General features: G+C 36.9%; 58 protein-coding genes and 14 pseudogenes (1 of these 72 only partly in view). 44 read left to right on the forward strand and 28 right to left on the reverse strand.

Annotated elements, in window-relative coordinates:
- Nucleotides 1–38 precede the first annotated feature (38 nt).
- A complete protein-coding gene (locus tag YN1551_RS11895) occupies nt 39–320 on the forward strand; it encodes a PIN domain-containing protein (RefSeq protein WP_148206503.1) in 282 nt (93 codons plus the stop codon).
- A gap of 2 nt (nt 321–322) precedes the next feature.
- Here YN1551_RS11895 and YN1551_RS11900 read toward each other — a convergent pair whose 3' ends face one another.
- The gene (locus tag YN1551_RS11900) at nt 323–715 is read right to left on the reverse strand and encodes a type II toxin-antitoxin system VapC family toxin (protein ID WP_012715785.1); all 393 of its coding nucleotides are present in this window, start codon (nt 713–715) and stop codon (nt 323–325) included.
- Complete coding sequence (locus YN1551_RS11905; protein ID WP_012713073.1) at nt 703–912, reverse strand: antitoxin VapB family protein; 210 nt, start codon at nt 910–912, stop codon at nt 703–705. Before YN1551_RS11905 ends, YN1551_RS11900 begins: the two co-directional genes overlap by 13 nt.
- Before the next feature lie 611 nt (nt 913–1,523).
- On the opposite strand from YN1551_RS11905, the gene YN1551_RS11910 reads away from it, so the two are divergent.
- The 3 genes from YN1551_RS11910 (at nt 1,524) to YN1551_RS11920 (ending at nt 3,878) form a co-directional block, all read left to right on the forward strand.
- Nucleotides 1,524–2,165 carry an IS607 family transposase gene (locus tag YN1551_RS11910; RefSeq protein WP_012717955.1) on the forward strand — a complete coding sequence of 214 codons (642 nt, stop codon included), beginning with the start codon at nt 1,524–1,526 and terminating at the stop codon, nt 2,163–2,165.
- Nucleotides 2,149–3,363 (forward strand): RNA-guided endonuclease InsQ/TnpB family protein, encoded by a 1,215-nt coding sequence (locus tag YN1551_RS11915; protein ID WP_012717956.1) that lies wholly within the window; start codon nt 2,149–2,151, stop codon nt 3,361–3,363. Before YN1551_RS11910 ends, YN1551_RS11915 begins: the two co-directional genes overlap by 17 nt.
- A gap of 134 nt (nt 3,364–3,497) precedes the next feature.
- A complete protein-coding gene (locus YN1551_RS11920) occupies nt 3,498–3,878 on the forward strand; it encodes a clan AA aspartic protease (RefSeq protein WP_012717957.1) in 381 nt (126 codons plus the stop codon).
- Between the two features lie 67 nt (nt 3,879–3,945).
- Here the strand turns inward: YN1551_RS11920 and YN1551_RS11925 are convergent, their stop codons facing one another.
- Complete coding sequence (locus YN1551_RS11925) at nt 3,946–5,205, reverse strand: Glu/Leu/Phe/Val family dehydrogenase (protein WP_012715790.1); 1,260 nt, start codon at nt 5,203–5,205, stop codon at nt 3,946–3,948.
- Between the two features lie 259 nt (nt 5,206–5,464).
- Here YN1551_RS11925 and YN1551_RS11930 point away from each other — a divergent pair, with 259 nt between their 5' ends.
- Both YN1551_RS11930 and YN1551_RS11935 read left to right on the forward strand, forming a co-directional pair.
- Nucleotides 5,465–5,908 carry a hypothetical protein gene (locus YN1551_RS11930; RefSeq protein WP_009992184.1) on the forward strand — a complete coding sequence of 148 codons (444 nt, stop codon included), beginning with the start codon at nt 5,465–5,467 and terminating at the stop codon, nt 5,906–5,908.
- Complete coding sequence (locus YN1551_RS11935; protein ID WP_009992186.1) at nt 5,905–6,336, forward strand: MarR family transcriptional regulator; 432 nt, start codon at nt 5,905–5,907, stop codon at nt 6,334–6,336. Before YN1551_RS11930 ends, YN1551_RS11935 begins: the two co-directional genes overlap by 4 nt.
- Nucleotides 6,337–6,687: 351 nt before the next feature.
- Here the strand turns inward: YN1551_RS11935 and YN1551_RS11940 are convergent, their stop codons facing one another.
- Nucleotides 6,688–7,542, reverse strand: a complete 855-nt coding sequence (locus tag YN1551_RS11940; RefSeq protein WP_012717958.1) for a hypothetical protein — start codon at nt 7,540–7,542, stop codon at nt 6,688–6,690.
- Nucleotides 7,543–7,770: 228 nt separating this feature from the next.
- Here YN1551_RS11940 and YN1551_RS11945 point away from each other — a divergent pair, with 228 nt between their 5' ends.
- On the forward strand, nt 7,771–8,664 hold the full coding sequence (locus tag YN1551_RS11945) for an ABC transporter ATP-binding protein (RefSeq protein WP_009992188.1): 894 nt from the start codon (nt 7,771–7,773) through the stop codon (nt 8,662–8,664).
- Nucleotides 8,657–9,490 (forward strand): ABC transporter permease, encoded by an 834-nt coding sequence (locus YN1551_RS11950; protein ID WP_009992190.1) that lies wholly within the window; start codon nt 8,657–8,659, stop codon nt 9,488–9,490. The genes YN1551_RS11945 and YN1551_RS11950 overlap by 8 nt, the downstream gene beginning before the upstream one ends.
- A gap of 56 nt (nt 9,491–9,546) precedes the next feature.
- On the opposite strand, the pseudogene YN1551_RS17680 reads toward YN1551_RS11950, so the two are convergent.
- Nucleotides 9,547–9,693: pseudogene (locus YN1551_RS17680) on the reverse strand (RNA-guided endonuclease TnpB family protein); the annotation flags it as partial.
- A 98-nt stretch (nt 9,694–9,791) separates the two neighbouring features.
- Between YN1551_RS17680 and YN1551_RS17160 the strand changes: the two are divergent.
- The 3 genes and pseudogenes from YN1551_RS17160 to YN1551_RS17170 form a co-directional block, all read left to right on the forward strand.
- A complete protein-coding gene (locus YN1551_RS17160) occupies nt 9,792–9,932 on the forward strand; it encodes a hypothetical protein (RefSeq protein ID WP_187146822.1) in 141 nt (46 codons plus the stop codon).
- 317 nt (nt 9,933–10,249) lie between these two features.
- Nucleotides 10,250–10,423 (forward strand): hypothetical protein, encoded by a 174-nt coding sequence (locus tag YN1551_RS17685; RefSeq protein WP_238527838.1) that lies wholly within the window; start codon nt 10,250–10,252, stop codon nt 10,421–10,423.
- A 169-nt stretch (nt 10,424–10,592) separates the two neighbouring features.
- Nucleotides 10,593–10,859 (forward strand): annotated as a pseudogene (locus YN1551_RS17170) (IS4 family transposase); the annotation flags it as partial.
- 56 nt (nt 10,860–10,915) lie between these two features.
- Here the strand turns inward: YN1551_RS17170 and YN1551_RS11960 are convergent.
- Nucleotides 10,916–12,067 carry an IS110 family RNA-guided transposase gene (locus YN1551_RS11960; RefSeq protein ID WP_012717048.1) on the reverse strand — a complete coding sequence of 384 codons (1,152 nt, stop codon included), beginning with the start codon at nt 12,065–12,067 and terminating at the stop codon, nt 10,916–10,918.
- A 401-nt stretch (nt 12,068–12,468) separates the two neighbouring features.
- On the opposite strand from YN1551_RS11960, the gene YN1551_RS11965 reads away from it, so the two are divergent.
- From YN1551_RS11965 to YN1551_RS12005, 10 genes and pseudogenes are all read left to right on the forward strand, one after another.
- The gene (locus YN1551_RS11965; RefSeq protein WP_012717959.1) at nt 12,469–13,632 is read left to right on the forward strand and encodes an AAA family ATPase; all 1,164 of its coding nucleotides are present in this window, start codon (nt 12,469–12,471) and stop codon (nt 13,630–13,632) included.
- A gap of 34 nt (nt 13,633–13,666) precedes the next feature.
- Nucleotides 13,667–13,825 (forward strand): annotated as a pseudogene (locus YN1551_RS17690) (phosphomethylpyrimidine synthase ThiC); the annotation flags it as partial.
- Nucleotides 13,826–14,115: 290 nt separating this feature from the next.
- Nucleotides 14,116–15,276 (forward strand): IS110 family RNA-guided transposase, encoded by a 1,161-nt coding sequence (locus YN1551_RS11975; RefSeq protein ID WP_012715521.1) that lies wholly within the window; start codon nt 14,116–14,118, stop codon nt 15,274–15,276.
- A 28-nt stretch (nt 15,277–15,304) separates the two neighbouring features.
- Nucleotides 15,305–15,619: pseudogene (locus YN1551_RS11980) on the forward strand (phosphomethylpyrimidine synthase ThiC); the annotation flags it as partial.
- Nucleotides 15,620–15,676: 57 nt separating this feature from the next.
- Nucleotides 15,677–16,306, forward strand: coding sequence for an IS607 family transposase (locus YN1551_RS11985; RefSeq protein ID WP_012717961.1), 630 nt, complete (start codon nt 15,677–15,679; stop codon nt 16,304–16,306).
- Nucleotides 16,290–17,516 carry an RNA-guided endonuclease InsQ/TnpB family protein gene (locus YN1551_RS11990; RefSeq protein ID WP_012717962.1) on the forward strand — a complete coding sequence of 409 codons (1,227 nt, stop codon included), beginning with the start codon at nt 16,290–16,292 and terminating at the stop codon, nt 17,514–17,516. Before YN1551_RS11985 ends, YN1551_RS11990 begins: the two co-directional genes overlap by 17 nt.
- 10 nt (nt 17,517–17,526) lie before the next feature.
- Nucleotides 17,527–17,700: pseudogene (locus tag YN1551_RS16780) on the forward strand (phosphomethylpyrimidine synthase ThiC); the annotation flags it as partial.
- A 42-nt stretch (nt 17,701–17,742) separates the two neighbouring features.
- Complete coding sequence (gene ilvC, locus YN1551_RS11995) at nt 17,743–18,741, forward strand: ketol-acid reductoisomerase (RefSeq protein ID WP_012715808.1); 999 nt, start codon at nt 17,743–17,745, stop codon at nt 18,739–18,741.
- Nucleotides 18,742–19,234: 493 nt separating this feature from the next.
- Nucleotides 19,235–20,041, forward strand: a complete 807-nt coding sequence (locus YN1551_RS12000) for a DUF1028 domain-containing protein (RefSeq protein ID WP_012717964.1) — start codon at nt 19,235–19,237, stop codon at nt 20,039–20,041.
- Between the two features lie 225 nt (nt 20,042–20,266).
- Nucleotides 20,267–20,419, forward strand: a pseudogene (locus YN1551_RS12005) (permease); the annotation flags it as partial.
- 93 nt (nt 20,420–20,512) lie between these two features.
- On the opposite strand, the gene YN1551_RS12010 reads toward YN1551_RS12005, so the two are convergent.
- The 3 genes from YN1551_RS12010 to YN1551_RS17995 are packed head-to-tail and all read right to left on the reverse strand — an operon-like array spanning nt 20,513 to nt 23,813.
- Entirely contained in the window at nt 20,513–22,498 is a 1,986-nt protein-coding gene (locus YN1551_RS12010; protein ID WP_009989082.1) for a GH116 family glycosyl hydrolase, read from the reverse strand.
- 60 nt (nt 22,499–22,558) lie between these two features.
- Entirely contained in the window at nt 22,559–23,563 is a 1,005-nt protein-coding gene (locus tag YN1551_RS12015) for a GH12 family glycosyl hydrolase domain-containing protein (RefSeq protein ID WP_009989083.1), read from the reverse strand.
- 7 nt (nt 23,564–23,570) lie between these two features.
- Nucleotides 23,571–23,813, reverse strand: coding sequence for a hypothetical protein (locus tag YN1551_RS17995; protein ID WP_338107032.1), 243 nt, complete (start codon nt 23,811–23,813; stop codon nt 23,571–23,573).
- 162 nt (nt 23,814–23,975) lie between these two features.
- Between YN1551_RS17995 and cpsA the strand changes: the two genes are divergently transcribed.
- From cpsA to YN1551_RS12035, 3 genes are all read left to right on the forward strand, one after another.
- On the forward strand, nt 23,976–25,157 hold the full coding sequence (cpsA, locus tag YN1551_RS12025; protein WP_012717966.1) for a carboxypeptidase CpsA: 1,182 nt from the start codon (nt 23,976–23,978) through the stop codon (nt 25,155–25,157).
- Between the two features lie 29 nt (nt 25,158–25,186).
- On the forward strand, nt 25,187–25,660 hold the full coding sequence (locus YN1551_RS12030; protein WP_012715813.1) for a HEAT repeat domain-containing protein: 474 nt from the start codon (nt 25,187–25,189) through the stop codon (nt 25,658–25,660).
- Nucleotides 25,661–25,794: 134 nt separating this feature from the next.
- On the forward strand, nt 25,795–26,523 hold the full coding sequence (locus YN1551_RS12035) for a glycosyltransferase (RefSeq protein ID WP_012717968.1): 729 nt from the start codon (nt 25,795–25,797) through the stop codon (nt 26,521–26,523).
- On the opposite strand, the gene YN1551_RS12040 is transcribed toward YN1551_RS12035, so the two are convergent.
- Genes YN1551_RS12040 through YN1551_RS12050 form a run of 3 tightly spaced genes read right to left on the reverse strand, consistent with a single transcriptional unit; the run spans nt 26,506 to nt 28,600 of the window.
- Entirely contained in the window at nt 26,506–27,045 is a 540-nt protein-coding gene (locus tag YN1551_RS12040) for a hypothetical protein (RefSeq protein WP_009991755.1), read from the reverse strand. The two genes, YN1551_RS12035 and YN1551_RS12040, sit on opposite strands and share 18 nt — an antisense overlap.
- The gene (locus tag YN1551_RS12045; RefSeq protein ID WP_009991754.1) at nt 27,042–27,452 is read right to left on the reverse strand and encodes a hypothetical protein; all 411 of its coding nucleotides are present in this window, start codon (nt 27,450–27,452) and stop codon (nt 27,042–27,044) included. Before YN1551_RS12045 ends, YN1551_RS12040 begins: the two co-directional genes overlap by 4 nt.
- 23 nt (nt 27,453–27,475) lie before the next feature.
- A complete protein-coding gene (locus tag YN1551_RS12050) occupies nt 27,476–28,600 on the reverse strand; it encodes an MFS transporter (protein WP_012717969.1) in 1,125 nt (374 codons plus the stop codon).
- 96 nt (nt 28,601–28,696) lie between these two features.
- On the opposite strand from YN1551_RS12050, the gene YN1551_RS12055 reads away from it, so the two are divergent.
- The 4 genes and pseudogenes from YN1551_RS12055 to YN1551_RS17695 all read left to right on the forward strand — a co-directional run.
- On the forward strand, nt 28,697–29,173 hold the full coding sequence (locus YN1551_RS12055; protein WP_009991752.1) for a hypothetical protein: 477 nt from the start codon (nt 28,697–28,699) through the stop codon (nt 29,171–29,173).
- Nucleotides 29,174–29,216: 43 nt separating this feature from the next.
- Entirely contained in the window at nt 29,217–30,083 is an 867-nt protein-coding gene (locus tag YN1551_RS12060; RefSeq protein ID WP_009991750.1) for an SPFH domain-containing protein, read from the forward strand.
- Nucleotides 30,064–30,480 (forward strand): hypothetical protein, encoded by a 417-nt coding sequence (locus YN1551_RS12065; RefSeq protein WP_012713163.1) that lies wholly within the window; start codon nt 30,064–30,066, stop codon nt 30,478–30,480. Before YN1551_RS12060 ends, YN1551_RS12065 begins: the two co-directional genes overlap by 20 nt.
- Nucleotides 30,481–30,590: 110 nt before the next feature.
- Nucleotides 30,591–30,725, forward strand: a pseudogene (locus YN1551_RS17695) (ISNCY family transposase); the annotation flags it as partial.
- 148 nt (nt 30,726–30,873) lie between these two features.
- Here YN1551_RS17695 and YN1551_RS12070 read toward each other — a convergent pair.
- A complete protein-coding gene (locus tag YN1551_RS12070; RefSeq protein ID WP_009991748.1) occupies nt 30,874–31,647 on the reverse strand; it encodes a DODA-type extradiol aromatic ring-opening family dioxygenase in 774 nt (257 codons plus the stop codon).
- A gap of 334 nt (nt 31,648–31,981) precedes the next feature.
- Nucleotides 31,982–32,911 (reverse strand): transposase, encoded by a 930-nt coding sequence (locus YN1551_RS12075; RefSeq protein WP_012715708.1) that lies wholly within the window; start codon nt 32,909–32,911, stop codon nt 31,982–31,984.
- A 492-nt stretch (nt 32,912–33,403) separates the two neighbouring features.
- Between YN1551_RS12075 and YN1551_RS16185 the strand changes: the two are divergent.
- From YN1551_RS16185 to YN1551_RS12095, 4 genes and pseudogenes are all read left to right on the forward strand, one after another.
- Nucleotides 33,404–33,812: pseudogene (locus YN1551_RS16185) on the forward strand (transposase); the annotation flags it as partial.
- Between the two features lie 134 nt (nt 33,813–33,946).
- On the forward strand, nt 33,947–34,300 hold the full coding sequence (locus YN1551_RS12085; protein WP_010923489.1) for a GntR family transcriptional regulator: 354 nt from the start codon (nt 33,947–33,949) through the stop codon (nt 34,298–34,300).
- Between the two features lie 5 nt (nt 34,301–34,305).
- Nucleotides 34,306–35,340: a DUF1648 domain-containing protein gene (locus tag YN1551_RS12090; RefSeq protein WP_012715642.1), complete on the forward strand. Its 1,035-nt coding sequence runs from the start codon at nt 34,306–34,308 to the stop codon at nt 35,338–35,340.
- A gap of 6 nt (nt 35,341–35,346) precedes the next feature.
- Complete coding sequence (locus YN1551_RS12095) at nt 35,347–36,045, forward strand: hypothetical protein (protein ID WP_010923491.1); 699 nt, start codon at nt 35,347–35,349, stop codon at nt 36,043–36,045.
- Here the strand turns inward: YN1551_RS12095 and YN1551_RS12100 are convergent.
- Nucleotides 36,015–37,322: an MFS transporter gene (locus YN1551_RS12100; RefSeq protein ID WP_010923492.1), complete on the reverse strand. Its 1,308-nt coding sequence runs from the start codon at nt 37,320–37,322 to the stop codon at nt 36,015–36,017. The genes YN1551_RS12095 and YN1551_RS12100 overlap by 31 nt on opposite strands.
- A 136-nt stretch (nt 37,323–37,458) precedes the next feature.
- Nucleotides 37,459–38,001, reverse strand: coding sequence for an adenosylcobinamide amidohydrolase (locus YN1551_RS12105; protein WP_010923493.1), 543 nt, complete (start codon nt 37,999–38,001; stop codon nt 37,459–37,461).
- 176 nt (nt 38,002–38,177) lie between these two features.
- On the opposite strand from YN1551_RS12105, the pseudogene YN1551_RS12110 reads away from it, so the two are divergent.
- Nucleotides 38,178–39,603 (forward strand): annotated as a pseudogene (locus tag YN1551_RS12110) (phenylacetate--CoA ligase family protein).
- A gap of 184 nt (nt 39,604–39,787) precedes the next feature.
- Here YN1551_RS12110 and YN1551_RS12115 read toward each other — a convergent pair.
- The 3 genes and pseudogenes from YN1551_RS12115 to YN1551_RS18130 form a co-directional block, all read right to left on the reverse strand.
- Nucleotides 39,788–41,332 carry an AMP-binding protein gene (locus tag YN1551_RS12115; protein WP_012717972.1) on the reverse strand — a complete coding sequence of 515 codons (1,545 nt, stop codon included), beginning with the start codon at nt 41,330–41,332 and terminating at the stop codon, nt 39,788–39,790.
- A gap of 11 nt (nt 41,333–41,343) precedes the next feature.
- Nucleotides 41,344–42,984, reverse strand: a complete 1,641-nt coding sequence (locus YN1551_RS12120) for a DNA alkylation response protein (RefSeq protein WP_009071332.1) — start codon at nt 42,982–42,984, stop codon at nt 41,344–41,346.
- A 114-nt stretch (nt 42,985–43,098) separates the two neighbouring features.
- Nucleotides 43,099–43,260, reverse strand: a pseudogene (locus tag YN1551_RS18130) (IS1 family transposase); the annotation flags it as partial.
- On the opposite strand from YN1551_RS18130, the pseudogene YN1551_RS17700 reads away from it, so the two are divergent.
- From YN1551_RS17700 to YN1551_RS12140, 4 genes and pseudogenes are all read left to right on the forward strand, one after another.
- Nucleotides 43,261–43,479: pseudogene (locus YN1551_RS17700) on the forward strand (IS1 family transposase); the annotation flags it as partial.
- A gap of 178 nt (nt 43,480–43,657) precedes the next feature.
- A complete protein-coding gene (locus YN1551_RS12130; RefSeq protein WP_012715639.1) occupies nt 43,658–44,548 on the forward strand; it encodes a DUF4322 domain-containing protein in 891 nt (296 codons plus the stop codon).
- A gap of 239 nt (nt 44,549–44,787) precedes the next feature.
- Nucleotides 44,788–46,293 carry a glycerol kinase GlpK gene (gene glpK, locus YN1551_RS12135; RefSeq protein ID WP_012713516.1) on the forward strand — a complete coding sequence of 502 codons (1,506 nt, stop codon included), beginning with the start codon at nt 44,788–44,790 and terminating at the stop codon, nt 46,291–46,293.
- Nucleotides 46,294–47,163 carry an MIP/aquaporin family protein gene (locus YN1551_RS12140; RefSeq protein ID WP_012715638.1) on the forward strand — a complete coding sequence of 290 codons (870 nt, stop codon included), beginning with the start codon at nt 46,294–46,296 and terminating at the stop codon, nt 47,161–47,163.
- A gap of 56 nt (nt 47,164–47,219) precedes the next feature.
- On the opposite strand, the pseudogene YN1551_RS16190 reads toward YN1551_RS12140, so the two are convergent.
- Nucleotides 47,220–47,667, reverse strand: a pseudogene (locus YN1551_RS16190) (ISNCY family transposase); the annotation flags it as partial.
- Between the two features lie 53 nt (nt 47,668–47,720).
- Between YN1551_RS16190 and YN1551_RS12150 the strand changes: the two are divergent.
- Together YN1551_RS12150 and YN1551_RS17705 are read left to right on the forward strand one after the other, a co-directional pair.
- Nucleotides 47,721–48,842, forward strand: a pseudogene (locus YN1551_RS12150) (IS110 family RNA-guided transposase).
- A 163-nt stretch (nt 48,843–49,005) separates the two neighbouring features.
- Nucleotides 49,006–49,089, forward strand: coding sequence for a hypothetical protein (locus tag YN1551_RS17705; protein ID WP_238526257.1), 84 nt, complete (start codon nt 49,006–49,008; stop codon nt 49,087–49,089).
- A gap of 647 nt (nt 49,090–49,736) precedes the next feature.
- Here YN1551_RS17705 and YN1551_RS12155 read toward each other — a convergent pair.
- Nucleotides 49,737–50,309, reverse strand: a complete 573-nt coding sequence (locus YN1551_RS12155; protein ID WP_012713518.1) for a metallophosphoesterase family protein — start codon at nt 50,307–50,309, stop codon at nt 49,737–49,739.
- A gap of 284 nt (nt 50,310–50,593) precedes the next feature.
- On the opposite strand from YN1551_RS12155, the gene YN1551_RS12160 reads away from it, so the two are divergent.
- On the forward strand, nt 50,594–51,502 hold the full coding sequence (locus tag YN1551_RS12160) for a coiled-coil domain-containing protein (RefSeq protein ID WP_012713519.1): 909 nt from the start codon (nt 50,594–50,596) through the stop codon (nt 51,500–51,502).
- A gap of 90 nt (nt 51,503–51,592) precedes the next feature.
- Here the strand turns inward: YN1551_RS12160 and YN1551_RS12165 are convergent, their stop codons facing one another.
- Nucleotides 51,593–52,222 (reverse strand): pyroglutamyl-peptidase I, encoded by a 630-nt coding sequence (locus YN1551_RS12165; protein WP_012715634.1) that lies wholly within the window; start codon nt 52,220–52,222, stop codon nt 51,593–51,595.
- A 76-nt stretch (nt 52,223–52,298) separates the two neighbouring features.
- Between YN1551_RS12165 and YN1551_RS12170 the strand changes: the two genes are divergently transcribed.
- Nucleotides 52,299–52,556: a thioesterase family protein gene (locus tag YN1551_RS12170; RefSeq protein ID WP_010923508.1), complete on the forward strand. Its 258-nt coding sequence runs from the start codon at nt 52,299–52,301 to the stop codon at nt 52,554–52,556.
- Between the two features lie 302 nt (nt 52,557–52,858).
- On the opposite strand, the gene YN1551_RS12175 is transcribed toward YN1551_RS12170, so the two are convergent.
- Together YN1551_RS12175 and YN1551_RS12180 are read right to left on the reverse strand one after the other, a co-directional pair.
- A complete protein-coding gene (locus tag YN1551_RS12175; protein ID WP_010923509.1) occupies nt 52,859–53,065 on the reverse strand; it encodes a PIN domain-containing protein in 207 nt (68 codons plus the stop codon).
- Entirely contained in the window at nt 53,062–53,499 is a 438-nt protein-coding gene (locus tag YN1551_RS12180) for a vitamin K epoxide reductase family protein (RefSeq protein ID WP_012717975.1), read from the reverse strand. Before YN1551_RS12180 ends, YN1551_RS12175 begins: the two co-directional genes overlap by 4 nt.
- Before the next feature lie 297 nt (nt 53,500–53,796).
- Here YN1551_RS12180 and YN1551_RS12185 point away from each other — a divergent pair, with 297 nt between their 5' ends.
- From YN1551_RS12185 to YN1551_RS16200, 3 genes and pseudogenes are all read left to right on the forward strand, one after another.
- Entirely contained in the window at nt 53,797–54,531 is a 735-nt protein-coding gene (locus tag YN1551_RS12185; protein WP_012715555.1) for an IS1-like element ISC796 family transposase, read from the forward strand.
- Nucleotides 54,532–54,600: 69 nt separating this feature from the next.
- The gene (locus YN1551_RS12190; protein WP_048052371.1) at nt 54,601–54,888 is read left to right on the forward strand and encodes a hypothetical protein; all 288 of its coding nucleotides are present in this window, start codon (nt 54,601–54,603) and stop codon (nt 54,886–54,888) included.
- A gap of 30 nt (nt 54,889–54,918) precedes the next feature.
- Nucleotides 54,919–55,250 (forward strand): annotated as a pseudogene (locus YN1551_RS16200) (hypothetical protein).
- A 604-nt stretch (nt 55,251–55,854) separates the two neighbouring features.
- Here YN1551_RS16200 and YN1551_RS12195 read toward each other — a convergent pair.
- The 4 genes from YN1551_RS12195 to YN1551_RS12210 form a co-directional block, all read right to left on the reverse strand.
- On the reverse strand, nt 55,855–56,190 hold the full coding sequence (locus YN1551_RS12195; protein ID WP_012713056.1) for a hypothetical protein: 336 nt from the start codon (nt 56,188–56,190) through the stop codon (nt 55,855–55,857).
- Nucleotides 56,191–56,196: 6 nt separating this feature from the next.
- The gene (locus tag YN1551_RS18000) at nt 56,197–56,388 is read right to left on the reverse strand and encodes a C2H2-type zinc finger protein (protein WP_012717977.1); all 192 of its coding nucleotides are present in this window, start codon (nt 56,386–56,388) and stop codon (nt 56,197–56,199) included.
- A 120-nt stretch (nt 56,389–56,508) separates the two neighbouring features.
- Nucleotides 56,509–56,637, reverse strand: a complete 129-nt coding sequence (locus tag YN1551_RS17905; protein ID WP_012952369.1) for a hypothetical protein — start codon at nt 56,635–56,637, stop codon at nt 56,509–56,511.
- 530 nt (nt 56,638–57,167) lie between these two features.
- Nucleotides 57,168–57,671, reverse strand: the 3' portion of a protein-coding gene (locus YN1551_RS12210) for a hypothetical protein (RefSeq protein ID WP_238527840.1). Its footprint extends 6 nt past the window's final position; 504 of the gene's 510 nt are visible here — the last part of the coding sequence; the start codon falls outside the window, past its right edge — the gene reads right to left on this strand; its stop codon occupies nt 57,168–57,170.

Consider the following 57,671-nt stretch of genomic DNA (forward strand, 5'->3'; position numbering starts at 1 on the left):
CTACACTCCGGTTATATCTCCAAATCTTTTTTAAAAGATTGGACAAGATTGTTGAAAAGTTTAAAAGAAAATATTCCTTAATAATTACGACCTCTGGCTTATCTTTTGCACTAAAGGAAGGGATAGATGTTAATAAGGCTTTGGATGAAGGAGTCAAGGTTTTGGTTTACTCTCATAAATTCCAACCTTTAGAAGGGTTAAGCGTTGAGGAAACTGAAGCAGTACTTTTGGCTAAAGACCTTAACTATTATTTAATAACTGCAGATGATAAGGTTAAGGAATTTGCTGAGAAAGAAGGAGTAAAAGTTATTGTTTTATAACCTCAATAAAAAACTTCATTTCTCCAATTCTTTAACTTCAATTCGTTTATTCTCGAGAAATGTTTAATATTAGATGTAACTAGTGTGCAACCATTAACTATACAAATAGATGCGATAAGTAAATCTTTTACTTCAATTTGCCTTCCTTCATTCGATAATTTAGTTCCAATTTCCGCAGCTTTCTTAGACGCGTTATAATCTAACGTTAAGATTTTAAGCGAGGAAAAGAAATCTTCTAGGCATTTCGTCTTACCTATCTTATATCCTCCAAAATAAACCTCAAAAACATTTATAGAAGTTGTAGCTAATTCTTCTTTACTCTTTTTTATATAATTTACTGCCTCGTCTCTTCCCTTCAAGAAGTCTATTATGATATCACTATCTAAACATTCCATTTGGACCACATTTCTTCTAATTCTTTCATTACATCGTCTATTTTGGCGTCTTTCCAAATTCCTGCAAATTTAAGTAACTTCTCCTTATTTCCACTAGATGTTAACCTAATTATTACATCTGAAAAACTTTCCCCTTCTTTCTTCTCCTTAAGAAGGGCTTCATATGCTTTGTTTGATATAGTTATAGTCTTTGCCATGTTTAAACTTATGTTTAAACTTATATTAAAAGCTTAATCTATATTAACTTGGCACTATTGGCTACTGCAATAGCTTAGAACTCGTTTTACGTACTCTTTGCAAGCATTTTTAAAAGTATTAGCGGGGGAAATAATGAAAATTCTTTTTCATTATACTATTTTAGGAGTACTCAGCACGTGGTATTTATCTATGTACTCCTCATAAACGTCCACGTCAGTATGGGAATCTCTTTTTATGCGTAAAAAATGAGATGAATGAAATTCAGAAAAATCTAATTTTTGCTAATTTTTTGTAGAAAAGCTTGTATAAGCGAGGGCGGACCTAACTATATGCCACAAACTAAAGGTGTTAAGCAAGCTAATAGGGACTTCGTCAAGTCCGCCCTCAAATACAATACTAGCTCAAATACTTTTCCCTTATGAACTTAAACAACTACTGAGAACCTTGAAGTGGAGGTGGGCTAAGCTCCTCATCGAGCTTTAAGCCCAAAACGGCCTCACCCAGTCAGATCTGTATTACACAGGTCTGACTAATATGTTTTATATAAGGGCTGAATCCTTTCTCACGTTAATAGAAATCTTTTTATATTTATTTATTATCAACTAATTTTGTGGAGAGACTACTGAGACCTAAGGAGGCTTGCCAACTACTCAGCATTTCATACTCAACACTCCTACGGTGGATTAGAGAAGGAAAAATAAGGGTAGTAACAACTGAAGGAGGGAAGTATAGGATACCTTACAGCGAGATTAAGAAGTACTTAGAAAGGAGGGAAGAGACGAGGGCTGTAATTTACGCTAGGGTCTCCTCTACCGATCAAAAAGAGGACTTGGAGAGACAAATAAACTACCTAACAAATTACGCAACGGCAAAAGGTTACAAAGTGGTTGAAGTACTGAAAGATATAGCTAGCGGGTTGAACACACAAAGGAAAGGATTGCTTAAGTTATTCAAACTTGTTGAGGGAAGGAGTGTAGACATCGTATTAATAACATACAAAGACAGACTAACGCGTTTTGGGTTTGAATACCTTGAAGAGTTCTTCTCAACCATGGGAGTTAAGATTGAAGTAGTTTTCGGTGAGGAGCCCAAAGATGACGCACAAGAGCTAGTTGAGGACTTAATTTCCGTCGTTACATCATTCGCTGGGAAAATTTACGGAATGAGGAGTCACAAGAAAACACTCCTAGTTCAAGGTGTAAAAAAGTTGATAGGTGAGTTGAGTGGAGAGGACAGTGAAGTTAAGGGTTAGGGTTGACTATTCTACATACTCAGCACTTAAGGAGGTCGAGAAGGAGTACAGAGAGGTTCTAGAGGAGGCAATAAATTATGGGCTCGTAAATAAGACTACCTCCTTCACCAGGATTAAAGCTGGAGTTTACAAGACTGAGAGGGAGAAACATAAGGACTTACCCTCCCATTATATTTACACAGCTTGTGAGGACGCAAGCGAGAGGTTGGATAGCTTTGAGAAGTTGAAGAAGAGAGGGAGGAGTTACACTGAGAAACCGTCAGTGAGGAGAGTTACTATTCACCTGGATGATCATCTGTGGAAGTTCAACCTTGATAGGATTTCGATTTCCACAAAGAGGAGTAGGGTTTTCATTTCACCAACCTTCCCTAAGATCTTCTGGAGATATTATAATAAGGGCTGGAGGATTGCGAGTGAGGCCAGGTTTAAATTGTTGAAGGGAAATGTTGTAGAGTTCTACGTCATTTTTAAGAGAGATGAGCCTAAACCTTATGAACCTAAAGCGTTTATTCCCGTCGACCTTAACGAGAATTCAGTCTCTGTACTTATCAACAGTAAACCCTTATTGCTTGAGACTAACACTAAGAAAATTACTCTGGGCTATGAGTATAGGAGGAAGTTGACAATCACTGGTAAGTCAACTAAGGATAGGGAAGTGAGGAGGAAGTTAAAGAGGCTGAGGGAGAGGAATAAGAAAGTAGACATTAGGAGGAAATTAGCCAAGCTGATCGTTAAAGAGGCTTTTGAAAGTAGGAGTGTCATAGTTTTAGAGGACTTGCCAAGGAGAACTCCGGAGCATATGATAAAGGACGTGAAGGATAAACAGCTTAGGTTGAGGATTTATAGATCTGCATTTTCCTCAATGAAGAATGCTATTATTGAGAAGGCTAGGGAGTTTGGTGTCCCCGTGGTCTTAGTTAACCCATCTTATACTTCCACTGTTTGCCCAATTCATGGGGCGAAGATCGTTTACCAACTCGATGGGGGCGATGCCCCAAGGGTTGGTGTTTGTGAGAAGGGGAAGGAAAAGTGGCATAGGGATGTAGTTGCGCTGTACAACTTAGCGAAGAGGGCTGGAGATGTGAGCCCCGTGCCGTTGGGCTCGAAGGAGTCCCATGACCCACCTATAAGGTGGTTGAGGGCTAAGTCCCTACACTCGATCATGAATGAACATAAAATGATTGAAACGAAAGTGTAGGGACAAACGGAAGTATGCGTTATTCTGTGATGGTAATTTTATAGGCAGCTTTGAAAACGAGGATGAAATGATAAAGGAGGCTAGGAAATACAATAAGTGTTACGCTCTAAGCAAAAAGTGGCTAATTGGAGAGGGTGAACTCACTGGAGTGTTTTGATATAAATGAAAAGCCTATACTGCACGTAAAAGTATCTGACCCTAAGAATGAAAATTCTGCTGAGATAGATGTACTAGTTAACACTGGATTTTCTGGTTGGTTACTCCTCAACTACGAAATTTATACGAAACTTAACTATATGGAGATTCCTATTACTAGGAAATACAGAAGCATTTTAGGTAATATTGAAGTTTACATGGCCAAAGCTAGTATTTCTATCAATCGTTTAAATATAGATGCATTTATTGAGTCCTCTCCTTATGTAGAAATGAACCTACTAGGGAGAGAAATATTAAAGAAACTAAATATATGCTTCTATAGAATGAATAAAATATGCATCTACTCTCATGTAGTTTAACACTCGCAGAGACTAAATTTTCCTTACAAATTTAGAAGAGAGGAAAAAAGAAGAATATAGTTCTTGATTATAACAGACCTCTGGCCTTCATTGCCTTTACTACTCTATCCACAGCTAAAGCCATTGCCACAGTCCTCAAATCTTGATCAGCAAACTTCCTCTTATGAAAATCGTATAAAGTGTTAAAAGCGTTAGTCATTCTATCAATAATAAGTTTCTTAGCCTCCTCATCACTAATTATCCCACCAGACTTATTGTTAGCCCACTCCACGTAACTTCCAACGACTCCACCAGCATTAGCTAAAATGTCTGGTATAACAACTATACCCCTTTGTTTTATTACATCGTCTGCATCTGCAGTCAATGGACCATTTGCACCTTCAACAATAAGCTTAGCCTTAACCTTGGGTGCATTAAATTTATTTATGACATTTTCCACTGCGGCTGGAATTAATATATCACAATCACTTATTAGCAACTCTTCATTTGTAACCTTTTTACCCTCTGGATAATTCACAACACTACCCGTTCTCTGAACAACTTCCAACGCCTTATTAACGTCTATTCCATTCTCATTAATTACCCCTCCCCCAATATCACTAACTCCAATTATTTTAGCCCCCATTTCGCTCAAGAATTTAGCGGTAAAAGAACCAACGTTTCCGAACCCTTGAATTATAACCCTTGATCCTTCAATTCCTCCTATGAACTTATTAGCAGCCTCTCTAGCAATTGTTGCTACACCTAACCCTGTACTGTATAATCTAACACCTATCCCTCCTAGTTCATAAGGCTTACCGGTAAACACTGCGAAATCAACTTCACCAGTTATCTTTATGTATTCGTCTAGGAACCAAGCCATAGTTTGAGGATTAGTATTAATGTCAGGCGCTGGGATGTCCACATTACTGCCCAAATAGTTGTGAATTAATTGAATGTATTTTCTAGACAGATCCTCCAATTCCTTTAATGTTAGCTTCTTAGGATCTACTCTTATCCCACCCTTTCCTCCACCATAGGGTAATAATAACAAGGAATTCTTCCACGTCATAATCATTGATAATGCTATTACTTCTTCTTGTGTAACATTGGGACTGTATCTAACTCCTCCCTTATATGGGCCTAAGGCCGAATTGTGTTGACTTCTCCAACCCACAAACGTCCTTAACTTACCATCAGAACCCCTAATTTGTATCTTAACTTGTATAACCCTTTCCGGCTGGGAAAGGGCTTCTAGAGTATCAATATCTAAACCCAACAATTCTCCAACTTTATACAACTTCTTAACTTGTTGGACGAACAAATTCGAGGTAAGGAGTTCTTCCATCGCTTTAATCAAATACTTTAAGAATAAAAAATTATTCCAACTCAATTTTGAAAATTTTTAATATACAGTTCTCCTAAAGTGAGAAAGACAAATTGATATTAGAGGTCTTCTCAAAGTGCAGAAACTAAATATAAGGTTTTTAGCGACTCTTGAATACTTTTAAGTATACTTGAGGTAACAAGGACTTTCCTATAAGCACTTTTTTCGATCAAAAAGTTTAAATATTTACTCTACCAAAGTAAAGTTGAGTGAAGAAAAAATGAGTGAAGAAAGTCCATTTGATAAGATTATGCATATGCCTCTTGATAAAGTAAGAGAAATACTTAATAGAACAAACCTGGAGAGGCAAGTATTTAATGAAATTGTCGGAGATAACTGGAAGGTAAAAATCATAGAAACAAAAGTGAATAAAAATAATTATGAAACTATATATAGATTATATGGTATTTATCTCGGAGATAAATCCGTAGCAGTAAGTGTTACAAGTGACGGAAAACTTAGACATATAATATTAAATGACGTAAAAGTAGTTAGTGAAACAGACCAGACTGTAAAGAAGAAAAATACCATGCTATTACTGGACTATGAAAATCAGAGGGCGATATTTACTGAAGGTGAAATGGAACTATGGAAAGGTAAAATTGGTTTTGACGCAATTAAGTCAATTAATATCCTAAAGAACGAATCAAGGGACTTGCAATGAATATAAGTAGTCAGAATAAAATTTATACTGTGAAGAGAAATTTAATACTTGAATATTGCAAGACTCCTAAATCCTTCACGGAACTAAGGGATCTAACTGGGATGTCTGATGCGGGTCTATCTAAGGCACTAAACGACCTTATAAAGAAAGGGTACTTGCAGAAGACTTCGGATGGAAAATATGTGATAACCGATAAGGTAATGCAAAGCTATAAGGAGAGAATTGTTAATAGGATTTGGTTTAAATATCAAGGAATCTCAGATGAGAAAATTGAAAAAATAGCTGATCTTTTGAAGGACGAGGGAGAATTTTATATTCTAGCTTCTAAAGGCAAGGATAAGACAGACGACTTAACGCTTCTGCTACAATATCTATTTCTACTTACATACGAAATTGAGGGGTCAAAGGAGCTGAAAGTCACGCAATAGAATAGATAGCCAATTTTGTAAATTAACATACAATATAGCTATTAACCTAAAAATTCGTCACTTAGCTGATCTTCATAAAGAGAAGTCTTACACTGATATTCGTATATGTGTTTGAGATATAGAAATAAATAATATGATTATAAAATTAACTTTGACTCTTCCTCCAAGCACTATGGACGATTCGTTTTATTCTTTATGACAGAAAAAGATTAGATACTAAAGAGTTTGGACTTTATTTCGTGCTTAGCATTAGTTACTGTACTAAAATATAGATATCTTATTAAATTTCGATTAAGAACTGCCTTTATAGAATCTTAATAAGATGTAATTATAAAAACTTTTATAAAAAGATTATAATTCCTTTAATACTTCGGCCAAGCTTATTTCTTGATGAGATGTTATGACAATGCTATAATTATCTTGTTTATTTATCCCTATCATTACGAATAGGCTCCTATTGTCATAAGTTGCATTTATTGAATAGACTACAACAGTAGCATTCTTAAAAACGACTTTCCCGGCTACAGTAAAGTTACCTATGGTTATGTTAAAGTACTTTAAAAGTTTTGTCACACTACTAAAGTTACCGGTACTCTTCAATATTAGTTGGCTATTTGACGAGAATAATTGAAAACTACCATAAGTTGTATTGCCATATGCTATTACATTAATAGATGGTTGAGATGCAAAGATTTTCTGTGAGGTGTAAAGGTACTTTAGGAGAAAGAAAGTAGTGTTAGAACTTGCGTTATCCTTGACAATATAAAAGTAATGTCCATCAAATCCAAAAGCACTAGTGTTTTTATAATCATAAAGTAAGGTATTATATTGGCCGTATACAAAGCCGTGTTTCACTAAAGTTTTATTTATTATTGTGAAGGCAAATGATGACAAGGGACTAGAAGCCTTAAAATAGCCTATTATTGCGAAGGTGTTATTGAACGATATGAAATTTATTGTACCATTACCAATTATTTGAGATGCTAGTGATAATGCTAGTGTTGCATTAGTATTATTAACATAGTATGAGATGAAATTGGTTATGGGTGAAATATTATACGTATGTATTTCATCTAATGTGGAATAGTGGAATGTATCGGTTGTAGAACCACTCTCTTGAGTAGTTGGGTGTGTGCTGGCCAAGACGACGATAAACGCAGATATCAAAACAATAATTGTTAAAATAATGGGTTTTTTTGCATCCATACACTATAATCTTTTGGTTAACAAATAAACTTTTTGCAAACCCGTGCTTTGTTGAATACTTCAATTTTCTAAGATGTTAAGCTCATTAAGTTTTCTTAAATTCGAAATCAGGCGTTGATTTAAAAGTAAGTTCCACGTTAACTCAGATAAAAATTAAGTAACCCACAAAGCAGCAAACCCGCTATTATACATGCTTTTAAACAGGAATATAAATTATTATACAGTAAAATGATCGTTGTAAGCAGTATTGTCAAGAAATACGGCAATAAAATAGCATTGGATAACGTCTCATTAGAGGTTAAGAAAGGGGAATTCGTCTCACTTATAGGCCCTAACGGTGCGGGAAAAACTACACTTATCCGAATCCTACTAACTCTAATGAAGCCAGATAAGGGGGAAGTGCAAATACTAGGAGAAAATCCTTTTAGAAACAAGAGAATCTTTAAGGCGATTGGCTACGTTCAAGAGATCCCCAATTACCCACCATTTCTTACTGGAAGGCAAGTGTTAGAACTTTCAGCTAAGATAAGAGGAGTAGATAAAAGTGAGGTGAAGAGGGTTTTAGAATTTGTTGAAATGGAGAACTACGCTAACAGTCCCATAATTAAATACAGTAAGGGAATGGTTCAGAGAATAGCAATAGCCGAATCCTTACTTGGGAATCCATCTATTCTAATAATGGATGAGCCAAACATGGGAATTGACCCTATTTTTTCTTTGAAGACAAGAGAGTTACTAAATAAGTTGAAGAGAAAAGATAACGTATCGATTTTGATGACATCCCACGAATTAGAGGATGTAAAGAAGTTATCTGATAGAATATTCATGATATATAAGGGGAAGATAGTTTTTAGCGGTACCGTTGAGGATATGATTAAGGAGTTTTTAGGTATACAAGTAATAGTTGAAACTGATGAAATTGAAAATGCTGAAGAGGCACTAAAGGGGATAGAGTATGTTAAAGGGGTATTCAACGATGGGAATAGGTTAATAGTTAAACTTAACGAGGATAGAAGAGAAGATCTGTTAAGGGATTTGGTTACAAGTGGTGTTAAGGTAAAGGGTTTCTATATTGACCTAAACTTGGAAGAGGCTTACATGAGGGCGTTGAGGAATGTTTGAGATAATGCTTTACGAATGGAGAAGGGCAATAGCTAGGAAGAAGGTTATAGTACTATCTATAATAACGTTTATATTTGAGCTTGGGATTTATTTAGCAATATACTTAGCACCTTCACACTCACTTAAGACCTTAATAATCCCTCTCTCTCCCTATTTATGGGCTCTTGGAGTATTATTACCACAAGTGCTCCTAATACACTTCTTAGCAATATCAATAGCTTCTGGATCGATGGCAGAGGAATATGAACAAGGAACAGTGGATTATTTCATATCAAAACCAATAACGAGGTTGAGGTTTGTTATGGAGAAGTGGCTTGGTTCATTCTCCTTACTTTTAATCATTTACCTATTCATGGTAGTGCTTGCCTTAATCCTTTCATCTCTTCTCTTTGGAGTACAAAGTGAGTTAATACTATTACCTGAGCTTTTCTTTTCGATAATATTCTCAACACTAGTTTTCCTCAACATTGCATTTGCAATAGGTGAAATACTAAGGAGGAGCAATCTATCCTTTACAATTAGTGGATTTATCTTAATAGCCTCAATAATAGTATCTGACGTACTTGTCTTCGTGTCTGTAATAACGCACAACAGCAACTATGAAACGATTTCTGAGTACTTACCAACCTGGGGTTCCACGGAGTTACCATTTATGCTATTACACAACTCTCCATTTTCAGCAATAGCTAGAGGACTGAACATTTTACCTTCCATAAGCAATAATGTGAGTTTAGCAATTGTGTCGATTGTTGTGTACTCCCTTATTCCCTTAGTTTTATCGATAATAAATTTTCTGGGAAGAGACATATCGAAGAAGGTAAGTTAGTAAGGTACTTTTTATATCATGAAAAACAATAATTTCTTGACCTCGGGGTTTGGGCTTCATAGGATTTCATAATATTTAATATCAATCCTCAGCCCTTGGGCTTCACCAAAGTCACGGGGCATTGCCCCACTCATACCCCTCCGCCCCTTTAGCGGGATAACCCCAACCCAACGGACTATCCGTTGGGGAAATCCGTACATCTTTGATTTTTATTGTCACACCTCGTCGTGACGTTGTCCAGGATGATAAAAATGGGAAATTGATGAGTAATATTAATAAGAAATTGGGATGAGATAATATTATGAAGACACTTTCAACTGAGAAAGACCTTTTGCTCAAGGTCGATAAAGTATTTCCATGGGAAACGTTTAGGGGTAAACTTGAGTCACTTTACTCCAAGAAACCCAAGTGGGACGTTATATTACTCCTCAAAGTCCTATAAATCAAGTTCGTCTACGAAATCTCTTGGTTAGAGGGAGAAATTAGGGATAGCAAAATGTTTATGAAATTCTTAGGTGGGAAAGTCCCACCAAAGAGCACAATATTCTTCTTCTACAAGAAACAGTTGTTGATGAGGGGGAGAGAATGTGGACAACTCTAATGACTCAACAAGGCCTTAGACAAGGTGATTAACGAGTATAGGGAGAAGGGTTTCGAACTTGAGGTAGGAAGAGAAAAAACGACAAATTCGAGAACTATTACATAATTGATACATTCTTCCGCGAGGGAAAGAGGAGTTTTCAAACCGGTCTAGAGAAGATGTCACTTGACCTTGATGAGATGAAATTTAACGACGATTTTCTCCTCATGAGTTATAGTGTTTCTAAGCTCAAGTACTTTACAAGCTTTAGTATAGGGGTGGTTGGGGTAGGAAGCATGGTAAGTCATACTTTGGTTTTAAGGTTTGTTGAAAGGAGGACTAATTTTGTTTAAGGTTGGGTTGGCTAATTTGAGTGATTTGGCCTTTTCCTTTGATGGTTTTAAGCTCTTGGCTGATAGGGCTTCTAGGAAGAACATCTTGGTTAAGGGCGTTAGTTCTGCTAGGCTTCCGGTTGAGGGTAGTGGGATCAAGATTAGGGAAGGTAAGGCTTCAACAACGACTTTGAAGGGTCCAATAGAGACCTCTTATAGGAACATTAAGGCTTTTCTCCCATTTACTGGTTCTACTAAGTTTGTTTTCCGCACGTTGATCTTCGTGCTGGCCCTTGTACTCTACTCCTTATATACCATATTCAAGGGGGAGGTGGGGAGAGAGGAGTTTAGATTATTATTAATTCTTTTATTTCCTGATTTATTCAATCCAGAGAATTTTACATTTAATGTAATTGAAACACTTATTTACACTATAGATTTATTTTTAAGGAGGTGATTTTGGGTCTACCGGTGAGGGCGGGGTAGGCTCCACATGCTTTGCCTCTAACATGGCTAGGCGATGGCTTGAAGAGCCGAAGGAACTACTTGATTGGGGTCAACTTGAGGGCCTTCACCACCTCCTCCCCTATACCTAGTCTTCTTAGTCTCACCCTTGTATTCCCCATCCTTGAGTACGTGATAAACTATCCTACATATCTTGTTGGCCAAGGCTAATGTAGCCTTTTTGGAATTACCTGTCCTCTTCAACAAGGCTTGATAGAAGCCATTAAATTGGACCGTGTTCTTAGCGGACCTTGCAACAAGGAATAGAACGCGGGATAAGTGCTTATTCCCCTTGATGAGACCGTTGTGAAATTCGGTCTTCCCGCTCTGCTTAGTCCTTGGAGAAACTCCAGCATAAGAAGCAGCTTGTTTCGAAGACTCAAACCTGCTCACGTCTCCAAGCTCAGCGTAAATTGTGGCTGCAGAGATTGGGACTATTCCGGGTATCTTAGTCAACTCTACTGCTTCCTCGGGTAGGAACTTCATTATCTCGTTCTCCACTTCCTTGATTTGTTCTTCTATAATGTTCAGTAGGTCCAGGAGTTGTTTTAGGATGAACGCTTCTATTCTAGTTAATTTTCTTCCCAATAATTTGGAGTACTCCTTGATCTCTTCGTCAGTTAGCTTCTCATCAGTGGCTAGTTTTCTCACTATTTCCTTTGTCTTCTTTTCGAAGGGAGGTAGCTTGTATCCTGCTGTTTCTAGAACTTTCCTTATCTCGTTCTTTACTTGTGTCTTTCTCTCTACTAGTCCTTCTCTGTGTCTTGTCATTTCTCTTAGTTCTTGCATTTCTCCCGTTGGTATGTACGATCCTTTTACTGTGCCTGCAGCGTAGGCTATTGCGAGTCTTATGGAATCGTTCTTGTCTGTCTTCTTGCCTAGGACTTCAACTGTTTGGACAGGGTTTATCACGTTTACTTTTAGTCCCTTGTCTCTCAGTACGTTGTATACGTGGTAGAAGTATACTCCTGTTGCTTCCATTATTCCTTCTTCGTATCCTTCTAGGAATTTTATAAGTTCTTTGAGTCCTTCCTCGTTGTATTTGAATTCTCTCGTATCAGCTTCTTTTACTGTGTTGTTGTTTATTTCCATCTTGGTTGCAACAAGTCTTGATTCCCCCACATCTATTGCAAATACTTTAGGCTTTATCTTCCTTTCCATGTGTAATACTCTTTTTCTGATTCTTGAATTTTTCTATAATAATACGCGTTGTATTGTTAATTTTGTTAGGAGATAGTGCGAACTAACTATGAGAACGTCCCCTTAAATTTTTGCACACTCCTACTCGGGATGTTGTCCCACATGTTAGATCGCGGGGGACGTATAGCCAGCCTACCCCATGGGGTTTTATCCCCATGTTCACTTTCGGCTTGTGTTATTTTCTTGTTCTCTTTATAAAAGTTTTACTCTTGTAAAGCTTGTCTTCTTGTTTAGGAGTGTTGTTCGTGAAAATCGCCGTAGGAGTTCACATTTTTAGTATGAGCAACTAACTATTAGTCTAGCCTTACAATGATCAGTAAATTTAATAAATACGGTGCCGTAATTTATACGGTGCCGTATAATTGCTATTTAACACGAGACCCAAGGAAGATAGGAAAGACCTATACGATAGGGAGAAGGAAATTGAAATGATTAAGGATAGCATTGCAAGAGGTGAATGGATTGCCGTATTGGGCATGAGAAGGATAGGAAAGACAAGCGTTGTTAACGTTGCAGTAAAGGAAATTGGGGCAATAAAAGTCTCTATTAATCTTATGAGAATACACGATTCAAGAAAGAAGCAGTACCCAAAACACGTTTTAATAAGTTTGCTAATTGAGGAGATAAATGAGGCTATAAATAACTACACAATTTTAGGCAAGGTTGCAAAATTACTTTCAAATATTTTAGGCGTTGAGGAAATACAAACTAATAAAGTTAGGGCTAAGTTAACGAAGATTAGGGGTACAGACATAACTTACATTATAAGAGAAATGGACTCAATTGCTAGGGATAATAAGAAACAACTTGTGATAATTTTAGATGAAGCTCAAGAGTTAGCAAAGGTGAATGGCCTAGACTTTCCCTCAATTTTTCACGACGTATATGACAATTGCAAAAACACTGTGATAATTTTTACGGGAAGTATGGTCAAGTTAATCGAAAAGACGCTGAAAAACATTGAATACACAGAACCATTCTTTGGGAGATACATTAGAAAGATTACACTAGGGAGATTTTTACTGGAACAAAGTAGAGAATTTCTAGAAAAGGGATTTGAAGAGGAGGGGATAAAAGTGGACGAAAGCGTTATTGACGAGGCAGTAAAGAGGCTAGATGGAATTCCAGGTTGGCTAACACTATTCGGTTCAGAATATACCTTTAGCGCTAAAATGGGTACTAAGCCTAGGATTGATGAAATTATAGAGAAGGCTATAAACGAAGTGAGAAATGAGGCTAGGAATTTCATATTTTCAACGCAATCTCCCTTAAGGTATTCAGCAGTGATTTTAGCGCTAGATAGATTAGGGGGTAAAGGTGAACTCCACGAAATTGTTAAAGTCTCAAGCACAATTTTAAACGAGAACATACCGGAACCTAGAGTCTACGAGATTCTCAACAGATTGGTTGAATTCGATTTCATAGAGAGAAGGGAAGATAATGAATATTACTTACACCAAGATGAACCAAATAGAAAAGGCTTAATTTTAGCAGCTAAAGACTCTCCGGCATCTTATAGTATATAATAATCTTTATAGCTTAGTTATATGAATATTTCTTATGGGCATCATAGATGAGGCAAAAAGGGGTCAGATAACAGATGAGATGAGGGCAATAAGTAAGCTAGAAGGTATACCAGTAGAGAAGGTCAGAAATAGGATAAGTGAAGGTAAAATAATGTTGATAAGAAATGCGAAGTACCCCAGTAGAAAACTCCTACGGGGCAATCCACGCAAAACAAGAGAACGAATAAAACCAAGTATTACAAGAGAAAAGGAAATAAACAAGTAAGGAGAAAAACAACATAAGCTCATAGAAAACATGGGGATAAAACCCCATCTACAAGGCTAGCTGTGAAGCCCCTAGAACGATCTAACAAGAGGGGATAAAAACCCCCGAGTAGGAGGTTGTAACAAAATACTCTAGGGGCTGAAACACTTAACACTATGCAAAGAAAACAAGGTATTATGAGAACAAAAAATATCTCGAGAAACGCGTAATACACAAGCATGGAATTAAAAGTTACAAACAAGGCCTTCGCAATTGATATTTCACAAAGCAAACTAACAGCAGCAAAGGGAGAACTAGTAGTAGAACAAGAAAAATCAGCAGTATACGTCAAGGAGGTAAAGGAATTCAACCACGACAACGAGGGAATAGAGGAACTAATTAAATTCCTAGGAGAATATAAGGAAGGAATAATAGAGGCAACTGGAATATATTACTTCTACCTACACGAAAAACTAACGGAAAAAGGATACAAGGTAACAGTAATAAACCCACTACACCTAACAGAAATACTAGGGAAAAAGACAGACAAACTCGACGCACAAAGGTTACTAGTAGCACACATGACCGGAGTAATCAAGGGATCATACATACCAACAGGAGAAATAATGGAGCTAAGAGAACTAACGAGATATAGGGAAAGCTTAGTAGAGAAGACAACACAAGTAAAGAACGAGATAAGGAAAATATTAGAATTCGCGGGATATAAAATACAACCATTCGACAAGAAGGGAAGAAAACTACTTGAAAAGCTAGTAAAGGGGGAGGGACTAAGCAAGGAAGAGAAGGAGGAACTAAAAGAAAAACTAGGGAGAAACTTAAACGACGCGGAAAAACTAGCGTTAAAACAATTAGTTGAACTGTTAAAAAACTTGGAGAAAATGATTAAGGAGGTTGAGGATATGATAATTTCCAAGATTCCAAAACCAGTAATTGAGTTGAGTAAGATCCCCGGAATTGGTTTGATTAGTGCTGCAACTATTTACGCTGAGTTCGGTGATGTTTCCCGTTTTTCCAGTTCTAAGGCTGCTAGGGCTTATGCAAGCTTTGCACCCAAAACTAAGCAGAGTGGTGATAGCGAGTCTCACTCCGGTATGATTAGGGGTAATAAGTATTTGCGTAGAGCTCTCTACTTGGTTGCCAAGGTTGCTAGGGGTCTTGAGCCTTTTAAAGGGTATTATGAGAGGCTTATTGCTAGGGGGAAGAGTGTTACTCAAGCTACTTGTGCTCTTGCCGGAAAGCTTGCAAGCATTTGTTATCATGTTATAAAGGACGGTGTTTACAAGGGAGTTGTCAAGAAGAGTTTTAGGATTCCTAGGGGTAAGGAAGTTAATGTCAAGGACTTCGACGTGGGAGACGCGCTAGACTCGTTATCCCCATAGGTTTGTTAGAGGCGTCAGCATGTAGTGCCTTGTCCCAATAGGTAAGGGACTAACTACTAAAGTTAACGTAAACATAGGCACTTCAAGTGAGGTTGTAGACTTAGACATGGAATTACAGAAGGTAAAGGTTGCAAACAAGTGGGGAGATACTCTAATGGATTTATCAACGGGAGGAGACTTAGATGCCATAAGGAGGGATATAATAAAGGCATCAGATCTACCAGTTGGTACAGTCCCAGTTTACCAAATTTTCATAGAGTCCTTTAAGAAGAAGTCTGGAGGAGCGTATTTTACTGAAGATGAATTACTAAACACAGTGGAAAAGCACTTAAAGGATGGGCTGAATCCTTTCTCACGTTAATAGAAATCTTTTTATATTTATTTATTATCAACCAATTTTGTGGAGAGACTACTGAGACCTAAGGAGGCTTGCCAACTACTCAGCATTTCATACTCAACACTCCTACGGTGGATTAGAGAAGGAAAAATAAGGGTGGTAACGACTGAAGGAGGGAAGTATAGGATACCTTACAGCGAGATAAAGAAGTACTTAGAAAGGAGGGAAGAGACGAGGGCTGTAATTTACGCAAGAGTTTCGTCAGCAGACCAGAGAGAAGACTTGGAAAGACAAATAAACTACCTAACAAATTACGCAACGGCAAAGGGTTACAAGGTAGTTGAAGTACTGAAAGATATTGCAAGCGGGTTAAACACACAAAGAAAAGGATTGTTAAGGCTATTCAAACTTGTTGAGGGAAGGAGTGTAGACATCGTATTAATAACATACAAAGATAGGTTAACAAGGTTCGGTTTCGAGTACATTGAAGAGTTCTTCTCAACCATGGGAGTTAAGATTGAAGTAGTTTTTGGTGAGGAGCCCAAAGATGACGCACAAGAGCTAGTTGAGGACTTAATTTCCGTCGTTACATCATTCGCTGGGAAAATTTACGGAATGAGGAGTCACAAGAAAACACTCCTAGTTCAAGGTGTAAAAAAGTTAATAGGTGAGTTGAGTGGAGAGGACAGTTAAGTTAAGGGTTAGGGTTGACTATTCTACATACTCAGCACTTAAGGAGGTCGAGAAGGAGTACAGAGAGGTTCTAGAGGAGGCAATAAATTATGGGCTGTCAAACAAAACTACCTCCTTCACCAGGATTAAAGCTGGAGTTTACAAGACTGAGAGGGAGAAACATAAGGACTTACCCTCCCATTATATTTACACCGCTTGTGAGGATGCAAGCGAGAGGTTGGATAGCTTTGAGAAGTTGAAGAAGAGAGGGAGGAGTTACACTGAGAAACCGTCTGTGAGGAGAGTTACTATTCACCTCGACGATCATCTGTGGAAGTTCAGCCTCGACACGATTTCAATTTCCACAAAGAGGAGTAGGGTTTTCATTTCACCAACCTTCCCTAAGATCTTCTGGAGATATTATAATAAGGGATGGTTGATTGCGAGTGAGGCCAGGTTTAAATTGTTGAAGGGAAATGTTGTAGAGTTCTACGTCATTTTTAAGAGAGATGAGCCTAAACCTTATGAACCTAAAGCGTTTATTCCCGTCGACCTTAACGAGAATTCGGTCTCGGTGCTCATCAACAGTAAACCCTTATTGCTTGAGACTAACACTAAGAAAATTACTCTGGGCTATGAGTATAGGAGGAAGTTGACAATCACTGGTAAGTCAACTAAGGATAGGGAAGTGAGGAGGAAGTTAAAGAGGCTGAGGGAGAGGGATAAGAAAGTAGACATTAGGAGGAAATTAGCCAAGCTGATCGTTAAAGAGGCTTTTGAAAGTAGGAGTGTCATAGTTTTAGAGGACTTGCCAAGGAGAACTCCAGAGCATATGATAAAGGACGTGAAGGATAAACAGCTTAGGTTGAGGATTTATAGATCTGCATTTTCCTCAATGAAGAATGCTATTATTGAGAAGGCTAGGGAGTTTGGTGTCCCCGTGGTCTTAGTTAACCCATCTTATACTTCCACTGTTTGCCCAATTCATGGGGCGAAGATCGTTTACCAACTCGATGGGGGCGATGCCCCAAGGGTTGGTGTTTGTGAGAAGGGGAAGGAAAAGTGGCATAGGGATGTAGTTGCGCTGTACAACTTAGCGAAGAGGGCTGGAGATGTGAGCCCCGTGCCGTTGGGCTCGAAGAAGTCCCATGACCCACCTATAAGGTGGTTGAGGGCTAAGTCCCTACACTCGATCATGAATGAACATAAAATGATTGAAATGAAAGTGTAGGGACAAACGGAAACTGGATTGGGAGAACATGATTTCTAAGCTAGTAGATCCGCAAAGGGCTTATCAAGTTTACACTCAGTTTGGTACTCCTAAAGTGAAAGCTTGTACCATGTGTGGTGGATATTGTCCAATGATGTGGGCTATGGATCAAGTTAGGAAGATAGGTTCTTCATCATCCCTATAAGTACGGATTCGTATTTTTATTTTCAAACAACAACACTTTTTTATGGATAAAACAGTTTTAGACGCGAGTTTAGAACCTTTAAAGGGAAAGACAATAGCCGTAATTGGTTACGGTAACCAAGGGAGAGTTCAAGCTAATATTATGAGGGAAAATGGTCTGAACGTTATTATAGGAAACGTTAAGGATAGGTATTACGATTTGGCTATAAAGGAAGGGTTTGAAGTTTACGATATAGGTGAAGCAGTGAAGAAAGCTGATGTTGCCTTTCTCCTAATTCCAGATGAAATAATGAAGGAAATTTATGAAAAGAAGATTGCCCCAATTTTAGAAGGCAAGAAAGAGTTCGTATTGGACTTCGCCAGTGGTTATAATGTGGCCTTTGGACTTATTAGACCACCTAAAAACGTTGATACTGTTATGGTTGCTCCCAGAATGGTTGGGGAAGGGATTATGGATTTGCATAAACAAGGGAAAGGTTATCCCGTATTATTGGGAGTTAAACAAGATGCATCTGGAAAGGCATGGGATTACGCTAAGGCAATAGCCAAGGGTATAGGTGCAATTCCAGGAGGGATTGCAGTTATTTCATCATTTGAGGAGGAAGCGTTATTAGATTTAATGAGCGAACACACTTGGGTGCCAATATTGTTTGGGGCAATAAAGGCTTGTTTTGACGTTGCTGTAAAGGAATATGGGGTATCTCCAGAAGCGGCGTTGTTGGAGTTTTATGCCTCTGGGGAATTGGCTGAGATTGCTAGACTAATTGCTGAAGAGGGTATATTTAATCAAATGGTTCACCACAGTACTACTAGTCAATACGGTACTTTAACGAGAATGTTCAAATATTATGACTTAGTCAAGGAAATTGTTAAAGATGAGGCAAAGTACATATGGGATGGTAGTTTCGCTAAGGAGTGGACATTAGAACAACAAGCTGGATACCCCGTATTTTATAGATTGTGGGAATTGGCTGTACAGAGCGAAATGGCTAAGGCTGAAAAGGAGTTGTATAAAATTCTAAGAAGAAAGGTAAGCGATTAAAAATTACGCTAAGACATTACAGCGTTTACCCGTTGCGTAACTTATCCTTACTTTTAATTCCGTCACGGGCACCCTATATAGGTTGAAAGGACCCACGTGGCAATGTTAGCTAATACTATGCTTGAAGTTTGAGCGAAAGATTTATTACTGAACGCCACTACCCTCCCATCCACACTTTTATCACCCCCAAGAACCTCGTGAGCAGTATCCGTCATTAGTTGGGGGATCATCAATAAAAAATACATTAGTAATAATATATAGACATAAACTCACATCAAAACGATATTTAGAATTGATTAAAACTAAGTAGTAGTTACGTAGAGGCGTTATAGTCTTTTTCTTGTTAGCTTAGTCAATTTCCATAAATCCAATTATTATGACCTTTTCGTTTTGGAAGGGTAAAGTTTGGCGAAAAGTGCCAATAGCTAATAATAGTCTCATTTAACACTGCTAAGCAGTAATTGTTTAAATATGTATAAGTTAAGTATACAGTATGACCTTCTCAATAGTCATTTACGACCCAGAGGAAAAAGCTTGGGGAGTGGGAGTGGCAAGTAAATTCTTAGCTGTAGGAGCTTTCGTACCTTGGTTGAGACCGAATGTGGGTGCAATAGCTACTCAAGCCTTAGCCAATTTAACTTATGGTGTAAATGGTTTATCATTACTAGAAAAGGGCTATAGTGCATCAGATACCATAAGAGTTCTAACTGAGTCTGACCCTTTAAGGGAAAAGAGGCAAGTCGGTATTGTCGACACTAAGGGAAGTGCGGCAGCATTTACGGGAAAAGAATGCTATTCATATGCTGGACATATTGTTGGAAATAACTTCACTGTACAAGGCAATATATTGGCCGGAGAAGAGGTTCTAGATGCTATGGCAAAGGAGGCAGAAAGTAAGGGCAAAATTTACGAGAAAATTCTTAGAGCGCTAAAGGCTGGGGAAAGTAAGGGTGGAGATAGGAGGGGAAAGCAGAGTGCTGCAATCATTGTTGTTAAAACTGTTGATAAGAGCGAGAAGGAGATTGATCCCTTGATTGTAGGGAAGTATGTAGACTTAAGAGTTGATGATAGTCAAGATCCCTTAAAGGATCTGGAAAGGCTTCTGGACTTATGGGTAGCTACTTTTATAGAAGAGGAGATGGTTAACGTTAAGGATTATGAGAACCAAATAAGACAAGCATTAAACAAGTGGGGATATAATGATTTGAGAACTTGGGTTGAGATGAATAACTTAGAGGGAAAATATACGGGGGATAAGATAGGTAAAACGGTGTTGAAGATCTTGCTATCCAAAGAATAGGTAACTTACTACATTTATGACGAAAACTGATATTTTTATCGAATTATATAATATAAACACTAACAGCATAATGAGATTATTAACTCAACTATTTTTTCCTTAAATCTATTAACTATCTTACTAGATGGCATTTCGTTCTATGTCGAAAGGTTAAGAGTTTAAAAATTAATCTTCTATACAATGAGAAATAAAAAGATTAAATAATTAAACATTCATCTTTTAATTATGCAGTATAAATGGATTGCCTTAAGCAATACGACAATTGGAGTGTTAGTGGCTTCAATAAATGGTACAATAATACTAATCTCATTACCGGCAATATTTAGAGACATTAGCATTAACCCTTTCACTTCCTTTCAATACTTATTATGGATATTAACGCTAATGAAATACTTAGGAATTTAGTAGACGAAATGTTAAGCGATGTGGAAAATATCCCAGAACTACTACAAGGTTTAAGTAAAATACTTTCTAAAATAGGAAGCTCCAAAGACTAGGACTGCCTACATAATGGTCTAGATAGTTAATTTCAGGCTTCCCAGTATAACAATTTATCCTGGACGGCTGATCCCATACCATACCGTTTCTCACCAAGTTATCCCATTCCTTCTTGCAAAAGCTTAGATCACCGACACCCTTCTTATAAGCTAACCAGCAAATGGCAAATACTAGTCTAGGCCAAGAGGAGTAAGTTTGAACACTCAAGTTAACAATCTTACCGTTTTCATCAACTAGGTTGGGAACACAATAGGGAGAGGCATTACCATTAAGTCTTATAATACTTTCTAAAGCACTCTTTATCATATTTTCATCGACAATATTTTCCAATTCCAATAAAGTAGTAAACCACTCACCGTATAGTTGGGCAAGAAATGAAGCCTTATCAACACCGTCCCATGCCTTGAAATACTTACCGTTGAACATTTTCCTAAACGCTTCTCTAGCAACATTTAACTTTTCATTAATAAAACCAACATAATTGCTGTCGCCAACTAACTTTGCAATTTCTCTCATTGCAATTAAAGAAGCTATGAAAAGTGAAGAGGTGTAACTATCATGGCCCTTAATTATGGTAGCGTCAAATGCGTTATCCATTTCTCCTTCCATGAAAGGCAAGCCGTCTCTACACTGTCTTAACTCCCAATCCATGACTTTAACTATAGTTGGGTAAACCTCTTTCAAGAAGTCGATATCGTTAGTGAACTTAAAGTACCTATAAACCAATAATATTAAGCTAGGATTCATATCCTTCCACTTAGGAGGAGAAGTAGTGCCATCAATGGGAGAATCCAAGGAGTGAAAACCCAGATCGTGGGGAACATAACCATCATTCCTTACGTAACTAATCAATAGCTTCAAAAACAACTTCTCCAACTCTGGGAACATTAAAATCACTGGTAGGGAGCCAAACTCATAACAGGTACCAATTGTACCTAAATATGGACAATTCTGCGGGGCTTCATAAATTGCAAATCTACCCTTCTCATCTAACCAAGTATTGGAGGATAGAATGTATGAACTATTTATTATTGCATCCCTTAACCACTCCTCCTTCACATTTACAATATTGTGAAATATATCCTTTCTCAAGTGATCAAAGTTGTCCAAGAAATATTTCGCAATTTCTGAGGAATCCTTAAAGAAGTTCTCATAGTAATGCCCATAGGGGTAAAAGACGTGTTTACCATTGAAATACCATGCAAACACATATCTCATTTCCTCCCCTTCTGATATTATAATACTTGCTGGATCATCCCTATGACCAGTTACCTCGTGAGGATTGTCCTCAATTTCCTCTCCCCTATTCAATTTAACCCAAGGCTCCTCGTTTTCGTATTGTGATAGCCAAAAGTTCATCGTCTCGCTTGGTTTCCTCTTAAGGTTGTATTGCGTTATAATATCACTCACGTTGTTTGATATTAACGTAGTATTTCCCTTTGCCGGATCGTAATCGTTTGCCTTTAAGTTCTTATGAATAACGCCATTCCTTATACTTTCATTTACCCTCCCAATACTCACACTACCAACAATGTTTGGGAAGGATATTGCTACCTTTCCCTCCTTAATACCCTTAACTTTTAAACTAATTCCTATTGCAGGTAAGGACGAGTTCTTCAAGTCATTGGGGATTATTGGCGAAAACGCTTCCAATTCCACTTCAACTTCATTACTCTTTCCCACTACTTTGACAACTGGATATTTTCCCTCATAAATAATTTCCCCTGGAAACTCACTTACCTTATATATTCCACCGTCCTTTTGGAAGATGAATCCCCTCTTGTCTTTAGGTTTTATGAATACGTGGAATCCTCTTAAAAGCTTAATGGGATTGCCCCAATTATTCCTTATCGTAACGTTGATTATTCTCACCTTGTTGTCGATTTCCAGTTTTCCAGTGCCAATTCCTCCCAGTGGAACTCCAGCCACTATCCTATCCTTGTCAGTGTATTTAACCATGTCTTGTTATTTGAATAATAAGGTAAAAAAGGTTTAGAGTTTTTCGTTATTAAAAAATTATTAGAGGAGAGTTTCATAGAAATTCGATATTGTCCATGAGAAGTAGGCTGTACCATTGGAAGTCATTGTTCCCCATTCCGTACCGAACTCCCAATCCGTTAAGTAATAGTTTGTAATGTTGTAGCTTGCGAAATTATTTAACGCTTTGATGAACAAGTTGGGCTCATATGCGACGTAACCATTTGTGACTTTCCAGCCATCTGGTCTAAATGCTATGTACTCCCAACCTCCCCATGGGACGTTCTTCATCTTCCACACTTGGAAAGTGGCGTTGACTAGAGTGTGATTAATATATATTGGGATTACTACTTCTCCAACTTGTTGCCCAGCAGGCTGTAAATTCTGACTAAATAACCAGACCATTATCTCAATGTCCCCATTACCTGGAGCAGTTCCGGGACTAAATGCTATTTGAGGCCTAACTATCCAAGCGTCAGACGCAATATCGAAATTTATTGACGGGTCTAGCTTAGTTAAGTTTATGTAAAACGATACCATAAACGGTGTCATATTGCCTATCCTCATTGGGAATATGTTACCTGCATATGAAGTATCCCAGGGTTTTCTGCCCACGTAAATTTCCGGATAGCCATTAGTCCACTGTAATGGATTAACTTGCGTTAAGTTGAAACTAACAGAGAGCGTACGAGTAAGCGGGTTAAAGACCATGGTATAGTTGCCATTCCAAGTTTTAGCATTCCACATGTTCACTTCAAGATAAAATGATGGTACAGTTGAGTTATTTAGATAAACTGGAGTTGGTGAACTAGCAGAGGATGTAACATAGATTAGCTGAGGAATAGAAGATGTAGTGGGCGTTACTGTTGTAGGTACGGTATTGGTTGTTATGCTCATTAAAGTTGTGGTTTCGTTAGTGGTGACAGTTATTGATGATGTTTTGACATTAGGTGACTGATGGTGTAGGTAAATAGCTCCACCAATTACACCCACAACTATTATTACAATTATTGGAACTATAATGATATATAATTTATTCATTATCATATATCACCTAGCTGACTTTCTCCCCGCCCTTAAAGGGCGATGGTTCCCCTTCCAGAGGGATCATCGTTCCCACCATCGATTCGGGTTTACATCTCTCATCTGGTGGGCAGTCGAGTGGATCAGAGATCCACTCCCATTCGAATAGGGGACTTTCATCCATAACGTCTAGTCCCTTAAGAGATACTAGATGCTCCTCCCACAGTCCCATTAAGCCCTCAATCGAGCTGGGGAGGAGCATTGTTAACATCACTAAAAGATATCTCAACAAGGAAGTATTTAAATATAAGGGGCTATCCATCCCCGTTGGCGAGGCTTTCCGCCCCCTTAACCTCCAATTTTTGTAAAGTGAAAAGGTTTACGGTTAACTTTTATTAACGAATTAGCTTTTTATTCTTAGCTCACTATATCTCTTATGGATTTAGTTGAGAAGTTGAAGAACGACGTGAAGGAAATAGAGGATTGGATAATTCAAATTAGGAGGAAAATTCACGAGAATCCTGAACTTTCCTATAAAGAGTATAGCACCTCTAAACTAGTGGCAGAAACGTTAAGGAAATTGGGAATAGAAGTAGAGGAGGGCGTTGGATTACCCACTGCAGTAGTTGGTAAGATTAGGGGAAATAAACCCGGGAAGACAGTTGCCTTAAGAGCGGATATGGATGCCCTCCCCGTAGAGGAGACTAGTGACGTAGAGTTCAGGTCCAAGGTTAAAGGGGTAATGCACGCGTGTGGTCATGACACTCACGTAGCAATGCTCTTAGGTGGAGCTTATCTCTTGGTTAAAAATAAAGATTTAATCAGTGGCGAAATTAGGTTAATATTTCAGCCCGCAGAGGAGGATGGAGGATTAGGAGGAGCGAAACCAATGATCGAGGCTGGAGTCATGAATGGTGTAGATTACGTATTTGGTATACATATATCCAGTAGCTATCCATCTGGAGTCTTCGCAACTAGAAAAGGTCCAATAATGGCTACGCCAGATGCGTTTAAGATTGTGGTTCACGGAAAGGGCGGTCACGGTTCTGCTCCTCATGAGACCATAGACCCAATTTTCGTATCATTACAAATAGCCAACGCAATTTACGGTATAACAGCTAGGCAAATCGATCCCGTTCAACCCTTCGTCATATCCATAACTACGATACATTCTGGGACAAAGGATAATATAATACCAGATGACGCTGAAATGCAGGGAACGATTAGAAGTCTAGACGAGAATGTTAGGAGTAAGGCTAAGGATTACATGAGGAGAATAGTTTCATCAGTATGCGGAATTTATGGTGCAACTTGTGAGGTCAAATTCATGGAGGACGTCTATCCAATTACAGTAAATAACCCAGAAGTAACTGATGAGGTGATGAAAATTCTATCTTCAATATCCACAGTCGTTGAGACTGAGCCAGTTCTAGGAGCTGAGGATTTCTCTAGGTTCCTACAGAAAGCACCCGGTACGTATTTCTTCCTGGGAACTAGAAATGAGAAGAAAGGTTGTATATATCCCAACCATAGTTCTAAGTTCTGCGTAGATGAGGATGTGTTGAAACTAGGTGCTTTAGCCCACGCATTATTGGCAATAAAGTTCAGTAACAAATAAAGGATTTAATAATTAAGTGATTATTGTAAATGGATAAGGAAAAGGTTCTAAATATTTTGAGGAATTCCTCAAACTTACCCTTAGATTTAATTAGGAGACTCCTTTCAGACAAGGATAAGGATATTAAACACGAAGCGTGGAATTACGTTATTTCGAACGTAAGGGATAAGGATTTCCTATTGGAACTTTTATCATTTCACGATACTGGGACTAGGTATAGAGCGTGGAATAGTGTTCCTGAGTTCGTAGAGAGGGGTATATTAACTTTGGAAGAGGTTATCAAAAGAAAAGAACATTTCCTTGAAATGCTAAAAGATAGCAATAAGGTCGTAAGGGCGCTATCTTGGTATGTTACGTTAAAACCCCTACTAGAAATGAATGTGGTAAGTCTAGGAGAAGTTCTTAGCTATTCGCCTTTCCTATGTGAGTTAATTAACTCAGAATTTCATGAAGTCGTAGAAGAAGTTATGCAAGAGTTTAAGATCACGTGCAAATTTATATAGAATAGAAGATGTGGCTATTCATATAAATATATGAAATTCATTTTCGTCTATTTTACTTATGAAATACCTTATATAAGTATTATAGATCTTTGCCCGAAATCCTTTTATTTCTAACTTATAATTAGCTGGTTAGATTGATTTCAATTATCATACCGGCATTTAATGAGGAAAGAAGAATTGGTAGGACGTTGGAGAAAGTATCGTCAACACTACCTAATGCTGAAATAGTGGTAGTATTTGATGGGCATGATAATACGCCAGAGGTTGTTAAGAAATTTCCCGTAAAGCTCCTAATAAGTGAGAGCAGACTTGGTAAAGGGGGAGCGATAAAGAGAGGAATTAATGAAAGCAATTTCCAGAGAGTTTTATTATTAGATGCCGATTTTCCCACAACTGAGGAGGAATTAGATAAAATCTTAAGCACTGACGCTGACCTAGTCATACCTAAGAGGAAAATTGTGGGGATGCCATTAAAGAGGAAGTTCCTACATAAGGGATTTATAATAATTACTAAGATACTCTTTCCGTCGCTAGCAAAATTTTCGGACTTCCAAGCTGGTGTTAAGCTAGTAAATAGGGAAAAGGTTTTAGATATATTAGACGAGTTAATAATTAACGATTTTTTATTCGACGTTAACTTAATTTACGGATTTAAACGTAGACATTATAAAGTTAAAGAAGTTGAAATAAATTATATTCATGATGAGAGTGATAGTAAGATATCTAAAAAGTTAATAAAAGTCATAATTCTAATGTTCCTCTCCTTGATAAAATTAAGAGTATATTATTCTCCGTTTAGGAAAATTCTATACACTAAAACTTACCTTAAAGCACAGGGCTACATTTTACGAAAGCTTAGATAGCCTACTAATTATTATTCTTGAAATCAAGTTAAAGGTACCTGCAAAAAGGGCGATCCAGTAATAAGTTGTGGGATAACTTTCAACTAAAATTGTTACCATAACGTTTTTGTAAAATACAGTCATGTTCTGGCTCCCTATTATAAATAATGGATATTTCGTTGGAGTAACATACCCTACCACGTAATTAAATAATAAGTAAAATAAAAGAGGATCCAACAAGTAAAGATAGCTTATCCAAGTTATTAATAGGTAGTTATTGATTACGTCCTTTTTCAAGGCGAGATAAATGTAATAGAGGGAAACACTTATCACATAAAATCTAAATGCGAACAAAATATAGTTTATTATTATACCTATTTCCAACTCTTTACCTAGAAATTCTAGATAAAATGAGAAGAGGCTATCCTTAATTACTACCATTCCTCCAGCGGAATAATACCACCAATAACCTGGTAATAACGCTACAAGTACATTTAGTAACATGCTTATAGTCAATATTAACGTTCTTTTTGTAACTATCATATCATCTCACTTTGTGAAAAAGTTGTGTTGAACATCTTCATCACTATCGTCAAGTTATATGAATTATCGTGAATAGCCCTCTCGAACATTTCCAAATTAGTCACAACCACACTAATGTTCTTTACCTCATTAGGGTTAATTGTTACCGGTTTTGATAAGTAAGTGTAATCCCCAGTTACGTTTAGTAAGGTTATTGGGAAGTTGAGAGTATTGTTAAAAGTTAAGATTAACTGGTTATTGGAAATAACTAGACCTATTTTTGGTTGCGAAGTGAATAATATGAGTATGGTGGAGTTGATTTGGTTCAAAGTTGTTTGAAGTAAACCGTTGAAGTTATTAATCATGGCAAACTGAACAATTAGTACTGAAATGAACACTATTAAACCTATAATTTTACCTAAATCCACGTTTTAATATTATATGAAAACCACTATAAATGTTTCAAGGATAAAAGTGATATGATAGATATTATACACCCAACGTCCAAGGCTAACATTGATATAGAGAAGCTATGGGTCAAATACAGTGCCAAACCTACAAATGATGGAGCGATCATCGTCCCAATTTGGGATACGGCGTTGGCGTAACCTATTGAAGTTCCCGCACTAGATTGCCCAGCTATTCTCATTATTAGAGAATCAGTTGGAGGTCTATATGAGAACGAGAAAATCCCCAATAAGAAGGCCTCGGGTAATATATCGATGTTATTTGAGAAAATTATTGAAAACGTTAGTAAGATGAATCCTATCAGATTTATTAAGATAACGGTTCTATCGCCAAATCTTTCCACTGACCTTTCCACACTTAAAATCCCTACTAGCTGACCAACTCCGAAAAGAAGAAGAAATATGCCTGATAAAGTCGGAGAGATGTTTCTATAAAGTACTAGCATTGGGAAAATCCACGTTGTTGTACCCCACGTGGACCACAGCTCCCCTAATCTAATTAGCGTTGCAATTGTTATTTTTCTATCAAGGATTATCTTAAACGACCTCTTGATTTCAGTCCTATTGACATCTATCCTATTGAAATGACTGAAAATTGCAATTAGCCCGAAACTTGTGGCCATGATTAGGTAAATAAATCTCCATAAATGCAACAGAAAACTTGCTATTATACCCAAGGTGATGATAGTTATTGGTCCTGCACTTTCCACTAAAGCCACGTAAAATGTGAACTTTGAGCTGTTGGAGTAACTAACTGCCACTATTTTCATTGCTGATGGAAATATGGCAGCTGTTATAAGTCCTTCTATGAGGTAGGCTACGAGTAGAATAGCGTAACTTGTAAGGAAGAGAAAGAGTAATAGATTCATTCCTACTAAGAGAATCGATGCGTACTCCACAGCACTATTTGGGCCTATTCTATCTATAATCAAACCCCAAGGGATTGAGGAAACTATATAACCTATGTAAAAGACTGTGGCAACTAGCCCAATCTGTATGGAGTTTAAGTGAAAAACTAAGGCTATTGGCAATGATATGACTCCCCAACTGAGCCTTAAAAACAACTGAAGAAAAGTACCAATCCAACTCACTATTATATTTCTTAACACAAAATGACAATGAGTTAAATCTCTCTTTTATGATTATCGTTCTAAAATATATTTAGCATAAAATAATTTTATAATCTCCTAGGCGTATATTCAATTATGCCAAGAGAGTTAACCCCCATTGAGCAGTTACAATTACTTTTACCAGGTTATAGGGGGTATAAAGCAAAAGATCTAATTAGACAAGACGATTTCCTAGTTAGAAGAGCAGTTATTGATAGATTAGAACAAACGATAAGGATAATCTCAGAAAAGGAAAGCTTTATTGCCTCAACCGATCCATTTTCACCCCAACTTAAGGTAATGGAGTTCTTGATCTCTAAAATCAGGGAGTTAATAAACAATATAATGTCAAGTCAGGGTGGAGGTGCGGATATTTACGCCAGGTGGAAAGTTACAACTGAGGAGTTGGATCAAATAGTTAATCACGATATGAAAATGATTGATATTGCTTCACAATTAGTGGAGCTTGCTAAGAATAATAGAATTGAAGAGTTCGAACCATTACTTAATGACCTAAGAGCAGTATTTTATGATAGAATGAAATTATTTTATCCTCCAGAACTTAGAAAATAGTTACGAAAAAATTTAAATATCAACACTAGAATAATTCTAATATATGTCTTTAACCATTAGAGGTCAAGTTATTTCGACAGAAAAAGAAGATGGATCAAGTTTTATGACAGCTGATGCTATAATTTTCAAATACCCAAAGGAGGCAATTACTTCGAAATCACTTATAATAGTACAACCCACAGAGAGAGCCATAGTTTTAATACAAGGACAAATTGTTGCAGATTTACCTCCCGGTAGTCATAATATTCAAACTCCAGGAAATCCGGTTTCAGCTTTTCTATCTAAGTTTAGGTATAACACGTTACCATATGATACTGTAGTTTATTTCATCTCGACCACCAGACATGAGGTTAGAGTAGCGGGTGTTAGCCAGACAGATGACCTAGTACCCTTAGAGTATGAGACCGCAATATACTTTAGAGTTCAAAACCCTGCAGCCTTAGTCACAAATGTCCAGTTCGGTTCCCTATATTTCAAAGACGCAGATTTAGCTCATTATATTTCACCAATTGTAGATCAAGAAGTTAGTTCAGTACTTAATCGTGTAAATCTAACTGATGTTTTCAAGAAGTTCTCTGAAATTTCTACTGCAGTTACGGCAGCGTTAAAGCAATTCCTAGCAGAAATAGGTGTAGACCTAATATCTGTAAGAATAACTAGACTTCTGCCTCAAGATCCAGAGCTGAGAAGAATAATACAATTAAGGGATATGGGAATACCATTAATGGATGCAGTTCGAATGGGTTTGGCTAGAATATTAGCTGAACAGCAGAACGCAGCAGCAGTCAATATGGCAATCGGAGTGCCGTATTATCCAAACCTATCAACAATAGTTAATCTACCAGATGGCCTAATAAGAGTAGGTATAGGCAGAAGGGGGCAACAACAGAGTGGTGGAGCACAACAGTAGAATTTTAGGTTATAATATTGCCACGTCAATTGGGTATTCTTTTATCCTAACTATAATTATGGCCATAGTATCGTTAATAGTTAAGGCATTTTATCCTCCAAGTACCTTTGATATTTCACCAATTGAAGCCATGATTCACTCCCCTGCGGAAGGAATAGTGCAGATTTTAATATTGGTAATATTAGTAGCATTTGTCTTCCCTACGAGAACAACTCTTGAAAAGTCGTCTTTAATTCAAGTTAGAAAGATAGCGTTAATCACTGCATCATCTTATTTGGTATTTTCCTTATTGCCATATGCCTTCCAAGTGTCTTATCCTCAAACGTACTTAGGATTAACGATAGCTTATAATTTATTAAACGGTACATTTGCTGGATTTATAAGTACCATCGTATGAATGCTAGTTTTCTCGTTATAGAGGAATAATCCCTATTCTTGTTAATCAATATTTAGGAGTCTACTCTATTATATTATGTTTATGAAATAAATTGAAGAGATCAACAAAGTACCTTGTTGGTTGTTCTCTTATTCAAGTACTTCACGGGTTTGAACCTCGGTACCAAGAAAATTGCTAGGTTGATAAAAAGTACTTATCAGACTTCTGAAGGGATAAAGAAATTGTTTAAGCGGAGGAGAAAAACATACACTGCTAAACGGTATTTAAAAGCTCCTCAGAGTGAGATTAATGGCAAAACTTTCATTTTATTAAAAATAATTTTATAATTTGGAAAGATTTTCTATTTTGTTAGAAATATTTCTATAGTTTAGTTTTTTATATAACCATAAAGAATTAACTGAGTAGAGCAACCATCATCCCAAAATAACTTGGGACTTGATATTCCATCAACTTAACGCTATACTTATTATAACTACTCTCAAGAATTCCGAGCATTATGAGCAATTGCCAATAGCTATCGGGCTTCGCCTCACTAATAACTTTATCATCAATCTTCATCAAATCCTCAAATCTTTCGCTCTTAAAAATATCTACAATAGTGGAATCGTAAACCGCAGCGTATTCTGAATAACCATAAGGTCCCTTAGGATCGTGGGTATGAGCGTGATCCGCACTAACTATTACTCCAACCCTTTTTCTATGATCTCTTAAAACTTCACCAATTACTACTCCAAACTTCCTCAATATCTCCCTTTTAACTCCCCTAGCTGGAGTCAACAATACAATTCTCCTCCTTTTCAAGAAGTAAAGGGGAATCGATGACCCCCAATCTAGCGCGATCTTTGACTCCTTTCCTTCTAAAGCCCCGAAATTAACACCAACCACCGGTAGGCCACTCCCTTTTGCCCTTTCATATATTTCGTAAGCCAATCCCCTATCACAAAGGTACTTTCTCTTGATTTTACCCCGCTTTCCTTCAGCGTATTGCGTTAATATTACCGCCATGTGATCGTCAATTCTTATATTATGGGGAGTAATTACGATGTACTTATCAGCCTTAACTAAACTTGCAGCTTCCCTCATTGCCTTATTTAACAACGATGATTTTTCATCTTTTGGATCAATTATCTCATCTCCATGAGGTGCTACTAAAATAAAGCTTATCACATTTAACTCTTGCTATTTCAAACTTTAAGTTTTGTACTGTGTATCGCATTTCAACAAGATCTCGTTAACTTACTGTAGTATAATATGGTAAGTTTATAAAGAGTTACTGTAGCATAGTACATAATGAATGTTGAGAGAGTGTCCAGAATGCAAATAATTCAATAAATATAATGTGATAGAAAAACAATATTATAACTAGTTGAGAATAGAAGTCAATTATATCTTTCAATATGAGGGAAGATTAATATTTTATTGTAATATAAAATAACTTATAGTTGAGAAAAAATGAATTTCAAACATACCCCATATTATTCTAGTTAACCCTAGCCTAGGGTTAACTAGAGAGTTTGACAAATTCCTCTTGCGGAACTTTTGCTAACACGGAAGTGTAAATCAAGGAATTGTAAATTATTCCAATAACGTAAACAAAAACCTCAACCATATCCTTGTTAATAGCGTAAGGTCTCCAATACCTCTTCAAGAAAATACCAAAGAATTCAACATAACGTCTAAAACTAGAAAAACCAATTATCCAAGTTGAGGGCATTCCCAAGAAACCCCTATCAACAACCTTATAACCACTCATACCAAAACCAACCTTATTATCGGGAAAGTTTGCAAACTCAACTTGAATTGCGTGAAGAATCATGGTTGGGGAAATAGCATATAAAACCTTGAAGCCGAAGAAACTCCTACCCCTCTTCTTCGCAAACTCACCCTTAAATCTACGATGAATCTTAGCCCTCATATAGTAGTAAATTAAGTTTGCTGCTTCCCTAAACTTTCCTTGTCTCAAGTTGAGTTCTAGCTTTTTCTTTAATGTCTCCTTGTTTCTCTTTCCGAAGGGTACTTCGATTATGTTGGAATCTATTGCCCAGAGTTTGTTAACTTTGCCGTATAAGGCACTACTTGGCAAGTAGTTTTCTAGTTTGCTTAGCTTTTCCTCAAGTTCTTTTGCGTATTCCTTGAATGCTTTCTTTATTTCTCCCCTAAGTTTCTTTGCCCTTCTGTGGTTTTCGGATTTTGACTTGCGTTCTCCTAGAAACCATCTTACTACAATGTCCGTGTAATAGTATGCTTCTACATCTCTGTAGGAGCATTGCCATATCATCATGACGATGAGTACTCTAAGTATGTATAGGTCTAGTGATGATAGTGCTTTTGAGGTGATTAGTATGTAGTGCATTTTCAAAAGAGTTTTATGCCTTGATGATAGTTTATCATAGGGGACCGGGAGATTGTAGTATTCTATCCAAGGTTTCATATCTCCCAATCCTTGTACTACGTCTTCCCGGTCCCCTTTAAGTATTACTCAAGATTTTACTCCAAGTGAAAATTCAAAATTTCTCAAGAGTTTATGCTTTCTTTTGAGTTATTATCTATAAACTTATACATAGATTTATTGAATTATTTACACTTGGGATGCTCTCTTGAAGCTGAAATATATCCACTTTATAGGTACAATAGCAACAACTTTTATTTTTTATCTCAATAAGGCTAACGGATGTCCTTACGCAATAAGAATGTGTAAAACATCAGAAAAATACCGCAATACTTCAAGTTTTAACGTAAACCATATGTAGTTCACTAAGGGGAAGTTGACTAGAAGTCATTATAACGTAGTAACATTAAACTATCCAAGAGTTCACATATACCGAATCGGAAGCGCATATAAAGAGAAGAGATAACGAAAATAGTTGAGTGTATCGAAAGTGTCATCATTAAGCTATTTATATTTATATATTGAGTATTACTTATGGATAGGAAACCCGTAATTAGCAGGATATTTCTTGCCCCTCTTGTGGTTCTCATCATGTAGTTAAGTGTGGTAGGCCTTTGGGTAGGCAGAGGTATTTGTGTAGAGATTGCGGTAGGTACTTCTTGGTGGGTGATACTTCTAATCATCATTATCATGAAAAGCCTAGGGAGGAGAATTTGAGGATGCTAACGGTATGAGTATGAGGGCTATTTCCGCTTTAAACGTTCCCTTGGATACTGTGTTCACTTTGATTAAGCATCATGGTAGAAAAAGGTATAAGAAGTTAGTCCAGTTATGGAGTAAGGCTAAGGAGTTGGTCAAAGGTAGAAGTACTGGAAAGATTGTAGTTGAGATGTGGACTTACTTGTTTACGAATACTAGGGCTTTTTATAAGTGGGAGTTTAGTGATGGTTAAGTACTCACTAGTCCTAGTATTGTGAGATAGGGCTATCCCTAAATTTATAACATAATGACGACACTATGAACACACTCAAATAGTTTCAAGTTAAACTTTTAAACTCATTCTGATATAGTTGTTATATGACAAATATAACAATTCGAATAGACCTCAACTCCAAAAAGCAGATCTACGAACAGATAGCTAATCAAATAATTGAACTAATAGCTAAGGGAGTATTAAATCCTGGAGATCCTTTACCCTCAGTTAGGGAAATGGCTGCAATGTTAAGTGTGAATATGTTAACCGTGGAGAAGGCATACAAATATCTGGAAGGTGAAGGATTTGTAACCGTTTACAAGAAGAGATTCGTAGTCAAGACTGATATAAGGGATGAGAAGTGGAAGGAATTGATGAAAGAAGCCGTTTATAGGGCTTTGGCTGGTGGCGCTAAAAGGGATGAGATTCTCTTCTTTATATCAGCTTTGTTGAGGTGAAAAACATGACACTTTTAGATATAATCATTTACGTGGAGTTCACATTTCTCTTTATCAATTTATTCCTATTACCTAACTTACAACCTCCAGATATCCTCCTTGGGGCCAGGGTAACTACGGAGTTTAAAAAGAATAAGGGCAAGGATATAGTTAATAAGTATAGATTATCCCTAATTGGTTTAACGTTGCTATCCCTTTTGCTTTATTATTTCGTAAGCTTTATTTCAGTTTTCATTTACGTTATTCTCCTTTTATTAAACGTTGTTTATTGGAGGAGGATTGTGATAAGACGTAGGGGGAGTCTACCGGTGGCTTCTTCCAGATATGCTGTAATTGACACCAAAAAGAAGGAAAGTAGAAAGTGGATAATTACTTTCATAGTAGCGTGGGGGATCTTGATATTTACATTGGTTTTTGGATCCCTAGTATACTCCTCTGCACCTAAATTACTTCCTACTCACGTTGGTCCTACTGGTACAACTTTTCTCGTTAAGACTCCATTAAACTTTTATAAGGTCGAAATAATTAATACTGTCGTTTTAGGGTTATTAACAGTACTGGGAGTCTTCATTACAAGAACTACTAATGTAATTAACCCAGCATATCCAGATAGAAGCTATTACGCATTTCTTAAATTTAAGGAAGAAGTAGGAATTATTGCAGGGATTGTTGGAGTCTTTATGAGTTCACTATATACTACAATATCGCTCTTCATATGGACAATAATAAACTTAAGCGAACTTGAAGTTTTTATAATCTTTCTCATATCTATGCTCTTCACAGTTATCATAGTTTACGTGCTTAGAATTGGTATTGAAGGTGCTAGATATCTAAGAGATGTTATAGCTAATGATAACTTACTTAATGACGATAAATATTGGAAGGGAGGAATAATATATGTTAACCCAAAAGACCCGAGAATATGGGTTCCAAAAAGAAATGGTTTAGGTTACACATTAAATTTCGGTCATGGAATTTCAATTTTGATTATCCTAGCCGTAGTTTTTGCTGTAATAACTACAATAATCCTTGTTAGGTGATGGAGAATGAGCTTTGATCCAATATATTTCCTAACTCCCATAATAGTGATGGTGTTCTCTTTCGGAATGGTATATAAGCTAGTTAAGTCTATCAAAGTATTAATGTTTTCTGCACTAGCTTATTTCATAGCTATCGTATTAAAGGTTTTAGTACAATTTTTTACCTTAGGTTATTTAGCATCAATTAATAGTTTAGCAGTTTTAGGTTTATATTATGGGTTGCAAACTTCCATATTTGAAGTCGGTCTAGCTTACGTCTTTGCACTATTGGGGAAGTTAAAGAATGGTTGGGGTTATGGAGTGTCTTTAGCGATGTGGGAAAACGGAGTATTAATATCAATACCCACGCTCTTTATATACATAGCCTATTACTTTTTTCCGTTAATACTATCTACTCCCTCACAACTAGAATATCCAATTACACAAGCACTACCACTCATCGGGCTTAGCATACTTGAAAGGGTCTCGTCACTTCTAATTCATTCATCATGGGGATATCTCTCAGTATTAAGCGTTATTACGGGGAGAAAAAGATTGATCTTAGTGGCTTTTCCAATGGGTTTCGTGGACTTTCTAGTACCATTCGAGAAGTACCTCGGAATATTGACATTTGAGTTTATTTTCTTCTGTATTGGATTAATTTGTTTAGTTATGGCTTGGTCTTTGGGAAAATATTATCGTTCAACCTCCTCTAAGGATACGTAATTCGTATCTATACCTTTAAAGTACCATATTATTGTAGCAATACCTCCAATTAGCCACAGTATCGTGTTATACAATATGTAATTAGTTAAATTAAAGGATTGAGTAACATAAGTTGAGATCGCATATGCGGTAATTGGAACGAGCCTAATTAGGCCTATCATGAACGCCCTCAACTTCTTTGGCATTAACACAGGTTCGTATATCGTCCTAATTGCCCAGCTAAATTCACTAAACAACATATTGACAATTAGTAATGAGTAAAACATTCCGAAGTTGAAGTTAGTGGTTAGGTATAGAATTGGAATCATACTAAGACTACCTCCCACATATGATATTAACGCGAAGATTCTGGTCCTTATCTTGTTCGCAATATATGCTGCTATAAAACCAGAAATTGAAGCCCCTAAATTTGCTATGAAGATAATGAAAGGGGTTTGTGACGAGGAGAAATAATAGTCTGCGACCACAAATGCCATTAAGCCATAGGTTAAATATTGAGAAAGTCCTATTATAGCTAGAAATGCGTATCTAGAACCTAAACTTAGCTTTTTGTTCACATTAACTTCTTTTGCTTCTGTTGTACCGTCTTTTACAACCTTGCTAGCCTCAATTTTTGCCTTATTTATATCTCCTTTAGTTGCCAACCATCTTACAGATTCTGGTAACAATAGCCTTATTATCACTGCCGTAACAATGCCCAATATTGCGACAACGGTAAGGGCTAAGAGTTCTATTATGAAAGAATTTGAAAGGCTATACGTTAAATACCCAACTAGAGCAGCTACCATTGCGCCAATATTGTCGAAATTTGGAGCCAATACTAACATCATATCTCTGTATTTGAGAGGCATCATCTCTGCAGTATATGATAGCATCACTGGGACTTCACCCTCAACTCCAAATATTCCTAAAACTATTCCTAAGATTATTAGAATTAATGAAGGGAATTTTGCTAGATTATCTGTACTGAAACCAGCTAAGACTGACGCTAAAACTAGTAATATGGTTCCAACAGAATATAGTGACATTGTAATGAAGAAGGTGGTCTTCCTACCCAACTTCTTATCTGAAAATAATGAAAGTGCTAAGTTACCTGCTAGTGTTGCAAATGTTGGGGTTAGTAGGAATAATACACTATTTATATTAGGATAAATTAAGGGAGCAATAGAAGCAATTACTCCCCACATGAAGTAACCTATTGCAAGTGAGGCAAACATTAGCGAATGTATTGAAGTCCACTTTGCCGTATCGATTAGTCTCTCAATACTCTTCTCCATATGTAAAAATGATAATTAGTAACTTATAAAGTCACTTATTTTGAATTTTTAATAGACCATCACCAAATCAGCCCTGAGACCACTCTTCACCTCTCAAGTCCTGCCCACTCATTCCTCTTCAACGAAATATAAAAACCTAATCGTCTCCTTTAAATAATAATTCAACAATAGTGTTTCTAATATCGTAGGCTATCTTTTTACCTAATTCAGTACCTGGGCCTATGAAATATTCGTTTCCAGGTAAAGAGCCAACTGCAATTGCATCACTTACAGTACCCGTAAACTTATATCCCAAATCCCTTAAAGCTCCAGCCTTAGCCTCTGTTACTGTTCTTATTAAGTCAACTAATCCATTAATGTTTAACCCTTTATCAACAAACACCCCAATATTAATAGTACAACCTGCATCCTCACCGCTTCTCCCAATTCCAGCACTGATGAAAAATTTACCCCAATCAGTTTCTTTAAAAGTGTAATTCTTTGCAGCAGTCATGAACATTATGGCAGATTTAGAGGGACACCAGTTAATTACATCTCCCCAAGGGTTACCACTACAATAACTTTTATCAACGAAAATACTACAAATTTGGTTAACTCTAATTATTCCTTCTGGATATAAAGCTGAAGTTAAAATTATGTACTCTTTTCCAAGATCAAACCTAACAATTTTTGGCTCCATTAATCAAAGGTTTATTATCAATCTTTAAATTAATTTAGGTTGAAACAACTATAGAGGGGTTTTTTGAATGTTTTTAACAAAATTAAAAATCGAACTTATAGCTATGACTACTCGAAGTAAGTTTCCCTTGAAAACGAATTTATAATTTTTTAAACTCTTTAAACATTAGAAGATTGATGTCTTCAGTTAAAAACGAATACGATGCAATTCATAGGGAATTACGAGAACAAGGTTTTATTAGAACTGATTATCCCCCAAATCCATCTGAAGTGTTATGGAATAAGAAGATAATGACAATGAAAAGAGAGGAAATCGATAAGTTAAAGACGTTTAGACTAAGAAGGATTATAAAGTGGGCATGGGAAAACATTGAGTTCTATAGAAGGTTTTGGAAATCTAAAAACTTCGAACCAGACATGATAAAGGACTGAAGGGATATCGCTAAAATACCGATATTGAGAAAAGATGAAATTAGGAAAGACCTACATCAAAATCCTCCATTTGGTACAATTTTCCATCCAGAATTGGCTAATCACATAAGATTTGTTGGAGCGACTTCTGGCTCAACTGGATTACCTACCTTCCAAGGATGGGGGGGCTTTGGAAATGGACTACTTCCAAGAAGCCCAGGCAAGGTACTTGTGGACTTTTGCCGAAGTTAAGCCAACTAAGGTTTACGCAAACTACCTAAACATGAGTGGCTTTTATAGTTGGGGGCCTCCGGTTGTTGAGACCGCAATGTGGAGATGTGGGGCAACTGTCATAGCTGGAGGTGGTGAGACATACTTCTCATGGAAGAATAGACACAACCTGATCTTCAAACTATGGAAAGTTGACGTATTCGCCACAACTCCTTGGCTACATAGATTAGTAGGAGAGGAGGCTAAAATTGAGGGTTGGGAAACTCCCTTCAAGGTTTTGCTACTTCACGGTGGTGCAGCTGCTGAAAACACTAAAAAGAAATTATTCAAGGTTCATCCAAATGCTGAATTAGCTATAAGTGTTTGGGGAACCACTGATGGACATATGGCTATTGAAGTTCCAAGCTTAGAAGGACAATTAGTAGTTTGGGAGGACATGGAGATATTTGATATTGTAGACCCTAAGACTGATGAACCAGTATCTGGGGGAGAAAGAGGTGAACTGATAGCGACCTTGTTAAATCACTTTACCATGCCTTTAATACGCTATAGTTTAGGAGATTACGTTAAGAATGACTTCCTGACCGATCCGGATCCTAAGTATGGTATAACTCACATGAGATTTGCTGAGCCAATACCAGGTAGGGTTGAGTGGATGTTCTTCGTTAAAGGGAAACTATTATTGCCAATTTACGTTGAGGACGCTGTGAATGAAATTCCAGACACTACTGGAATGTTTAACATTTTCATTTACGATAATAGTATGGATAAATTGAAGATTAGAATAGAGACAAGGAGGGAACAGGTTAATTCTACTTACGATAAGCAAGCCAGAGAGATATTAGCGAGCAGGATTGGGATTAACCCAGATGACGTTGAGATAGAGTGGGTAAAGCCTGGAAATACAATATGGACGGGCTACAAGTTGCAAGTGTTTGTTGACCAGAGGAAGAAGAAATAATTTTTCTTTTTACTTATTACTTTATTATACTAGAAATCAAAAATAATAATAGAAAAGTTCTTATGTAAATAGGCTCCGCCCTAATATAGATGGTACGATGTTTCTATCTGAAAGATGTTTTCAAAAATCGTCTTTTCACCACCATTTATAAGTTATAGTATTTTCATGAAATTACATCCTATTATCACCATTTAGTTCTCTCTTTTAAAACTTTTTTGTTAACCTTTCCAGTGCTGGTTAGGGGTAAATCATCTACAATAACTATATCATCTGGAACCCACCATTTTGGTATCAAACCTTGAGTTGAAGCACTTCTTAAATGGCTGATTATGTTTTCTTTTAAATTTGATCCCTTACCTTTGACTAATGCTATAGGTCTTTCTCCCCATTTTTCATCTATTCTACCTATTACAGCAACGAGATCTACTCCACTTACTTCAGATATTATTGACTCAATTATACTAGGTATTATCCACTCTCCTCCACTCTTTATTAAGTCCTTCTCCCTATCCAAGATTCTTATAGTATGGTAGTCATCTATAATCATAGCTATATCTCCAGTTTTGAACCAACCATCCTCGTAGGAAGATTTAGTATTCTCTAGATCGTTAAGATACTCACCAGGTAGCCAAGGTGTTTTAACCCATAAATGTCCTATCTCTCCTACTTTAGCCTCTTTACCGTCTGGCTTAACTACTTTCAATTCCACGAAAGGAAGAGGATGAGTATATACTCTCGCGTAATCTTCGATGCTTTGTATATTGGTATTTGCGGGAATGATAGTAATTGAAATTGCTAACATATCTGTTCCACCATATATTGATGCAAAAGATACTCCACTTTCTTTTAACTTCTTAGCCAGATTAGATGATATTGGAGAACCACCTATCAAAGTTTTTAAGCCATTTAGTTGCCCTTGTTTGGCTGCGCTTAGTAACATATACATCATTGTGGGGACAGCGTTAAGCCAGGTTACCTTTTCCTTTTCTATTATTTCCAATGTTTTTATTGGCTCAAATTTTCCACTTGTGACGTATTTAGCGCCTAGGTAAGTAGCGTGAAATAGTGAACCCCATGACCATAAATGATAATATGGTATAAGACCTAATATGATATCGTTGTTCTTCAACGAAGAAGGGCTATTGTAAAGTGATAGCTGGTGCACCATACCTATTGCTCCATGAACCGTTTTTTCATTAGTATACATAACCGCTTTAGGTAACCCTGTTGTACCTGACGTAAATAAGATAGAGTATGGATCACTTCCTTTAACGTAAATTTCGGGTTCCTTAACTAGTTTTCTACTTACCAAATCATCATAAGTTATCTTAGTATCATTGGAATCTATACTAATAATTTTCTCCTTAGTGAAGTCCTTAAATAAGAATATGAAATCTTTTGAAGCGAATAACCATTCTACCCTAGCGTGTTTAATTGTATAAAGTAATTGATCGTAGGGTAGTTTGACATTAACTGGATATATTATTGTACCTATTAAGCTAGAAGCGAATAATAGCTCAACGAATTTAAGGGTGTTATAATCTGCAACCCCTATTATACTTCCCTTAGATATTCCAATCGATAGCATTGAGTTAGATATACCTATTATTCTTTCATAAGTCTCCTTATATGACTGTCTAACATTGCGAAAAGGATCTACTATTTCCTTATCTGGCACCATAGTTACAGCCCTTTTAAGAAGCGAGAATACGGTAAAACCCTCTTGCATTTCCAAAACCTCTATTTCATCTCTTCCATATTTATGAGCTCACGTATCTCAGATATATAATCTCGTAGAATGCTTCTACCCATTAGAAATCTCTCATAGTAGATCTTCGACAACATTGTGAATCGCTCAATACCCAACTTACGGCCCATATGGGATAGTAATATCACGGAAATACCATGCCCTAAAGTTAATAGTAAATCTTTTGAGTAAAACTGCATCTCATATTCTCTGTAAGTTAGGAGCGTGGTGGCCTTATCTTTGATGAAATCAAGCGTTTTGGAAGCTATCTCATCCTTTGCTTCATTTACAATCCCTTCCAAGTCCCTTATTAGTTGTCTATGTGCTTCCTTCTTCACCATGGCTTCGAGCATCTCTAAAGCCTGAATGTTTCCAGTCCCTTCCCAAATTGGAGTTATAAGCGCTTCTCTGTGAAGTCTTTCTATAGGAAACTCTTCGAGAAATCCAATTCCTCCATGAATCTCCATTGCCATTCTTGATACTTGAGATGCTATTTCAGCTGTAATATGCTTAGAAATATGAGTCAATAGACGCGCATAATGGTACTGCTCATTGTAGAAAGGTGGCATAGCTTTCCAAGATTTTTGGAACTGATCTATTGCCTTAAAAGTTACTACCATACCTCCTTCAATCATGAGCTCCATTTCAAGTAAATCTTTCTGAATTAGGGGATGTTCAATTAATGCCTTACCAAAAGCTTTTCTGGATTGCGAATAATAATAGGATTCGAGAAAAGACTTCCTCGCTATACCTAAAGCCCCTACAGCATTGGATAATCTTGATACCATAAGATCCTCAGTTATGTAATATATCCCATATTCCTTTTCTCCTATAAGATAAGCCTCTGAACTGTTAAACTCCACCTCTCCAGTTGGCACACTGTTTGTTCCACTTTTTCTCTTAAGTCTTCTTATCAAAAAATTCTTTTCACCTTTATTGTTCTTTTTAGGAACTAGGAATAGGGAAAGGCCTTTAGCCCCACTCTTACTTCCCATAGGTCTAGCACTTACTAACGCTAAATCAGCCAACCCGACACCGCTAGCGAAATATTTAGTATTTCCTTTTAATAGCCAATACTTACCGTTAAATTCAGCCTCCACTAAATTAGATCCTAAGTCACTTCCACCTTGAATCTCAGTGAACCACGTAGCTCCGAAAAGCAACTCATCTGAATCTCCTATTAGATAGGGAACGTATTTCTTTAGTTCCTCGCTACCGTATTTATAGAGAGCATATGCGGTCTGATTGGTAATTGTAAGTATGCATGCTATACCTGGATCAGAAACTAGATATATTGAAGCGTAGTGCTTATGCCAATTTTCCTCTTTATATGGAAATTTATTAATATCGAAATCTTTGATTAGCCTTTTAATAGCTGCCCTTAGAGAAGGGTCAATCCATACTTCATCTACTCTCTCCCCATTTACGCTCCACATTACGTGTATGGGTCTAGCTCTCTTATCTACATGTTCCGCAATTTCATATAACTCTCCCCCTGCAAACTCACCTAATTTTGAGAAGTCTGCTTTCACATCAAAATATTCCAAAATCTTTTGTAATGGTTTATCAATATTAAAATGATTTTTGCCATACGCACTAGATATATATGAGAAAGGACTATTACCCTTACTCATAGTCTATATTTATTCTTATATAACTTATAAGCGTATAGTACTTTAGGAATGTGAATTACCTCACCCTCATGGTAGACCCAGAAATTACTTCTTAAAAATAAATTTGTAATATTAGTAATCCACTTTACCAGTAGTGAAGAAAGGCGTACCATCAGTTAAGGCGTTCCACATCCAAAAGTTTTCCCTCTTAGGACAGTGCCTAACATAAGTCTAACTCTCGCCAAGAACAATAAATTTTGCAGTAAAATTCCTTAATTGATCTTGAAGAATTGATAGACTTTCCGCTTCCTCCGGAATTCTCTCCCTAAGAGTGAGGTTAATTACACTGATGATTACTCTGTTCATCAAGTTCTTGATAATCGTGTTGCGAGTAAGAAATACGCTATCGAGAGTTATAATTCTTATTGTAGGTCCCACTTTGCTATATTAGCTAGGGATACTAAGGTCAATAGGGTGAGAGGATTGTTGATTATAGTCTTGTTGAACGTCATGTACCTTGTTCAAGGTAGTCTTCTCCCTTGACGGTAGACCCAAAATCATTTTACAAAATACTTTCGATAAGGTAATATTAGTTTTGCAGAAGATAAATGGAATTTATAACAATATAAAGAGTTCAACAAATTGAAGAAAGGCTTAAGGTGAGGAAGACGGTATTATCACAAGATGAACCAGGATGATAACACTTGATCTTCCCCACCAAAATAACACTCAACAAATAGGGTATAAATTACTTTCCATATTAGACTTCCAAGGGAAAAAGGCAGAGAACCTAGAGACGCTGAAGGGAGAGAAGGAAATAGACATTTCAATAGACTGGACCACCAAAACCTGGTACGGGAAACCGGTGGAAGTAAGCTCGGAAAAGGGAAACTCATGGAACTACGCCACTGAAATGACTAAACATAATGGGAAAGTGCTCCTACTGACTTTCGTCACACAAGTAAACGAGATGACCAAGGACGACATCGTGAAGATCCTCGTAGAGCAGGTTATTGCAATGGGGTTCAAGATAAGGTTGATAACTCTTGACGCAGGTTTCTACACAGTTGATGTGCTCAATTTCATTTCACAGTTTAAGTATATAATTGCTGTGCCTGTTGGGGACGTGAAGGTCTATGAGGAGTTTGATGGAGAGTATATGACAAATAGTAAGAGGCATAGGAGGGATGAGCAGGTTAAGTTCAGGCTTTCGGTCTATGGTAGTGAGAAGATTAAGAGGAAGAAGGTTGTTTACTTTGCTAGGGGGACTAATCTCGACCTACCGAAGAAGGAGGTGTTAAAGTTGTACGACAAGGTAAGGAGTCCCATAGAGACTTCTTACCGGAACATCAAGGCCCTCCTTCCCTTCACCAGTTCCACTAAGTTCGTCTTCCGCATGTTGATCTTCGTTTTAGCCATGATCTTCTACTCCCTGTACACCGTATTTAAGGGTATGGCGAGAAGAGAAGAGTTCAGGTTATTACTAATTCTTTTGTTTCCTGGTGATTTATTCAATCTAGAAAATTCTCTATTTAAGCTACTAGAAACACTTATTAATACAATAGATTTATTTTTAAGGAGGTGATTTTGGGTCTACCGCAGAGAGGCGAGGCTTTTCGCCCCCTTAACCTCCAATTTTAGTAAATAAGCCGTTAGCTTCTCCTCCAATTACTACCACTGTAGTTCTCATTTTCATAGGATTACATCTGACTGATATTTATTAACGTTATCCTAAATTTTATTTATGGAGAATGCATTGTATCATCTTTATAAACCTAACTTCACAATTAAATATTAAAATTTAAATATATGTATACATAAATAATGAATACTATGTCACATAAGTTTGTTCTAGCCCTAGATGAGGGTACTACAAGTGCTAGGGCTATACTCTTCGATAGTGACTTAAACATAGTAAACATAGGGCAATATGAATTCCCGCAGCACTATCCTCAACCTGGCTATGTGGAACATGACCCTGAGGAAATATGGGAAGCTCAAATGTTAGCCGTAAAAAAGGCTATAAGTAAAATAGATGCTAAACAAATAGTAGCAATAGGGATAACAAACCAAAGGGAGACAACGGTATTATGGGATGCTAAAAGCGGTAAACCGGTTTACAATGCAATTGTATGGCAGGATAGAAGAACTTCTCCAATAACGGACTGGCTAAAAGCAAATTACTTTAAAATGATAAAGGACAAAACTGGGTTAGTTCCAGACCCTTACTTTAGTGCATCTAAGATAAAGTGGATACTTGATAATGTGCCCAATGTTAGGGAGAAAGCAGAAAGAGGAGAAATTAAGTTCGGGACCCTAGATACTTATTTAATCTGGAGGCTTACTAACGGAAAAGCTCATGTAACGGATTACTCTAACGCTTCTAGAACAATGCTTTTTAATATAAATAAATTAGAATGTGATAGAGAAATCTTAGAACTTCTAAAAATACCCGAATCTATATTGCCAGAGGTTAAACCATCAAGTGAAATTTACGGTTACAGTGAGGCGTTAGGAAACTTAATACCTATATCTGGGGACGCAGGAGACCAACAAGCAGCTTTATTCGGTCAAGTAGCGTTTAACGTAGGTGAGATAAAAGCTACTTATGGTACCGGTAGTTTCATTTTAATGAATATAGGCAATAACCCAATACGATCAGAAAACCTCTTAACTACAATAGCTTGGGGTCTTGAGAAGAATAAGGCAACGTATGCATTAGAGGGGAGTATATTCATAACTGGTGCAGCTGTACAATGGTTTAGGGACGGCTTACGGGCAATAGACGTTTCAGATGAGATTGAACCTTTAGCCTCAAATGTGGAAGATAATGGCGGTGTCTATTTCGTTCCAGCTTTTGTTGGATTGGGAGCTCCTTACTGGGATCCATATGCTAGAGGTCTCATAATAGGCATAACTAGAGGAACTACTAAAGCTCATATAGCTAGGGCTATTTTAGAATCAATGGCCTATCAAACTAGAGATGTAATTGAGGTAATGCAAAAGGAATCCGGCATCAGTATAAATTCGCTTAAGGTTGACGGAGGTGCAGCTAAGGATAACCTTTTAATGCAATTCCAAGCTGATATATTAGGTATTAAGGTAATCAGACCTAAAGTTATGGAAACTACTTCTATGGGAGTTGCAATGCTAGCAGGTTTAGGTGTAGGCTTATGGAACTCTTTAGAGGAATTAAGGAGCATATGGAAGGTTGATAAGGAATTCATTCCAAGTATGAGTGAGGAGAAAAGGAGGGCATTGTACTCTGGGTGGAAGGAGGCTGTAAAGAGAGCTATGGGATGGGCTAAAGTTGTAGGAGGTCAAGTTTAAATGTCTGTGGTTTTGAAGGACTCTTTATGGAGATATTTCGCTGAATTTGTAGGAACTTTCATACTAATACTATTCGGAGATGGTGCTATAGTAGCCTCAACACTAAGTAGCCAACCCAGTTTCGGATTTATTATGGTAAGCTGGGGATTTGGAATAGTGTCAGCGATTTATGCTGTTGGTCCAATTAGCGGAGCTCATATAAACCCTAATGTAACGTTAGCGTTTGCTGTAACTAAGCGTATTAAGTGGGTTGATGTGATTCCTTACATCGTTTTCCAGATTTTAGGGGCTGCTGCAGCTACAAGCGTATTATTGGTATGGTGGGGAGATGTAATAACCAGAATAGATCCCCCACCTTTTCTATACGCTGATATAGGAGCGGCTTTCTTTACTCAATATCCTGAGCCCGGTTTTTGGCCTCAATACTGGCCTAAAAGCTATTTACCTAACGTTAGTAGCGCAGGTATTTTATACTCTCAAGTAAATCAAATATTTCCCTTATGGAAGGGAGCCTTTGCTGAGGCATTAATGACCTTTTTGTTACTGTTGATAGTAGTAGCAGTTACGGATCCAGATTCACCCTTCTATAGCCAGTCATTAGCTCCGTGGGCAATAGGTATTGGATATGTAATGCCCTCCTTACTTTTCGAAGCTCAGTTAACGGGAGGGATGATAAATGAGGCTAGAAGTTGGGGACCTATGCTTGCTTTATATCTAATCGGTTATAGAACTGGTGCATTTAACTTTAGGGGAGAGTACTTCTATGTTTATGGTATTCCAGATTTTATAGGGGGCATACTTGGAGCTCTGTTCTGGGACCATGTATTAAAGCCTTATCTTAGGTTCGTAAAAAACATTAACAAAAAGTAGTGATTTTTATCAGTATAATAATAAGACTTTTTTAACTCAGTTCTATGCTTAGCAGTTTATGTTTTTCTCTTACGTTTAAACAATTTCTTTATCTCTCCAGATGCTTGGTAAATACTTTTTATCAACCTAGCAATTGTCTTGGCCCCTAGGTTTAAACCCGTGAAGTACTTGAGCAAGAGAACAACCAACAACGAAAAGCCTTCAAAATTATAAAACCCTTGTTCCTAAGCCAGGTTAAGAAAGGGCTCTTCTCCATACCCAAGGCCTTAAGCTCCCTAATCAAAACCTCGATATCCCGTCTATTCTCCCGACTAGTGATAATATCCTCTCAGTATCATTAAGGTTAGTGGAGAAGAAATACCTCTTACCCAAACCCTTATAATCCTCCACTACAAGCAATTTTATGGGAATACCTTGGTATTCCACAAGGTATTTCCCTTTGTGGAACTCACCAACTGGCACGTGTCTGCCACCCTCGACAAGACGTGAGTTAGCCTTGAGTTCCTATATAGGTTTTATTAGTCGGGGAGAGTAATACTCTCCTCGGCTGGGGAAACATGGTCGAGACACTATCTGAAGCAAAGTCTTCGGGTGAGGGCGTGACCAACCCCTACCGTCGGACTGAACATTATGATAAAATTCACGAATATAGGCATTACATACCATGCCTCTAACAAGCCTACGTTTGCAACCGTAGGAGGTGTGACAAAGAGGTAGGGGTAATAGGAATAGATATATCAAAGGATCACCTAATTACAAGTAGGGGGAGGGTGAGAAAATACGAGAACAACTTGAAGGGTTATGAAGAAATCCTCAAGATGAAACCTTGTACAATAGTCCTAGAGCCTACCGGAGTATACGCAATAAGATCTAGCCAATACTTCAAGGAGAAAGGAATAAAAGTACTACAAGTAAGCCCAAACATGTTATCAAGAGAAAAGTAGTTTAGGGGAAAGAAAACGGATTTTTACGATGCTGAAAAATTAGAAAACATGGTTAATAAGGCAAAGGAGTACGAGTATAACCCCTTAAGAGAACTAGTAACACTTTACCTCTTCCTCAATGACATAGAAGTAAAGTACAGGAACAGGTTAGAGAGAACACTATTCCTAGTAAGCGACAACAACAAGATAAGCAAGGAAAGGTTAGAAAAACTCGCAAAAGGAGATTTTACACAAGAAGAACTATACCAACTAGAATACACACCAATAGTAGTTGAAGAAATCAAAGTCCTAGCAAAAACACTCCTAGAAACGCAAGAGAAATTGAAAGAAGTTAGGAGGATGATCGAGGAACAAGTACCGGATAATCACGTTTTATTAACAATCCCGGGAATTGGGAGGCTTGCAGCTGGTATTATTATTGGTATTGTTGGTGATGTTAAGCGTTTTCCTAAACCAGAGTCCTTTGTGGCTTATTGCGGTTTAGATCCCGTAGTTGAGAGGAGTGGAAGAGCTGTGATAAGTAGGGGGATTTCCAAGAGGGGTAATAAGTACTTGCGTAGCTTGTTCTACTTTTTGGCAGTGAGGAATTATTCTAGGAATCCAACCTTATTGAAGTTTTATGAGACACACAAGGATAGGTTGAAAGGTAGGAAGTTGTATGTTGCTTTGGCTAGGAAGTTGGCAAGGGTTGTTTGGAGTGTATGGTATAATAATAGGCCTTATGAGCCTAAATAAGTAAGCCCTCTCCCGAATCGTCACGTGGGTTGAAAGGACCCACGTGGCAATGTTAGCTAATACTATGCTTGAAGTTTGAGCGAAAGGTTTATTACTGAACGCCCCCGTAAAGTTAAATCCCGCTAATAATAATGTAACAATGATCTTTCCTCCATTAAGTGGAATGATTCCTAAGAATAATTACAATTTAATCCTAACATTGTCTAACGGGCAGAGTATAAAAATCGTGGTGATATATAAAATTTGATAAAATTTTGAAATTTTAGGTAAACATATTATCATTGGGAAATTTGATAGCGGCATTTTTGAGGTAAAAATTATTTTCATGTAAAAATGTATGGATTATAGTTCTTGACGCTGAAGATTACGCCAATTCATGAAAGTATTATTTGTAGTTTATGACAATATTATTAGTGTTAACAATAATTTTGCTACTCCAGTATAAATCATACAAAGTATTAATTCAGTTTACATTTGTGATAAAATTTATTCATTGCTAAAGAGAGAATTTTATAATTTTTTAAATTTTATATGAAATAAAACATTAAAGGGAACTATTTCAGAGGAATCTAAACTAAATTTTAAATGAATATAATTGCTCAAGTTATACATAGTGCCATCACTGAGCTACAAATTAATTAGATTAACAGATCTTCATAAAGAGAAGACGTTAAACTGACATACTTATATACGTTTGGAATATTAGAAAGAAAATTTATAGCTTAATGTCAGACTCTATGATCCCTTAAGGGGTACCGTAGCGGAATTGAAAGTAATTAAAAGTAAGGAGAAGTTACGGCACGGGTAAACTCCTATCTTTTGATAATTCATTTTAAGCTTGATTCATCCATATTCTGAACATTTTATAGTTGATATTGAACCCTATATCATTTTTTAAATTTTACTCTGAACTAATTTAACGTTACCATTATCTAATACAACGTAGCCCCTATCATTGTATAAATTGATTACATTAGACAAAGTACCTGCATTTACGCAATTAATCGTCTTAAAAAATCTTAATGCATGAGAGTGACCTAATATAATCGTGTCTTTGAAATTTCTAAGCACAATTCTAAAAAATATACAGAAGAGTAAAGGTGGAATATTATCGTTCATTTTCTTTAACACTTTAGCTAGACTATATTCATTATTTTCGTTAAAGTATTGATGACCATGAAGTAGAATGAAACGCTTACCATTATTCTTAATCTTAATCAAATCAAAATCTCCTCTAAACTTGTCTTCGTCGCCTTTAACGTAGATTATATTCTTTCTAATTTTTAACTTGTCAATAAAGTTCCTATAATCCTCACTTTTAGAGACAATTATATCCCCTAAAAGAACTGTTAGTGAGGGTCTCTCAGACAGCATTATTTTATTTATCTCATCGATATCGCAATACGGATAATGAATGTCAGATAGCACCAAAATCTTACCGTCCCATTCAATGGAAATTTTTCTCAAACTTTTTATCCCTATGGTATGATTATAATCTGTGGTAAAAAAATGAAAGTATATTTAGAAGATATATACATTTCAGCCAAGACTACGACACCATAAACATGACTCTCACTAAAAAACCCCCACCACATTACAATCCTTCCTATTCAATATTATGAGATAAGATCCAGAATTATGCTTCGCACACAAGAAGCTACCCTACCTCACTCCAGCGTACTTAACATCCACTGGCTTTAGCTTTATCTACCTCCACATTATTTATAAGCCTTTAAACGAAACGATTAAATATGAGTGGAAAGATTGCCGATGAGATCCTTAACAATCCACAATTACTTTCAGCCTTAGCTGATAAAATATATGACAAGCTTAAGGATGAAATAGTTATAAAGAAATTAGAAGAAACGATTGCTAACGTAAAAGCCTTACAAGAGGAAGTTAAGAGACAAGGAGAAGCAATATCTTCGTTACAGAACACGGTGAATAAGCATACGGAAGCAATAACATCACTTCAAGAAGCTGTCAAAAAGCAAGGAGAGGCAATTCAATCTCTCCAAGAAGCAGTAAAGTCATTACAAGAGACGGTGAATAAGCATACGGAAGCAATAACATCACTTCAAGAAGCTGTCAAAAAGCAAGGAGAGGCAATTCAATCTCTCCAAGAAGCAGTAAAGTCATTACAAGAGACGGTGAATAAGCATACGGAAGCAATAACATCACTTCAAGAAGCTGTCAAAAAGCAAGGAGAGGCAATCGAAGGTCTGCAGAAGGCAGTACGCAAATTACAAAGAGCCGTTATGAAACTTTCAGTAGAAGTGGGAAGTTTCACTAATAGGGCGGGAAAAGGAATGGAAAGGACAATGCTAAAACTTTATAAAAAGGCTTTAGAGCTACACGGAGTTGATCCTAAGAGAGTAGTACATGGTATGATAAAAGATGAAGAGGGAGTAATAGAGAAAGGCAAGGTGTTTGAGGTTGACTTTTACGAAACCAATGATTACGTTTACGTATTTGAAATAAAGAATTTAGCAGACAAAGGGGCTTACGATCAAATTATCATAAGGAAAAAGTTGTTCTATACTAAGTATAAGGATAAGAAGATAAAAATATTCCTTGTAGCAAACTATGTAGACAAAAAGGTAAAGAAGAAGCTTGAAGAGGAAGGGGTAGAAATTATAGCTTCTCACATAATAAAATGATCTAGACTTTTCAAAACCTTCATAAGGGTATTTCAATAGTCAAAAATAACACAAACTTCACAATTTACTGTAAACTGTTGACAACGACAACTAGGAGAAGGTAAGATTCTCTTTTTTATTTGTTAATATAAATTCCATTGATAACCTTATTCCCCTTATCATAGTATCTAAACTCATAGATGGAATAGGTCGTTGTATTCTCGCGGCATATGACTCGTGTAAGGGAACGTGAATGAAACCACCTAAGCTATTGTACTTTCTAGCTTCCCTAATTATGATGTACATTGCGTTATTACACAGATAGCTACCAGCACTTAAGCTCAATTCAGCTGGTATTCCGTTTTCATTCAATAAGTCTACGAGGTCCTCAACTGGTATATTCGTAAAGATACCGTCTTGCCCTAAGGGGTCAATCTTCTCTCCCTTGTACTTCTTCCCAGCGTTATCTCCTTCCCTTGAGTACTTGTAGTTTATGGCTATCTTCTCTGGAGTTATCTTCGCCCTACCCGGGGCTACACCAATTCCTAAAGTTAATATTGGTTTCATCTCTCTAATTTTCGTAACTATTAAATCCTCTATCTTCTCATACTCAACTGGCAATATCACACCTTTGACCTCTTCCTTTAATATGGTACTTCCATTTAAGGCTTCAGCAATTAACTGAGATGGATTTTCCTTGTATTCCAAAAAGGGTTCGAAGCCAAACAAGAGGACTGTCATACTATCTCTTTAACGCTTAGACTATTAACTTTATTTTTCATTTTCCCTCTCTTCTCTCATTAAGGTTGGGGAGAGTTTGGAAAAGGTCTTTCTAATTAGGCAAGAACATTCATCAGTTGTAGTTGGAAGTGGTAACGTTAACGTTTTATCAACTCCCTTGATGATTGCCTTTATGGAAAACGTGGCCCTTGAGCTAGCTCAAAAGTATTTGGAAAAGGGGAAGACTACTGTGGGATATCACGTAGATGTTAAGCACTTAATGCCCATTAGTATTGGAAGAAAATTAAAGAGGGCAACTCTAATTGAGGTTTTTAATGGTAAAGAGTCGAAATAGAAGGTTAAGGCCTTTTACGAGGATAAGAAAATGGTGAGGGACTCACGAGAGGTCAATTGGTGAAGAAAGCTTAGTTCATGAAGAGGGTTTTATGACGCTTTTTAGCCTCTAAAACTTTGGCGTAATTGTATTTAATATCTAACGTCTCCACGTTTACTGTTAGTAAATCCTCAGTGTTATAACTGATCTTACCTACGTCTTTTCCCTCAAATTCCAGGTATAAGACCTTTCTAAAACCCTTATTGAAACTGTATTGAGGGTAATAGCTTAAGCAATGTAAGAACTCACCCGTATCGTATTGTTTATTCGTAACTCTCTAGCGTTATTGTTTTCAAGTTTAACGAAATGTTTGAAGCCAGGTTTTTATCCATTGTAACTAGAACTACGTTATTTGGTAGGGCCGACTTAAGCTTTTTAACTTCATTCATTACTTCAACGTCTCCAATTTTACTCAATCTCTCCTCAAGTTGCGGTATTAGGGCTAAGTGAACGCTTTTGAAAGTAGTCATACCTTGAACTTAATCACGGAGAGGATTAGAACGCTGAAAATTGAGACATGTGCTAAAGTACATACTATACATATGTGTCCTAACAAGAATATTTCAGTATATATTAAATAAACCGATATGATGGAGGCTATAATACTCAGTAGGGAAATTACGTAACCAATTATGTTCTTTACTGTCCCCTTTACGACAAGTAATGAGAGTACTATTATGGCTGAAAAGTAGGCCATTCCGTAGTAGTACAATTTTATCCCTAGAAACGTTGAGTATATGCTGTTTTCCATTGATGAGCAACTTATCACGGAATTTATGGTACAACTGTTCCTACTTATCACGTCTAAGCTAAAGGATAGGTAAGAGTAGATCATTGTGCTTAGTCCTAAGAGACCAAAGAGGAGAAATAGATAATCGATTTTGTTACCTTTCAAGATAATCACAGTAAGTATTAGCTAAAAAAGTAATTAAAGATGCGTTCGAATTAGTTGAAAATAATCTTTTATGAGACTGATTCTAGAAATACAATAGCGTTTTGTTATTAACAATAGCTCTTGGTTTAGTGGATTGATAATTTAAGAGCGTTTAGCTAGTATTAATTACAATTTTGAAGCGAATTATAAAAAAGTCCAATAGAAACACAAAAATTAAAAAACACTCTTCTTAAAGTTAAAACTTTTGTTAACTCTGGCGGTAGTGTCGTCGTTAAGTTATTTATATTTGTATAACGAGTATTACTTATGGGTAGGAAGCCTGTATTTAGGCAAGACGTTTCTTGTCCCTCTTGTGGTAGTCATCATGTTGTTAAGTGTGGTAGGCCTTTGGGTAGGCAGAAGTTTTTGTGTAGGGATTGTGGTAAGTACTTCTTGGGTGATGCTAGTTATCATCATCATTCTAGGAAGTTGAGGGAGGAGGCTTTGAGAATGTATGCTAATGGTATGAGTATGAGGGCTATTTCTAGGGTGCTTAACGTACCTCTTGGTACTGTTTTCACTTGGATTAAGCGTTATGGTAGGAAAAAGCATGAGAAGTTGGTTGAGTTGTGGGGTAGGGCTAAGGAGCTGGTCAAGGGTAAGGTTGTTGCTAAGGTTGTTGATGAGATGTGGACTTACTTGTACAAGAATGCTAGGGCTTTTTACAAGTGGGTTTTCACTTGTTACGTGTACACGAAGCTGGGAGTTTACCTCATTTACTCTGTGGGGGATAGGGATGAGAGTACTTTCCTTGAGGTCAAAAAGTATTTGCCTGACGAGGGTAGATGGGTGAGCGATGATTATAACTTGTACTTCTGGTTGAAAGACCACACGGTTGTCTCGCCAGTTAACCCGAACGAGTCCTTTCATTCCTCATTAAGGGATAGGCTAATTAGATTCAAGAGAGCAACGAAGGCAGTAAATAGGAGCATTCGCACCATGATGTACTCCATAGCCCTAGTCTTATGGGAGAGAAGGTTAATCCCAGAATTTGTAGCTTAACGACGACACTATCACTCTGGCCTCTCTTGATGCTTCCTCTAAACTTTTACCTTTAGTCTCTGGGATGGAATGTGGATTAATGTAGCTCCGGAACCTATAAATGCAGTTGCGGGGCATTCTTCGGCAACAGACGTAGTCGGTACGGCACCTATACCATCATATTATGCAGAAACCGGTTTAACATTATTCCATAACGTGTTCATAAACTATTGGTATAACCCGTATGCATGGTATTTCAGTATAGGGACTCCACAAGATTATAGTGCTCATGGATTAAACTATAAACAGTTATCTGAGGGACAGAGTTATAATACAATAAACGGTCTAAACTACGCTTTGTATTGGATCTCACCATAAGATATTTTAAGTTAACCTATTTTTTTAAACATGGAATTCCTTTCGCTTCTAATTTTCGTTTCCGGAATAATCGTGGCTTTCCTAACTCTTTATTTCTCACCGGATTTTGGAAGGGTAAAACCAAATAAAAGAAGCCTATCGACCATATTTTTATCAATAGCCCTTACGGGAATAGGTTTATGGCTCTATTCCATCGACCATTCAACATATTTTTGCCCAAATATTAACGCCCCCCAAATACATTTGGTATATTTTGTAGAGGGTATGAGATCCCGCCACCTTTGTACGCTAACTTATGGCCATTCACAATCGCAATAGGCTTAATCATACTTATAATTCCAATGATTAGACCCAAAAATTAGACCATTTATAAACTTACACAATTTTTTATCGCTTAATGAAGTGGGAATTATAGGCCCTTACGTTTGTCCCCTTTGCTTAATGCCATTTTCTTCATAAGTTAGTCTGAAGCAACACATACGATACACTGAACATACTAAATAGGTAATACAATTATGTTAAGGAATACTTCGCCAGTAGGATCAAGCACTAATTCATTTATGTATAATATAACAAAGTCCCCGATGATAATATTTGTAGATAAACGTATCTTCACCACCAGTTCCAGTAATAAAATTAGATGACACGACGTTGGAGCCTACAAACACTAGGAAAAGCTGAATTGCTAGAGTTCCTATATTTGACTTGAGAGTCAACGTCTCTACATAACCTAAATAATATGAGGAATAAAGAGCTATAAAAATGAATTTGAAAAGTTTACGGCAAAGCTTTGGTAGCTACTCTCTGATGACCCAGAAGGGTATGAGCCCGATAGAACGTTATAACCCATGTATTAGGATACGTTTGTGCAGACGTTGGTGTTACTAATGACATTAAGAATATAGTTAATATCCCTAAAGTTACTAGGACTGACTTCATGTTAAGAGAACAAAAAGTTAAGACTTTTTAAAGGGCCATAGACAGTAAAGGTAAAATGAATAATTCATATATTACAACAACTAAGAAGATTGATGCAACTACTTTAAGCGCTAACATTTTCAAACGGTATGGCAAAAATTTTGTTGTCCAATACATAGCGGCTAATCCTATAATTTTGAGGCTAATTGAGTCTGGAAACACGTAATTACCTCCGATGGTCTCAATTAAGTTAACCAAAGGGTTTAGTTCAATAAACCCTCCAGTTATTGCGATATAACCAGTCCATAGTTCGTAGCTGTAAAGGAGGTCAATAGTGTTACAAATAACGATAATTAACCAAAGACTCCTCACCCCTAACTTCATCAAGGTTCACCTAACTAACGCAGATATATTATGTTTTTTGCAAACATGGTCTAGGGTTGAATCAGTGTTTCTAAACTTCTTTTTGCATATGGGACAAGTCTTTGCATGCTCAGTATATCTGATGTGTTGTTTCAGACTAACTGAGGAATTAAAGGGCATGAGACAGAGGGGACAGACGTAAGGGCCTATAATTCCCACTTCATTAAGCGATAAAAAATTGTGTAAGTTTATAAAGGGCTTAGTCTATTAAATGCCGTAGTAAGTCTATTACTGCCTTACGAAATTTGGGGCTTAAGTACATTGCAATCCCTAAAGAGGCTAAAAAATTGCTAAGGCAATTTCTGGAGCGTATTGAACATACCAAGGTGTTGTATTCGGGAAAATAATTTTCCCATCTGGTACACTTATGTTTTCTTCACCCGGTGTACAATATATACAAGATGTCATATAAATGAGGTAAAAAAAGGATTAACTTATAAGTCTTTTCGTTATACTAGGAGTCCTAACGGTGTTTCTGTATAACTTAGTTGCAAGTTTCCATAAACTTGTGCACTACTACTTTATGTGTAAGCATTTGCTGAGTAACTGTTTCCGTTATAAGAAGAACTGACGTGGAAGAACTATATGTCCTTTCTTAATATTATTCGCTTTAGTTTACTAATGATTCTTAATTCATGAAAAATGGTAAATAATAACGATATGGAGGCTAGGGAAATAAGTATTAAAGATATTAAAAGAGGAAAGTAGTCTACGTTTCGAGGAGTAAAATGAACTGGGCCAAATGCGGGAACTAAAGATTGATTTGTAACAGATGTAGATGTAGCCATTAAAAAAGGATGTACTTTTGATTTAAAAATCTTATCACAATTTTAGATAGGTACGTATTGAGTATTGTAGTTTAGTCCATTTATTATATTATAACTCTGTCCCTCAGATAACTGTTTATAGTTTAGTCCATAATGCTGATATGTATAACTTCATCCAATGCTGAAGTACCATACATATGGGTTCGTCCAAACACCAAGAAACTCATTATGGAACAATGTTAAACCGCTTTCAACAAGATATGATGGTATAGTTGCCGTATCGCCTACGCCGGTTGCTGATGAATACCCAACAACTGCATTAATATACGTAACCCATTGACCGTTAATGAACATGCCATACCAACCAGTTGACCATAATGATATTATATTAAATAATTTGAATAGATCAGTGTAAGTTCCTTCAAGAGCAAAAGAGGGATTAACTGATCCGCCAAAATCGCTATTGGCGAAAATTACTGGAGTACCACTATATAAGAACTGACGTGGAACGGGAATCGTATATGTGTTACCATTAAAGGTAAGGAATCCTTCTGCACAATATGAATTATTAACCAATAAAACTTGAGAGAGTGTCCAGAATGCAAATAATTCAATAAATATAATGTGATAGAAAAACAATATTATAACTAGTTGAGAATAGAAGTCAATTATATC

It is taken from the genome of Sulfolobus islandicus Y.N.15.51, assembly GCF_000022485.1.
GTDB lineage: Archaea > Thermoproteota > Thermoprotei_A > Sulfolobales > Sulfolobaceae > Saccharolobus > Saccharolobus islandicus.

Coding starts and splice junctions, on each gene's coding strand:
- YN1551_RS11900 (WP_012715785.1), bottom strand. CDS start 715: ATGGAATGTTTAGATAGTGATATCATAATAGACTTCTTGAAGGGAAGA.
- YN1551_RS11905 (WP_012713073.1), bottom strand. CDS start 912: ATGGCAAAGACTATAACTATATCAAACAAAGCATATGAAGCCCTTCTT.
- YN1551_RS11925 (WP_012715790.1), bottom strand. CDS start 5,205: ATGGAAGAACTCCTTACCTCGAATTTGTTCGTCCAACAAGTTAAGAAG.
- YN1551_RS11930 (WP_009992184.1), top strand. CDS start 5,465: ATGAGTGAAGAAAGTCCATTTGATAAGATTATGCATATGCCTCTTGAT.
- YN1551_RS11935 (WP_009992186.1), top strand. CDS start 5,905: ATGAATATAAGTAGTCAGAATAAAATTTATACTGTGAAGAGAAATTTA.
- YN1551_RS11940 (WP_012717958.1), bottom strand. CDS start 7,542: ATGGATGCAAAAAAACCCATTATTTTAACAATTATTGTTTTGATATCT.
- YN1551_RS11945 (WP_009992188.1), top strand. CDS start 7,771: ATGATCGTTGTAAGCAGTATTGTCAAGAAATACGGCAATAAAATAGCA.
- YN1551_RS11950 (WP_009992190.1), top strand. CDS start 8,657: ATGTTTGAGATAATGCTTTACGAATGGAGAAGGGCAATAGCTAGGAAG.
- YN1551_RS17160 (WP_187146822.1), top strand. CDS start 9,792: ATGAAGACACTTTCAACTGAGAAAGACCTTTTGCTCAAGGTCGATAAA.
- YN1551_RS17685 (WP_238527838.1), top strand. CDS start 10,250: ATGTCACTTGACCTTGATGAGATGAAATTTAACGACGATTTTCTCCTC.
- YN1551_RS11960 (WP_012717048.1), bottom strand. CDS start 12,067: ATGGAAAGGAAGATAAAGCCTAAAGTATTTGCAATAGATGTGGGGGAA.
- YN1551_RS11975 (WP_012715521.1), top strand. CDS start 14,116: ATGGAATTAAAAGTTACAAACAAGGCCTTCGCAATTGATATTTCACAA.
- ilvC (WP_012715808.1), top strand. CDS start 17,743: ATGGATAAAACAGTTTTAGACGCGAGTTTAGAACCTTTAAAGGGAAAG.
- YN1551_RS12000 (WP_012717964.1), top strand. CDS start 19,235: ATGACCTTCTCAATAGTCATTTACGACCCAGAGGAAAAAGCTTGGGGA.
- YN1551_RS12010 (WP_009989082.1), bottom strand. CDS start 22,498: ATGGTTAAATACACTGACAAGGATAGGATAGTGGCTGGAGTTCCACTG.
- YN1551_RS12015 (WP_009989083.1), bottom strand. CDS start 23,563: ATGATAATGAATAAATTATATATCATTATAGTTCCAATAATTGTAATA.
- cpsA (WP_012717966.1), top strand. CDS start 23,976: ATGGATTTAGTTGAGAAGTTGAAGAACGACGTGAAGGAAATAGAGGAT.
- YN1551_RS12030 (WP_012715813.1), top strand. CDS start 25,187: ATGGATAAGGAAAAGGTTCTAAATATTTTGAGGAATTCCTCAAACTTA.
- YN1551_RS12040 (WP_009991755.1), bottom strand. CDS start 27,045: ATGATAGTTACAAAAAGAACGTTAATATTGACTATAAGCATGTTACTA.
- YN1551_RS12055 (WP_009991752.1), top strand. CDS start 28,697: ATGCCAAGAGAGTTAACCCCCATTGAGCAGTTACAATTACTTTTACCA.
- YN1551_RS12060 (WP_009991750.1), top strand. CDS start 29,217: ATGTCTTTAACCATTAGAGGTCAAGTTATTTCGACAGAAAAAGAAGAT.
- YN1551_RS12075 (WP_012715708.1), bottom strand. CDS start 32,911: ATGAAACCTTGGATAGAATACTACAATCTCCCGGTCCCCTATGATAAA.
- YN1551_RS12085 (WP_010923489.1), top strand. CDS start 33,947: ATGACAAATATAACAATTCGAATAGACCTCAACTCCAAAAAGCAGATC.
- YN1551_RS12090 (WP_012715642.1), top strand. CDS start 34,306: ATGACACTTTTAGATATAATCATTTACGTGGAGTTCACATTTCTCTTT.
- YN1551_RS12095 (WP_010923491.1), top strand. CDS start 35,347: ATGAGCTTTGATCCAATATATTTCCTAACTCCCATAATAGTGATGGTG.
- YN1551_RS12100 (WP_010923492.1), bottom strand. CDS start 37,322: ATGGAGAAGAGTATTGAGAGACTAATCGATACGGCAAAGTGGACTTCA.
- YN1551_RS12105 (WP_010923493.1), bottom strand. CDS start 38,001: ATGGAGCCAAAAATTGTTAGGTTTGATCTTGGAAAAGAGTACATAATT.
- YN1551_RS12115 (WP_012717972.1), bottom strand. CDS start 41,332: ATGCAAGAGGGTTTTACCGTATTCTCGCTTCTTAAAAGGGCTGTAACT.
- YN1551_RS12120 (WP_009071332.1), bottom strand. CDS start 42,984: ATGAGTAAGGGTAATAGTCCTTTCTCATATATATCTAGTGCGTATGGC.
- YN1551_RS12130 (WP_012715639.1), top strand. CDS start 43,658: ATGATAACACTTGATCTTCCCCACCAAAATAACACTCAACAAATAGGG.
- glpK (WP_012713516.1), top strand. CDS start 44,788: ATGAATACTATGTCACATAAGTTTGTTCTAGCCCTAGATGAGGGTACT.
- YN1551_RS12140 (WP_012715638.1), top strand. CDS start 46,294: ATGTCTGTGGTTTTGAAGGACTCTTTATGGAGATATTTCGCTGAATTT.
- YN1551_RS17705 (WP_238526257.1), top strand. CDS start 49,006: ATGATTCCTAAGAATAATTACAATTTAATCCTAACATTGTCTAACGGG.
- YN1551_RS12160 (WP_012713519.1), top strand. CDS start 50,594: ATGAGTGGAAAGATTGCCGATGAGATCCTTAACAATCCACAATTACTT.
- YN1551_RS12165 (WP_012715634.1), bottom strand. CDS start 52,222: ATGACAGTCCTCTTGTTTGGCTTCGAACCCTTTTTGGAATACAAGGAA.
- YN1551_RS12175 (WP_010923509.1), bottom strand. CDS start 53,065: ATGACTACTTTCAAAAGCGTTCACTTAGCCCTAATACCGCAACTTGAG.
- YN1551_RS12185 (WP_012715555.1), top strand. CDS start 53,797: ATGGGTAGGAAGCCTGTATTTAGGCAAGACGTTTCTTGTCCCTCTTGT.
- YN1551_RS12190 (WP_048052371.1), top strand. CDS start 54,601: ATGTGGATTAATGTAGCTCCGGAACCTATAAATGCAGTTGCGGGGCAT.
- YN1551_RS12195 (WP_012713056.1), bottom strand. CDS start 56,190: ATGAAGTTAGGGGTGAGGAGTCTTTGGTTAATTATCGTTATTTGTAAC.
- YN1551_RS17905 (WP_012952369.1), bottom strand. CDS start 56,637: ATGACATCTTGTATATATTGTACACCGGGTGAAGAAAACATAAGTGTA.